Below are 56045 nucleotides of genomic sequence, written 5' to 3'. Positions count from 1 at the left end.
CGCCCCGTCAGGACGAATCCAGGAGCCTTCCATGATCTGTGTCGGGTCTTGCACATCGAAGACCACGGAGGGCCCGTAGACGGAAGGCTCACGCGAGCGCATATCCACGAACACCATCGTTCGCCTCTGCTCAATAGATATCTCAGCCTGTTCCTGATATTGCAATCCCCGAGGGGGTTGAAGATTGGAGAATTGCGTTCCCTCCGAGATACTGAAATGCCCTCGCCCCTTCGCAGCTAGATGATCCTCGATGTCTGCCGTGAACAAGGCGTAACTGATTTCCATCTGGTCAAGGTTGTCGAGTGAACTCCCACACCATAGGAACAACAGCACATCTCCCTCTACGGACATGTATAGCGGGAAATCGTTGAAGCTCGTCGGCACACAACCACCGAGAAGGTTTCCCAGCAGAAACAGCGGCAGGGATGCGGCAACTCTGGCTCGCGACCGTCCAGCGTTTTTCATCCGTAACTTCACTCCCTCACCCCCCACACCAGCGCGAATCAAGAGCCAGAGTTCAGCGGGTTCTTCTGAAGACGAGGGGCATCACACCCTCGTCCGAATCTGTCGGTCCATTGAGGTAGTAAATGAGACGCAACTCCCCCGAGGCGGTCTGCTCCTCAAGAAAAAGTGTGAGGCCCGAGGAGCAGCCACGCGTGTTCGGAGTGAGTCTGACGCCAACTTGCGGCCCCCGAGTCGATGGCTCGGCTCGCCCAGTTGCTCCCACCGTTCTAGACCAATCAATCTCGCTCCAACCCCGAATTTGCTTTCGCACTTCGGGACAAAGAACATCCGCCGGCCAGTCGGTCAACACCACCTCCCCCTGCTCAGTGAATGCGATGGAGATATTGTGCGACTCTGAATCGAGTTGCCACTCTCCGGTCAGACTCACATTGGAGGATCCAGAAAGCGGGACCCACGCCGGCCCGCCAGAAAAGAATGCGAAAGCTGCGTTCAGCACAATAACGGCCACGACAAGGCCTATCAGAAATTGGAGTGATCCGACGAGAATGGCGACGAGAGCGACCCCGAGGAGGCGCATCCACTCACCGAGTCGCGGGAATCTTCGAACGATAACGCGCATTCTCCTCCCACAAATCGTTCTGCGCTACGAGCGAAAGCGGCCCCCAGCCGCCGGGCAAATGCTTTCAGCCCTGTGATTCCTCGCCCTGCATCCGTGCGCGCCTCGTACAGCTTTCTAGAGTGACCTGATGCCGTCTAACTCGTTTGCTGAACGGAGATAGCCCATGTAAATAGATAGAGCTTCAGGCTCCATATCGACGACCGCCTCATAGTGTCCCGCTGTCATCACCATCTCCGGGTAACCCCACTCGGCGACCGGCATCCAGTACAAATTCTCCTTGGGATACCCCAGAAATCGATACACCCACCAATCGGGCAGTTGAGCCCGCTCTACGGAAAATTGAACCGCCGGCACAAAGGTTGGATAAAACGTATCCGCGTGTATGAGGTACTCAATCGAGTCGGTGGTCGCCTGCATTCCAATCACCGAGTAGAGTCGCCCCTCGGTTATGGGAAAAGCCTCACGCTCGTACTCCGCCAATGTACGCCAGGTCGGCAACAGCACGCGCTTGGAAGTCTCGCATCGAACTAACATTTCAAACTCTTTCTTTCACCAGATCCTCAATCGCGCAGTTCACTTGAATTTGAAGTCGTCAACATGTCCGGTGACCGCGTTCCACATCCAATGTATTTCCACTCCGTTCACGTTGCGTGCCATCTTTTGCCAACCTTCTTCGAGCGGCCAACGCTCGTCTTTCCAATCCTTGATTCTGATCGGTGTCCCCTCGAAGGGGTTCGACCGCACCTCGGTCATCGCGAACCGCTCATATGAATTGAGCGGCTCGGTGCGTCCAGTCGATCCTCTACCCAACGGCACGGGGGCCGACGGGGGTAGCCATGGAAGATCGTCCGGAATCTTCGTCAACGCTCTCCGCGCCGCCGCCTGCTCAGCGGCGCGTAGCGCAGAGGCGGCCGCCCGACCGACGACACCACCGACGGCGCCGGAGATCCCCATCACGACGAGGTCGATGATCTTCGACCGTATAGTTTCCGCGCTGAGATCGAGGCTGCACGTGGTCGGCGAGAATGTCGCAAGGGTGTTGTCATTGCAGACAACGAGCTCGCGACCGCCTGATCGCTGGCACATGAGTTCCCACAGGGCGCATTTCTCTGCGCCCGTGTCCGCACCTCGGCACCCCCAATCCGTCGGCGAGCACCCGCGCACCGTCCGAAGGTGACGAACGGCCTGCAGCCCGGCGGAGAACCCGCGCGGGGCCCGCACCGAAGACTTCGGCCCGGGGCCACGCGAGCGGCCGTTCAACCCACCCATTCGGGGCGAGCCGGCCGAGACGTATTGCTGCGGGTTCACGCCGTTCAGGTGGCGGAGGTTCCGGCTGTAACTGTGACCGGTGATGGGCGCCCGTCGTGCTGATCGACCTCCGTCAATGAGGCGCGTGTGGACGAATCCGAACGCGTCGGCGTACGACACCGGCGAGTTCTTCACGTACGCGTACCTGTTCAGCGACTGCGGGTCGCTGCGCTGTCCGCGCCACGAGTCGGCCTCTAGCCACGACCCGACCCCGGCGTCGTAGGACCGCGCGTAGTACTCGTCGAGACCGAGGGTCGCGTCTCCGGGTTGCCCGTCGTACCCGACGGTGGCATCCCAACCGGTCGTGGCGTAGTCCGCACCGCCGAAGTCGCCCCAACCCACGAGGTCGTCGAGCACTCCCCCGCTGGTCGCGGTCGCGGTGACGTCCCGGGCGTCCCCGAGCAGCCACGAGACCCCCGACGGGCCCGACTGCACGAGTGCCTCGCCGCCGGCATCCCTCAGAAGGCTGGATGCTCCGTGTCGAGAGCTCGTCCCCGCCGTGGGCAGCAGCCCGTCCCATGCCCCTGTCGACGCATCGCTGCCGTAGGCCGCGGAGTCGTCGACACGCACGCGGCGGTCCAGGCCGTCGTAGGCGTAGGCGGTCGAGCGATCCGGCGTCGACGTGCCTAGCAGCCGCCCCGCGGGATCGTGCTCAAAGGTGGTGCGTCTCCCCTCGGTCGTGGCGGATGATCGAGAACCTGCGGCGTCGTACGTGTAGGTCGATCCGTCGGACGTCGACGTCACGCGGCCCGCGGGGTCGAGTGTCGCGCTGACGGCGTGATCGCCCGTGGTCCAACTCGTGCGATTCCCGGCTGGGTCGTAGCCGTACCGCGAGGTCTCGCCCCCGCCCGTCGCCGACTCGATGAGCCGCGTCAGGTCGTCGTAGTCGTAGGACTGCGACACGGTGTCGGCTGCGCCGTCCGGTGCGGTGATGGTGCGCGCCTTCGACGCCACCGAGCCGTCAGCGTTCCAGGTGTAGTCGTACGCCAGCGATGCGCCCGCGGGCGCCGCCGGCTCCGGGGCCGGAGGAGAGCGTCGCTCGAGGTACGGCGCGGTCTTCACACACGTCTTGCCCGAGCCCGCCCCCGGGATGGTCCGTTCGCCGAGGTAGCCCCCGACGTCACGGCACTGGTCCGTCTGGGTCCGCAGCGCAGCAACCCTGTTGGGCGGCGGAGCAGCCGCGTCTTCGGCCGCCGCGGGGGTCGCGTGCGCGACGCGCGTGACCTGCCCGATCGCGTCGTAGACGATCGACGTCGACAGCCCGTTGGGGCGCGCGATTCCCGTACGTCGGCCCGCCGCGTCGTACGCGTAGTCGACGTCGCCGAACGGAGTCGTCTGGCTCGTGGCCCGACCAGCCGCGTCGTAGGTGAAGCGCGTGACCGTCCCATCCGGCAGGGTGGTCGCCGCGGTGAGACCCGTGGGCGTGTACTCGTGGGAGAGCTTCTGACCGTTCGAGTCGATCTGCTCGCGCATCCGGCCGACCGGGTCGTACACCCATCCGGTGACGCCGGTGGGATCCGTCATCGCGATGGGCCGCTGCTCGGCGTCGTACTCGAACGCGACCTCGCCGTCCGAGCGGGTCAGCCCTGCGATGTCGCCGCGCGTGTCGTAGCGGTACGCCGCCACCAGGCCGAGCCCGTTGGACTGCCGGAGGACGCGACCAGCCCCGTCGTACACCGTCTCGGTCCGTTCGCCCGCCGGGCCGGTCTCGACGAGGGGACGGCCTGCCGCGTCGTACTCCCACGTCGTCCTCGCACCGGTCGGACCGGTGATCGCGGTGAGCAGACCCGTTGCGCCGTACGCGTACATCGTCGTGACGTTGGTGTCACTGTCGGAGGGGGCCGCGGCATCCACCCCCTCGACGACGGTCGTCAGGTTGCCGAGCGCGTCGTAGGTGTACGTCGTCGTGACGCCGTTCGCCCCCGTGACACTCGTGCGGCGGCCGGTGCGGTCGTACCCGAAGCGCAGCTCGGCACCGAGGGCGTCGACGGTGCGCACGACACGACCGGCACCGTCGTACTCCACTCGGGTCTCGGCTCCGGTGGGATCGGTTTCGCTGATGAGGCGTCCGACCGCGTCGTACGTGAACACCGTGACGGCGCCGAGCGGATCGGTGATCCCGGTCGTGCGGCCGGCAGCGTCATGGGCGAACGAGGTCCGGCCTCCCTCGGCATCGACGACGGCCGTGATCTGCCCGCCGGCGTCGTACTCGTACCGCTCGACGGCGCCCGCGGCATCCGTGGTCGAGACGACCTGACCCGCGGCGTCGACCTCGAAAAGCGTCGGATTGCCGAGCCGATCGACCACGCCGACGAGGTTGCCATCGACGTCGTACGCATACTCGGTAGCGAACCCGGCCGGATCGGTGACCTTCGTGACGCGATCCAGCGCATCGTAGGTGTACGTCGTCACGCCGCCGGCCGCATCCGTCTCGGATGCCACCCGACCGACCTCGTCGTACGAGAGCGACGTGGTCACCCCGGTGGGGTCGTCCGTGCGCACCGTCCGACCGAGTTCGTCGAGCGTCAGCATCGTGCGCGCACCGGCGGGATCGGTGAAGGCCGTGGCCACCCCGGTGGCATCCACCTCTTCGCTCCACTGACCGCCGTTCGGGTCGACCGCGCCGGTCGCCCGATACGCCTCGTCGAGCAGCAGCTGCGTCGTCGCTCCTTCGGGGTCGGTCGTCGAGGTGAGGTGGTCCTCGCGGTCGTAGGCGTAGCGTGTCTCGGCTCCGTCGGGGCCGACGGTCTTGACCATGCGCAACAGGGCGTCCCACTCGTATCGCGTGACCGCGCCGGTGGCATCCGTCGCCGAAATGAGGTTGTCGGTGGCGTCGTACGTGAAGACGGTGCGCGCGCCCACCGGATCGACGGTGGCGATGATGCGGTCGGCGGCGTCCCACTCCCACGTCGAGACGGCACCGAGAGGGTCGGTCACGGTCGTCAGTCGGTTGCTCAGGTCGTAGCCGTAGGTCGTTCGCCGTTCGAGGGGATCGACGAGCGCGACGAGGTTGCCGCGATCGTCGTACTCGTAACGAGTGGTGGCGCCGGACGGTGCGATGACCGCGGCGAGATCACCGGCCGCGGTGTACTCGTACCGCTCCGTCGTCCCGTCGGGCCGGTCCTCGGCGGTGACGAGCCCCCGCTCGTCGTACGAGTACACCCAGGTGCGCCCGAGTGCGTCGATCCGAGAGGCCACCTGCCCCGAGGGCGTCGAGGTGTAACGGGTCTCGTGCCCCGCGGCGTCGGTCTCGGTCTCCAGATTGCCCGCGCTGTCATAGGTGTAGCGCGTAATGCGTCCCGCCTCGTCGGTGTGCGAGATGACGTCACCGCGCGCATCGAACTCCCACCGCGCGATGTGGCCGTCGGGATTCTCGACGCTGGTGATGCGGTAGCCGGCGTCGTAGCCGAAGATGCTCTGCCGCCCCTCGTTGTCGGTGTAGAGCGTGCGTCCCGATTCGTAGACGAAGCGACGCTCGGTGCCCTCGGCGTCACGCTGCGACACGACGCGACCCTGCTCGTCGAACACGTTGACGAGATAGGTCGAGCCGGCCGGGTCGGTGGCGGTGAGCATGCGGTGCTGCGCGTCATAGGTGAACGACCGCACACCCCCGGCGGCGTCGGTGATCGTGACGAGATCGCCCGCGGCGTCGTACGCGAGCCGCCAGGTGCGTCCGTCGGGGAGCCGGAACGCCGAAACCCGACCGAGGTCGTCGCTCTCGACCGCGAGCGTCTGTCCCGCGGCGTCGGTCACCGACGTCAGGGGCACGAACTGGTGCGTGTTCGGGTCCGCGGCGCCGTAGGTGAGCGTCGTGACGGCGCCGGATGCGTCGGTGTGGCTCACGAGTTCGCCGATCCCCTCGACATCCGCGGCGTCGAAGATCCACGAGGCGCCGTCGCGGTCGGCGAGTCGGAGGCGACCGGATCCCGCTTCGGTGAGCGTGAGGTCGGGGTCGTCGGCCGATGTGTAGCCGCCCGCCCCGTCGGCGGTGAAGACGTACGACGCGCCGTCGCCACGCACGGTCAGCACGGAGCCGTCGTCGAAGCGTTGCGCACGTGCGCCGAGGCTGAACGACCACCCTGCCCCGACGCGGGAAAGGCGTCCGTCCTGAGCGTTGTAGACGAGCGTCGCCTCGATCGCCTGCGCGCCCGGGCCGCTCAACGAGAACAGCGGGAACGACTCCACGAGGTTTCCGGTCGAGAACGACACCGGGTCGGCGCCGTAGATCTGGTGGTTCTGATATCCGAGGTGGCGCCAGCGCGCGAGCTCCGCTTGCGAGGGCGGTGACGGCCATCCCCCCGTGATCGGGTCGGAACAGGTGAAACCCTGCGACTCGAGATACCCGCCGAGCGAACGGAACGCGCCGTCCACGACACTGCCGAACCCATGGTCGATGACCGGACGGTCGAAGTTGTGGTCGAGATACAGCGTCTCGACGTGCGCGTAGGCGCCGGGAAGACCGGCGTACTCGGCGAACGGGAAGTTCGAGGTGGATGCCGCCCGCTCGGCCGGACGCCCGGTGTAGGCGGGCATGTGATCGACGAACGACTGCGCGAGGGCGTCGTCGCCCCCGCGTCCGCGGGAGAAGCCGAGCGTCCCGCCTTCGCGTTCCGTTCCCCACGCGAAGCCGCGGTAGGTGTTGAATCCGAAGCCGACCGTGGCGACCGGATCGGCGGCTGCGGCGACACGGGCGCGGGTCTCGCGCGAGACGAAGCGCACCCCCGCAGGGCGCGTCACGGTGACCTGCGCCAGGCATCGCTCCTCCAGCATCCCGCGGAGGCGATCGACGAGGTCCCAGTTGTAGGGGAACTCCGTCGCGGGCGCGGGTGTCCGCGCCTGCCCTTCGTCGTTGTCGGGATCGAGGACGACACGCGGCCCCGGATCGGGGACGAACGGGATGCCGATGACGACGAACTGCGAGAGGTGGTCCGACTCTCCGCGTACGACGCCGGCATCGGCATCGAAGTACGACGGCAGCAGCGACCACGGCTGCCCGGGGTCGGCGCGCGTATAGATCTGCAGAGAGGCGGGATCCACCCCGGCACCCGTGATCCGCTGGGCGTCGACGTCCAGTGACAGCGCGATACCGGGGATCACGTCGTAGACGGGCGGGCCGTCATCGTTCTCGTCCGGCACGTCGATGAGCTCCGCCGGGAAGGACGTGAGCCGTTCGCCACCGGAGTCCGTCGCGGTGATCTCGACGACGTCGGACAGCACGACGCCCGCGGTCTCCGACGCCGCGGTCCGCTCGGCGAGAGCCTCCCCGACAGGCTCGTCCGCCGCCAGGGTGACGCTGCCGGGGATGTCGTGCCCGGAGAACACCGCCTGCAGGCCGAGCTCGTCCGCACGCAGGACGGACTCGGCATCCGGATCCAGACGCACCTCCGCCGCGGGTGCCGGCGCGTCGAGCGGCAGCGGCTCGACGGAGGGGGCCGTCGGCATCGCGGCCCGCCGAACGCGCTCCAGGACATCGGCGCGTGCGGCCGCGGCGACCTCCGCCGCGGTGGCCGGAGGCTCGGCGACCGCACCTCCTCCGAAGACGACCACGGCGGTGACGACCGCCGCGAGGGCGCGGCGGGTCATGCTTCTGCCCCCGCACGCGCGCGACGGCGGGCTCGCACAGCGATTCCGACCGCGAGGGCGATCACGCCGACGAGGGCCAGCCAGAGCGCGACCGTGCCGCCGGTCACGGCGAGGTCGTCGGCGCTCTTGACGCATGCCGCCAGCTCCGCGGCGTCGGAGACACCGTTGCCGTCGTAGTCCTCGGTCCCGTCCGCGCAGGTGCGGGTGCCGCAGATGACGAACTCGACCCAGTCCCCGATGCCGTCGGCGTCGGCGTCCTCGTTGGCGTTCGAGCACGTGTCGGTGCCGCAGACGAGCCGCTCCGCATAGTCGGGGATGCCGTCGTCGTCTCGGTCGGCGGTGGGTGACGCGCACGTCGTGTCGCCGCATGCCTGCACCTCCGTGGCATCCGGGATGCCGTCGCCGTCACGGTCCTCGACTCCGGTCGCGCACGTGGCCGAGCCGCACACGGCTCGTTCGACGTCGTCGGGGAGGGAGTCGCGGTCGGCGTCGGCCACGGCCGAGGCGTACGCGGGCAGGGGCGACGCCATCGCGCCGCCGACGCCGATCAGCGCCGCCACCGCCACGGCGACGGCCGGGATCAGGGTTCGAATCACAGGACGAAAGCGCATCGGTTCCTCTCCGCGGGCGATCGCGGACATCGCCCTACCGATGCAGATGGCCGAGGGGCCCGATCGTGACGCGGGAGTCGAGAATCCGACGGGTTACCTCGCCTCCGTCGCCCCCGCAACCCCCGGCGCGCTCCTGCCCTGCCCGCCTAGCGTCGCTATCGACCGCGAGTGAAAGGAACGCGCATGTCCACCACCACGAAGGACGCCCCCACCAAGAACCGTCGTCGCCCGGCACGCGGCGGCAGCGGTCCCGAGACCACCGACGAGCAGAACGCCGAGAAGGGCTTCCAGGCGTCCGAGAAGCTGACCGACAGCCTTCAGGCCGTGCTGGTCGACCTGATCGAGCTGTCGATCCAGGGCAAGCAGGCCCACTGGAACGTCGTCGGCAAGAACTTCCGCGACACGCACCTGCAGCTCGATGAGATCATCGACGCCGCGCGCGAGTTCAGCGACGAGATCGCGGAGCGCATGCGGGCGCTGCACGCGCTGCCCGACGGCCGCAGCGACACGATCGCCGAGACGACCACCCTCCCGGAGTTCCCCCAGGGCGAGGTCGACACCGCCGAGGTCATCGACCTCATCACCGAGCGTCTCGACGCGACCGTCGGCACCGTCCGCGACGTGCACGACGACGTCGATGAGGAAGACCCCACCAGCGCCGACATCCTGCACGGGGTGCTCGAGCGCCTCGAGCAACTGTCGTGGATGGTCAGCGCCGAGAACCGCGTCGCGCGCAAATCGTAATCGCGTCAGAACACACCGGATGCCGGGGCCTCAGGGTCTCGGCATCCGTCGTCTGCGCAGCACTCTCGTGCGGCGTGCTCACCGGGAGGGTAGGAGCAGAGGCGGACGGGGACCCTCCATGCGGGCGATCGAGGCCTTGATCTCGGCGATGTTGCCGTCCATGGTGAGCAGGCGCTCGTCGATCCGACGCTCCCGTGCATCGATCAGCGCCATGCGTTCATCGAATCGTGCTTCGGCGCGGTCCACGCGGGCGTCGGCGCGATCCATCCGTGCCTCGATACGCTCGAAACGCTTGTCGACCTGCTCGAATCGCTTGTCGACCTGTTCGAAACGCTTGTCGACCTGCGCGAATCCCTGTCGGGTCCGCCGTTCGACGCGGTCGAGCATCCACTTCATCCCGCTCAGGATCGCCGCGGTGAAGGTCACGAAGAAGGCGGCGAGCGCGATGAGCGCTTGTATGACGTCGACGTTCACGTGCGGATCCTTCCGAGGTGCGGGGTGTCGTCGACTCTACGCTCGTGGAGGGCATGCTCGCATGTGTTTCGACGTACCCGTGCAGAACTTCACCCGTCTCCCCGATGGGGAGGAGCCGTCAGAGCCGGAGCACCTCGGTCACGCGGACCACGGCTGTCCCCTCCTCCTCGGAAGCGGCCAGGTCGACCTCGGCGCGGATGCGCCAGTCGTGGTCGCCGGCGGGATCGTCGATCGTCTGCTCGACTCGCCACATCCCCTCGGCGGCGGCGGACTCGTCGATGTCGACCAGCGCCGAGGAGCGTGCCGCTCCCCCGGTACCGATCTCGTCGTGCTCGTCGAAATAGCTGTCGAGCACGCCGGGCCAGTCGACATCGGGGTCGAGCTCGACGAGCTCGTCGTCCTTCTGCAGCGCGGCGAGCTGAACCCGGCGGAACATCTCGTTGCGCACGAGAACGACGAACGCGCGCCGGTTGGTGAGGATCGACGGCGGCGCCGGCGGCACCACCGGGGCGTCGGGGTCGTCTGCCGGGTTGATGAGCTGCTCCCACTCGTCGACGAGGCTCGAGTCGACCTGCCGCACCAGCTCGCCGAGCCAGGCGATGAGGTCGAGCAGGTCGGGCGTCTGCGCGTCCACCGGCACGGTCTGACGGATGGCGCGGTACGCGTCGCTGAGGTATCGCAGCACCAGGCCTTCGCTGCGGGCGAGCTGGTACAGCGACACGTACTCGCCGAACGAGCACGCCCGTTCGAACATGTCGCGCACGACCGACTTCGGCGACAGCTCGAAGTCGCGAATCCACGGCTGACTCGACGCGAACACCTCATAGGCCTGGGCGAGCAACTCGTCGAGCGGCTTTGGCCAGGTGATCTCCTCGAGCAGCTCCATGCGCTCGTCGTACTCGATGCCCTCGCGCTTCATCGCCGCGACCGCCTCGCCGCGCGCGCGGAACTGCTGCTGCGACAGGATCGGCCGCGGGTCGTCGAGCGTCGCCTCGATGACGCTGACGACGTCGAGCGCGTAGTGTCCCGTGCCGACCGACGACGCCGGGGGCGCGGCATCCGGGCCCCTGCCGAGTTCGACCTCGGGGTCGAGCATCTCGATCGCGGCGAGCGCGAACGGCGACAGCGGCTGGTTGAGCGCGAAGTTCGGCTGCAGGTCGACGGTGAGCCGAATGCGCGAGGAGTCAGAATCTGTCGCTTGGCCACCCTCCGAAGCGACACTTTGTGACCCCTCACGCGGCGGGGGGACGACCTCGACTACGCCGGCCTGCACCAGCGTGCGGAAGATCGCGATCGCGCGGCGGGCGAGGTCGTACTGGCGGGCACGCGGTTCGTGGTTGTCGAAGACCAGGGAACGGACGTTGGCGAAGACGTCGCCGCCGCGGGCGATGACGTTGATGAGCATCGCGGCCGACAGCTTCATCTGCGGCACGAGCGGCTCGGGCTCCGCCGCCACGAGGCGGTCGTAGCTCTGCTCGGTCCAGTTGACGAACCCCTGCGGCGCCTTCTTCCTGACGATCTTCTTCTGCTTCTTGAGGTCGTCGCCGGCCTTCAGGATTTGGGCGGCGTTCTCGATCTCGTGGTCGGGCGCCATGACGACGACGGTGCCGGCGGTGTCGTATCCCGCACGACCGGCGCGCCCCGCGATCTGGTGGAACTCACGCGCCGAGAGCTGCCGCATACGCGTGCCGTCGTACTTGGTCAGGGCCGTCATCAGCACCGTGCGGATCGGCACATTGATCCCGACGCCGAGCGTGTCGGTGCCGCAAATGACGCGCAGGAGCCCTCGCTGCGCGAGCGTCTCGACGAGCCGTCGGTAGCGGGGCAGCATCCCGGCGTGGTGCACGCCGATCCCCGCGCGCACGTAGCGCGACAGGGTCTTGCCGAACCCGGTGGTGAAGCGGAAGCCGCCGATCGCCTCGGCGATCTCGTCGCGCTGCTCGCGCCCGATGATGCGGATCGACGACAGCGCCTGCGCGCGCTCCATCGCGGCGGCCTGCGAGAAGTGCACGACGTAGATCGGCGCCTGCTTGGTGTCGAGCAGCTCCTGCACGGTTTCGTGCACGGGCGTGCGGGCGTACTCGAAATGCAGCGGAACCGGGCGCTCGACGCCGGTGACCCGGGCGGTCGGCCGGCCCGTCCGGCGGGAGAGGTCGTCGGCGATGTCGGTGACGTCGCCCAGCGTTGCGGACATGAGGATGAACTGCGCCCGCGTCAGCAGCAGCAGCGGCACCTGCCACGCCCAGCCCCGGTCGGCCTCGCCGTAATAATGGAACTCATCCATCACGACCTGGTCCACCTGAGCGTCGGCCCCCTGCCGCAGGGCGAGGTTCGCGAGGATCTCGGCCGTGCAGCAGACGATCGGGGCGTCGGCGTTCACCGACGAGTCGCCCGTGACCATGCCGACGTTCTCGGCGCCGAAGATGTCGACGAGAGCGAAGAACTTCTCACTCACGAGCGCCTTGATCGGCGCCGTGTAGTACGTGCGCCCGCCCCGCGAGAGGGATGCCGCGTGCGCGGCCACCGCGACGAGCGACTTGCCCGTGCCGGTCGGGGTCGACAGGATCACGTTCGCGCCCGAGACGATCTCGATCACCGCTTCGTCTTGAGCGGGGTACAGCGTGAGCCCGCGGGAGGCCGCCCAGTCGACGAAGCCCAGGTAGACGGCATCCGGATCGGCGCCGACGGGCACGTGCTCGAGGAGGGGGGTCACTGCTCCACCTTCTCATCTACGCCGGGCGGTGCCGCGCCCGGGGTTCACCCCCGGTCGCTGAAGACCCCGACGTTCTCGCCGTCGAAGACGAACTGCACGCTCGTGCCGATCGGGAAGCGTTCGACGAACTGCGGCGGCATCCCGTCCGCCACGACGAACTCGACCGTGGCGGGGAAGACGCCCGCGCCGCACCCTCCGTAAACGAAGTTCCCCCGGAGACCGCGTACCTCGTCGTCGGAGACTTCGTCGGTGTCGAGCAGGTAGATGCAGGGGCTGCGGTTCTCGGTCGCATCGACCTGCGCGTAGCCGACGAAGGCGGTCACGCCGTAGTAGTCGCGGAACGCCCGTTCCGCCCCGGTGCGCTCGCCGAACACGGGGGGCGTGTCGGCTCCGGGATCGGGCTCGAGGGTGTCAACCTGCGACGCGTCGGCCGAGCCGGTCACGGGCACGAAGGTCAGGCCGAGTGCGGTAGCTGCGCTGGCGAGCGCCGTCACCACCGCGAGCGAGACGGCCCACGCCCACACCCCCCGCTTCGAGCGGACGAGCGGCCGGCGCTCCGGAGGGTCATCCTCGTCCTCGTCGTCGTCATCGGGATCCACGGATGCCGCGACCTCATCACGCGGTCCGATGGGCGCCGCGTCGACCGGAGCGGGGGCGAGGCGTTCGCGCTCCTCGAGTTCGCGCAGGCGTGCCCACGCCTCGGGATCGGCGTCGATGTCGGCGTCCGGACCGTAGGCCCGCGCGCGCAACCGCGCGAGCTCTTCGCGCGCGCCCTCGTCCATCTTCTGAATGGTTCCACACCTGCGCACGGGTGGGGCCGTTCACGGTGCATGCGCGGGAATAGATCAGCGCGGGAGGCGTTCTCCCTGGCATGCGCTCCTTCGGCACCCTCTCCTTCGGCCACTACGGCCCCCTCGGCGGCGGTCGTCAGCTGACCGCCGGTGACTCGATGCTCCAGGCGATCGACCTCGCCCAGGGCATGGACGATCTCGGGGTCAACGGCGTCTCGTTCCGCGTGCACCACTTCGCCCGTCAGCAGGCGGCTCCGATGCCCCTGCTCGCCGCCATCGCCGCGCGCACCTCGCGCATCGAGGTGGGCACCGGTGTCATCGACATGCGCTACGAGAACCCCCTCATGCTCGCCGAGGAAGCGGCATCCGTCGACCTCATCAGCGGCAACCGGCTCGCGCTCGGCGTGAGCCGCGGCTCACCTGAGACGGTCGTTCGCGGCTACGAGGCCTTCGGATACACCGGCTCGCAGGACCCCCGCGGCGGCGACATCGCGCGCGAGCACTTCGACCTGTTCCTGCGCGCGATCGACGGCGAGGGTCTCGCCGAACGCGACCCGATGAGCCCCTTCGGCGGCGGCACGGGCCTGCAGCGCATCGAGCCGCACTCCCCGGGCCTGCGCTCGCGCATCTGGTGGGGAGCCGGCACCACCGCGACGGCCGAGTGGGCGGGCCGTGTGGGCGTCAACCTCATGTCGTCGACACTCCTCACCGAGGCCGACGGCACGCCCTTCGACCTCTTGCAGGCGCAGCAGCTCGACGCCTTCCGCGCCGCGTGGCGCGAGGCCGGTCACGCCGGCGAGCCGCGCACGTCGGTCAGCCGCAGCATCTTCCCCATCGTCACGGCCGAAGACGAGATGTACTTCGGCGGCTCCGCCGGGTCCGATCAGATCGGTGTGATCGACGGCATGCGCTCGACCTTCGGCAAGACGTATGCCGCGACGCCCGACCGCCTGGTCGAGCAGCTGCAGAACGACGCCGCGGTGATGAGCGCCGACACGCTCATGCTCACGATCCCCTCGCAGATGGGCGTGGAGTTCAACCTCCGCCTCGTCGAGAACTTCGCGAAGCACGTCGCGCCCGCTCTCGGCTGGCAGTCGACGCTCGCCCCGGTCTGATTGAGACGATGAACGGATCCGGATGCCGCGGACCTCGGCATCCGGGTCCGTTCGGCACGTCTACGGTGAGACGGTGAGCCTCATCGTCCGTCCCGCTCTCTTCCCCCGCGACGCCGAGACCGTCGGCGCTCTCGTCGGCGGCTATCTGCGTCAGACCGAGGCGGAGAAGGGGGAACGCGGGCTCGCGGAGGAGACGTTCCCCGAGCGCTACGGGCGGGAGATCCACGACCCGGAGACGGCGTTCGACGGGCGAGTCGTTCTGGTCGCGGCTCTCGATGGCGAGGACGTCGGGCTCATCGTGTCGACGGCGACTGCCTCGGGAACGGAGCTCTCGCGCTTCTGGACCGACCCCCGCGGCCGGGGACGAGGCGTCGGCTCCGCCTTGCTGACCGCCGCCCTCCGGACGGTCGCGCGCCCGGTGCGGCTGTCGGTGTGGGAGTGGCGCGAGCCCGCGCTGCGGATGTACCGCGCCGCCGGGTTCGACATCGTGCCCTCGTGGGACGGGCGGCCGGGGCTCGTGTGTCTCGAGCTGACGTCAGCAACGCCCTCGGGTCACCGGTAGCCCGTCAGCCCCCGCGAGCGGGCGATGGTCTGCGACACCAGGTACTCGCCCCACGCCACCGCGTACGCGCCGAGAGCCGCCCAGACCCACGCGGAGGGCAGGATGCCGGCGAGCCCGAGCAGCGACGCCACGGTCAGCGCCACCACGACCACCAGCGCCGGGACGGTCGCCCGCGCTGCGGCGGTCGCACCGTCGCTGCGCCAGACGACCAGGAGCGCGCCCGCCGTCGCGATGAGCAGGATCACCGGGGTGAACCACGGACCGAGAGCGCCCATCGTGATGGCGGCGCCGATGCCGGCGATCGACAGCGACGCGGTGCGCAGCGCGCGGATGACGTGGGGAGAGATGAGGTGCTCCTTCGGTGGCAGCGGGCTCGGGAGACTCAGCGTAACCGGGCCGCCTTCGACTCCCCCGGACTGCGCGTCTACGGTGGGCGGGTGGGCATCTCACTGACGCGCGTCGACCTGGCGGGAGCAGACAACGCCGAGCTGACGGCGTTCCTCACCTCGAACGAATTCCCGTTCCATGTGCGTGCTCGACCCACAGCCCCGCAGATCGAGAACGACATACGCGCGGGCTCCTGGCACGGCGAGGACGTCGAGACGTTCTGGATCGACGACGGGGCAGACGGCCGCGTCGGAGTCATCCGGCTGCACGACCTTCAAGACACCACCTCGATGGTCGATCTGCGCCTGGCCAATGCAGCCCGCGGGCGCGGCTTCGGAACGGCGGCGCTGCGGGCGGCCACGGACCTCGTCTTCTCGTGCCACTCCTCCGTCATCCGATTCGAGGGTCAGACGCGCGAAGACAACATCGCCATGCGGCGCGTCTTCGAGCGGTGCGGATGGGTGCTCGAGGCCTACTATCGCGACGGATGGCCGGTCGAAGGCGCCGAGCCTGTGGCATCCGTCGCCTACAGCGTGCTGCGACGCGATTGGGCGGGTGGGACAACGACGCCCACGCCATACGGCCCGGAAGTCACGCTCACCGGGGAGTTGCGCTGCGCCGACGCGAGCCAGGCGGAACGCGTGCGCGCGCACCTCGACGAGCACATCGCGCTGACCCGCGCCGAACCGGGATGCCTCGCCTTCGACGTCACCCCTACCGCTACCGAAGGGGTATGGAGCGTGAGCGAACGGTTCGTCGACGAGGCGGCGTTCGACGCCCACCAGCGCCGCGTCGCGCAGAGCACCTGGGGGCGCGAGACCGCCGGGATCGAGCGCGCGTACGTCATCACCGGACGGGCTCAGGATGCCGCTGCCCTCGTCGCCACGGCCTGGGCGGCGGAGGAGCGGCTCCTGGATCCGGCCGTCCGCGCCGACCCGCGAGAAGTGGAACGTCTGCTCGACCCCTCTTTCGTCGAGGTCGGCCAGTCCGGCCGCCGGTGGACCCGAGAAGCGATCGTCGCCGCGCTCCGAAAGGAGCCCGGGAGCGACCCCTCGCCGCCCCTCATCGACGAGCGGGAGAGCCGGCTCGTCGGACCCGACACCGTGCTGCTGACCTACCTGCTGCGCTTCGAGGATCGCCTCAGCCGTCGATCGTCCCTCTGGCGGTACGACCCCGCACCCCGATGCCTCTTCCATCAGGGGACGCCCGTCGTTTGATCAGGTCTCGTCGCCCTGCCCCCTCGGGCATGGGGAACGTTGCATCGAGCGGGCGGATTCAGGGACGCTCGACCGGCTTCTGCCGCCCGGCGTCCCTGCCGTTCTCCGCCTCGAACGCGTGGATGGCGCGCACCGCCTTGACCACCGCGACGACCCCGAGAGCCGTGAGCACGGCGAAGGCGACGACGCCGATCCACAGCCACGGAGATTTTCCGTCCGTCTCGACGAGCCGGACGATCTGCGTCGACAGTTGAAAGGCCATGAGGGCTGTGAGGAACACGGCGAGATTCCTGGCCCGCGACAGCGTCATCCGCTGCTGGATGAGAGACGGGCGCGGTGCGGGGTCGGTCACACCCTCTTCTTATCGGATGAAGACGCGCGAGAGACCCCTCCGCCCACCGCGAACCCGCTCGCCCCCACCCACGGAGGATGGTTGGCTGGCCCCCATGCGACAGGTTCTCATCCTCGGCGGGACGGCGTGGCTCGGCCGCGCCATCGCGCTGCACGCCCTCGCGCAGGGAGCCGAGGTCACGTGCCTCGCCCGTGGCGCATCCGGCGACACGGCTCCTGGAGCCCGTTTGATCCGCGCAGACCGCAACGACCCCGGTGCGTACGACGACGTGCGGCGAGACTGGGACGAGGTGGTCGAGCTCTCGTGGGACGCCGGGTTCGTGGCATCCGCCCTCGACGCGCTCGCCGATCACGCGGCTCACTGGACCCTCGTCTCGAGTGTCTCGGTCTACGCCCGATCCGACGTCCCATTCGCCGACGAGACGGCGGAGCTCGTCGAGCCGAGCGACCTCGAGCAGTATCCGGATGCCAAGGTGCACGCCGAACGGCTCACCTCGAAGGCGCGGGGCGGCCGCGCCCTGCTCGTCCGGGCGGGTCTCATCGTGGGGCCGGGCGATCCCACCGACCGCTTCGGCTACTGGCCGGCGCGCTACGCCCGCGGAGGTCGGCTCGTGGCCCCGCAGACCGCCGACCGCCACGTGCAGGCGATCGACGTGGACGACCTCGCGGCGTGGATCGAGCTCGCGGGGCGCTCCGGTGTCACGGGCCCGGTCAACGCGGTCGGTGAGGAGTACCCGCTCGCCGCCGTGCTCGCGGCGGCGCGCGATGCCGCCGGGACGTCGAGCGAGACCGTCACCCTCGACGACGACGCCCTGATTGCGCGCAGTGTCGCGCACTGGGCGGGACCCCGGTCCCTCCCCCTCTGGCTGCCGGCGAGTGCGAGAGGTTTCGCTCGTCGCAGCGATGCCGCCTTCGTGGCATCCGGTGGCCGTCGCCGCCCGCTGTCCGAGACGGTGCGGCGCGTGCTCGAGGACGAGGAGAGGCGAGGGCTCGATCGGCCGCGGCGCGCGGGGCTGACGCCGGCCGAAGAAGAAGAGATTTTGGAGGTCGAGGGGCGGGTCGGGTGAGCGTCAGGAGGCGGGGATACCCGGGAACTCGTTCGATACGACCGGCTCGGGGTGCCCCTGACGGAAAGCCGCGAGATCACGCACGTTCTTCTGCACCGCCACGACGGCGAAGAGGCTCATCGCGAAGCCGATGCCGTAGAAGCCCTTCTCCGAGGGCAGCAGGTCGGCGTTCCACAGGCCCACGGCCATCAGCGTGAGCGCGACCAGGAGCATGCCCCACGCGACACCGAGGTAGGCGCCCGTGACGGGGACGTCCTCGGCGCGGTCCCGTACCGCCTTCTGCACCGAGATGGCCGCGAACAGGCCGAGCAGGAACACCGCGAGGTAGAACCCTTTCTCTGCGAGCGTCATATGCGCGTTGTACAGGCCGATGAAGTACACCGACGCGCCCAGGCCGAGAGCGACCCAGGAGGCGCCCACGAACGCACCGGTCGGTCGGCCCAGCATCTGCACCTTTTGCGTGTCCGTCATTGTCGTGCCCTTTCGTCAGCCCCTGTGCGGGGGTATATGCCGTGGCGGAGAAGCTAGCGAAGGTCGGATGCCGACACGGTGATATATGCTCGGCGTCACGTTCCGGCGACGTAGTGACTGCGTACCTGATCGGCGGAGAGCACGACTCCGTACACAGCGGCGGCCCGCATCGAGCCCGTGAAGAAGAAGTTCGAGGACGCGTCGGGCCAAGCTGTCAGCTTGTCGTAGCCGATGCGCCAGTAGCCGCTGTACGGCTCGGGATTCGTCGCCGCGGGGTTGGACGCGACGAGACCTCCGTCGACGTAGAGGCGGATCCCGGTCGAGGGTGAGAGCGTGGCGGTCGCGAGATGCCACGCTCCGTCGGCATACGACTTCGGAGACGTGATCGTGGGATCAGAGGTGCCCGGGCTGTAGATGCCGAAGATGAGCTGGCCGCTCGGCGTCATGTACAGCTTGCGGTCGTGCTGTCCGGACAGACCGGTGCGCTTGTCGCCGAATCCCATGAGCATGCCGCCGGCGGTGGTGGTCTTGAACCACACCTCGAGAGTGAAGGTCCGCGGGTTGTTGTACACGTTCGGCGTCGCGACATAGCTCGACGAGCCGTCCAGCACGTAGGCTCCACCCGCGTCGCGCGGACAGGCGATCGGAGGGATCCCCTGCGACGTCATCTTGCCCTGGTAGGCGCCGTTGGCCCCGTTCCCCGAGATGTCACCGGCTGTCGAGGCGCCCGAGGCTTCATTGAGCGGGTACGCGAACAGGGCGGTCCTGTCGGTGGTCGCGGCGGCTGCGCACGTGAAGTACGTCGCCGTGCCGGCGGAGTTGCCGCTGTTGACCACCGTCGCGGCGAAGACGGAGAACGTCGGGTTCACCCCGACGAGGGCGGCGAGCACCGCGAGCGCGAGCACGAGCGCGGAGGCGACCGTTCTGCCGGTGCGCCGGACGCCACCGGTCACGATCGCTCCTCCGTCCGATGACCGATTCTCAGACACCAGACGAGGGGAACGAGACAGATCACGCCGACCAGCACCCACCCCCACGGGGACAGGTCTGTCGTGGCCGTCAGGCGGTAGATGCCGTCGCCGGCCACCTGCGGAATGTGGAGCTCGCCGACCTGGCCGTCGAGCAGTCGCACGCCGTCGCCGCCCTGCGCCTGAACGCGGGTCGGCAGGATGCCGGTCGACACGACCGTGGCGTGCACCGAGCCCCGGGCGACCACGTTGCCGATCATCACGACGTTGACCAGCGCTTTGAGCACGAACGCGGCGTACGAGACGACGAGGCACGAGCCGGCGACGCGGAGGCTGCGCCGCGTGACGGGATCGCGGAACCTGTCGGTGAGCACCCACACCAGCAGGCCGCCCACCAGGAGGATCAGTGCGGCTTTGCAGATCCACCCGAGGATGGGGATCAGGGCGACCGGGGCGCCGATGACGTCGTCCTGCCGGAGGGGCCAGGGGTCGATCGCGCCGTTGATGTCGCCACGGGTGCGCAGAGACCCGTCGGGCTCGACACGCACGAGGCGGTGCGTGTACGTGACCGCGGGGTTCGACGGCTCACGGAACGTGACGATGTCGCCCGCGTGAAGGGTGCCGATGTCGACGGGCCGAACCACCACGAGCGTGCCGACGGGGGCTGCTTCGCCCATCGAGGGGGTTTCGACGACGAAGAAGCGGCCCCCGGTGAGAAGGATGCCGAGGGCGAGGACGAGAGCGAGCGCGCTGCCGACGGCGACGCACCACGCGGCGACGGCCTCGAGGGCCGAGCGACCGCGGCCGTCGGCAGGCGTCGCGAAATCGGTGGGGTGGAAGGGTGGGGCCGTGAGGTGGGCCATGTGTTCCCGTTCGATGACAGGGCGGCCGGAGGGGCCGGAAGCAGGGAGGAGGTGCCCCGCCGTCGGACGCGGCGGGACACCCTGGGTGATCAGGACGTGAACGTCCAGGTCATCGGCACGGAGGCGGCCAGACCCTGGTACGCGTTGCCCGCGGAAGAGTCGAGCGTCACCGCGAAGGTGAACGGGACGGTCGCGCCGGCGGCCGGGGCGGCGGGCATGGTGAAGGCGGAGGCCGCGGCGCCGGCGAAGCTCGCGAGGGTGCCGCTGAACACCGTGGTCGAACCCGACGTGATGACGAGCTTCATCTTGGCGCACAGATCGGTGGCGGTGCCGTTCTGCGAACCGTTCTTCGACTGGGTGCAGGTCGAGCCCGGGCTGAGGGTGAAGGTGCTCGCGTTCGCCGTGCCGGTGTTCTTGATCGAGATGGACGTGTTGACCGTGCTGCCCGGCGTCATGGTGGTGCTGCCGCCGAACTTGTTGATCGACGAGCAGGTCGCCGAGTTGGTCGAGACGGAGCCGCCGTCGGTGCTCGAGCAGGTGACGGTGCCGCCGGCGTTCTGCTCCTGCATCGTCAGCGTGCCGGAGGCCGCCGTGTTGATGTCGTTCGTGATGCTCGCCGCGAAGCCCGACAGGGTGCCGGTCAGGGAAAGCGCCAGGAAGACGGATGCCGAGACGCCGGCGATGACGGCGACGGGGGCGAAGCGGAGCCGCTTCAGCGGGGAGCGGTGGGAAGGGGTGGACATGATGACCTCATTCGGGTGTTCGTGGACACGCAGCGGGCCGGACTGCGGGTGGAACACCCGTGGTCGTGCATGCGCTCACCACAGAGATGAGGTCAGCCGTCATTCATGACGCGGGGTCCGGAAGATTCCGGAGATTTTTTCTCGAACGGGTCAGCGCCCGTTGCGATCGGCCGCCGAACGGGGCGGAGCCGAGGTGACCTCGAGCTTGTCGAGGCCGCGGAGCGAGGTCCAGATGAGCTCCTCGCCTTTCGCCGCGTGCTGCGATGCGCGCACGGCGCGCTCGTCGGCCCACGAGTTCAGCACGTGACCGGAGTGCCCGCGCACGTGTTCCAACTCGACGTCGGGGAGCCCCGCCGCGCGACGCGCATCGCGCGCGGCGATGAGCGCCTCGAGGATGCCCTGGTTGGCGACCGGCTTCTTCGCGCTGGTGACCCACCCGCGGCGGCGGTGGCCGTCCATCCATTTCGAGTACGTGTCGATCGCGTACTTCGAGTCCGCCTGCACCACGAGCTCGCGCACGTCGGCGTGGTCGGTGATGGCGTAGAGCAGCCCGAGCAGTTCGCCGATGTTGTTCGTCCCGGAGGGGATCGATCCCGCGGCCCAGTGCCCGTCCTCGCCGACCCACGCCCACCCGGCGGGCCCGGGGTTGCCCTTGCAGGCGCCGTCGGTGGCGACGACGTAGCGGTCGGAGGACGAAGGCGTACCGGTACTGCTCATCCCCCTAGTCTCTCGCGCTCGACATCGCGAAACGACGACGCCCCCCGCCGGCGAGGACGAGTCGACGGCGGGGGCGACGCGACGCGGGTTACTCGCGACCGCTCTCGGCCTTCTTCTGACCGGCCTCGAGGACGTCGCCGGCGGGCAGCTCCTGGTGCCCGCCGAACTGCAGGCGCATCGCCGAGAGCACCTGGTTGGCGAAGTGGTCCTCGCCGCGCGAGGCGAAGCGCTCGAACAGCGACGCGGCCAGCACGGGCACCGGGACGCCGGTGTCGACGGCCGCCTTGACGGTCCAGCGACCTTCGCCCGAGTCGGACACCCGACCGGCGAGACCGTCGAGGGTGGGGTTCTGCGCGAGAGCGGCGGCGGTCAGGTCGAGCAGCCACGACGAGATGACCGATCCGCGACGCCAGAGTTCGGTGACGCGGGCGGTGTCGATGTCGAACTGGTAGAACGCGGGCTCCTCCAGCGGTGCCACCTCGGCGGAGTGCTCGCCCTGGTGCAGCCCCGCGTCGGCGTTGTTCAGCACGTTCAGTCCCTCGGCGAGCGCCGCCATGATGCCGTACTCGATGCCGTTGTGGACCATCTTCACGAAGTGGCCTGAGCCCGACGGACCGCAGTGCAGGTAGCCGCGCTCCTCGGTCGTGTAGTCGCCGGTGCGGCCGGGCGTGCGCTCGACCTCTCCGGGTCCGGGGGCGATGGTGCGCAGGACGGGTTCGAGGTGGGAGACGGCTTCGTCGTGCCCGCCGACCATGAGGCAGTAGCCGCGCTCGAGACCGAACACGCCACCGCTGGTTCCCACGTCGACATAGTGGATGCCGGTCTCGTCCAGCTTCTTCGCGCGGCGCACGTCGTCGCGGTAGTTCGAGTTGCCGCCGTCGATGATGATGTCGCCGGGCTCGAGGACCTCCGCCACCTCGTCGACGACCTTCCCGGTGAGACCGGCCGGGATCATCAGCCAGACGGCGCGGGGCTTCTGGAGCTTGGAGGCCAGGTCGGCGATGCTGGTCGCGCCGGTGGCGCCTTCCGCGACGAGGGTGGCGACGGCATCCTGATTCACGTCGAAGACGACGCAGTCGTGCCCGTCCTTCATGAGCCTGCGGACGATGTTGGCGCCCATCCGTCCGAGTCCGACCATGGCGAGTTGCATCCGTACCCCGTTCGTCGTGGATCACGGGCCGCGCCGCGCGGCCCCTCCGCGAGTCTAGGAGCGCCGCGCTCGCCGGGGGCCGCTCAGCCCTGGAAGTCCTCGGGATCGACGTCGTCGAGGAAACGGCGGAACTCCTCCACCCGCTCCTCCTCGGCGGAGGGTTCGAGCTCGACGGCCTCGTCGGGTACGCCCGCTTCGTCGAAGACCGCCTCGGCCACCCAGATGGGCGCGTCCGCACGGGCGGCCAGCGCGATGGCGTCGGATGGCCGTGCATCGAATGTCCGCGGCCCGCCGGGGGTGACGAGCACCACGCGGGCGAAGAAGGTGCCCTCCTCGAGATGCGTCACTTCCACGCGGTCGACGGATGCCGAGAGCTCGCCGAGGATCGCGGTCATGAGGTCGTGGGCGAGGGGGCGGGGGCTCCCGGTCCCCTCGATCGCGACGAGGATCGACATCGCCTCCTGCGGTCCGATCCAGACGGGGAGCACGCGCTCCCCGTCGGCCTCGATGTCGAGCGGCTTGAGCAGGATGACGTGCTGCTGGGCCGGGTCGAGGGCGACGCCGACCACCTGCACCCGGATCATGGACCCATCGTACGCGCGGGGTCAGCGCAGGATGCCGAGTCCCCTCGCCTTCGAGACCGCGGCGGTGCGCGACGTGACGCCGAGTTTGCTGAACACGTGCGCGAGGTGGGACTTCACCGTCGCGTCGGTGATGTGCAGGCGCTGCGCGACGTCGGCGTTGGACGCGCCGCGCGCGACGAGCCGCAGCACCTCGATCTCGCGGACCGAGAGCGTCACCCGCGGTTCGCGCAGCCGTGCGAGCAGCCGTCCCGCGATCGCGGGGGCCAGAGCGCTCTGTCCGGCTGCGGCCGCGCGCACCCCGGCGAGCAGCTCGTGCGGAGGGGCGTCCTTGAGCAGATACCCGCTCGCTCCGGCTTCGACGGCGCCCAGGATGTCGCCGTCGGTGTCGTAGTTGGTCAGCACGAGCACGTAGGGCGGAGCGGCGAGAGCCCGCACCCGACGGGTGGCGTCGGCACCGGCGGCACGGTCGCCGAACTGCAAGTCCATCAGCACGAGCTCGGGCGCCCGCTCCGCCGCGAGCGCGACGGCGGCGTCGGGGGTCGCGGCCTCGCCGACCACCTCGATGTCGGGCTCGGCATCCAACAGCGCTCGAACGCCCGCGCGTACGACGGGGTGGTCGTCGGCGATGACGACGCGGATCATGCCGCACCCGCCGGAAGGGTCACGATGATCGATGCGCCCCGCCCCGGAGCGCTGTCGACGCATAACCGGCCGTCGAGCTGTTCCACGCGCTCGCGCATGGCCCGCAGCCCGAACGAGTCGGTTCCGGATACCGCGTCGCCGGCGCTGTCCGGATCGAACCCGACGCCGTCGTCGGTCACCGTGAGCCGTGCTCCCCCCTCGACCGCGACCAGGGCGACACGCGCTCGAGATGCGCGCGCGTGCTGCGCGGTGTTGGCGAGAGCTCCCTGCGCGATACGCAGGAGCGCCGTCTGCGCGTCCATGGGCAGCCCTCGCGCGTCGGAGACGTCGAGGTCGACCGCCACGCCCTCCCGTTCGCTCCAGGCGATGGTCAGACGCTCCAGCGCCGGCCCGAGACCCTGATCGAGGCTCGGCGGGGCGAGCTCTCGGATGAAGCGGCGCGCCTCGGCGAGACCGTCGGCCGCCGTCTGCCGCGCGAGCCGCACGTGCGCGACGCCGGGGCTCTCGGCATCCGCCCGCTCCGCCGCGTACAGCAGCATCTGGATGCTCGAGAGGCCCTGGGCGACGGTGTCGTGGATCTCACGGGCGAGTCGGGCCCGCTCGGCGAGCACGCCCTGCTCCCGTTCGGCGGCGGCCAACCGGTCGCGAGTGGCGAGCAGTTCGCGCACGAGCGCCTCGCGTTCGGCCGCGCGACGCTCGAGGGCGGCGTACCCGAGACCGATGAGCAGCGCGACCCCCGCACCGACGACCGGTCCCACGACGCCACCGACGGTGAGCCCGCCGTGGACGGCGAAAGCGGCGATCGTCACCCCGGTGGTCCCGACGACGGCGAGGGGTCCCGCCACGCGGGGCAACACGTGCAGGTACAGGAAGAACAGCGGGAACACGAGGTAGGCGGCCTCGGGCACCAGCCAGACCAGCGCCGCCCACACCGCGGTGAGGGCGGCCACCCACATACAGCCGAGGAGTGGCCTGCGCGCGCGGGCGACACCCGCCCCGGCGAGGTAGACCGCCCCGAGGGCGCCGACGAGCGCCAGGGCGACGGCCGAGCCGTTCGTGAGCAGAATCCGCACGACGACGAGCACCAGCAGACCCGCGAAGAGGGCGTGCGGTCCGAGGCGGAGTCCGGCGAAGACCGGAGCGAGGGGGCGATGCGGCATGTCGGGTCCAGGCTACGGACCCCGCGGGCCGGGCGGATCATCCAAAAGGTGGAGAGAAGGTTCGCCCGTTGCCCCGATGTCCGCACGGGCGCCCGTCGCGAGGCTGGGTGCGGACCGGTGAGATCCACCGGCGGAAGGAGGCGACGTGTACGTCGCATGGCGCGATCTGCGGTTCGCCCGCGGGCGGTTCGCCCTCATCGGGGCGGTCGTCGCCCTCATCACCCTGCTCGTCGGATTCCTCACGGGCCTCACCGGCGGTCTCGCCGCCCAGAACGTCTCGAGCGTCCTCGCGCTCCCCGGGGACCGTCTGGTGCTGCAACCGGTCGCCGACGCTGGCGCGACGTTCGCGGACTCGTCGATCGCGTCCGACACCACGGCCGCCTGGCGCGCGGCGCCGGGGGTCGACACGGTCACCCCCGTGGGGATCACCCAGACGCGGGCCGAGGGTCCCGGCGGATCGACCGCCGTGGCCCTGTTCGGTCTCGACGCGGGCACGAGCTTCGCGGCCCCTCGCCACGACGACGAGGTCGACCTGTCGGCGGGGGCCGCGAAGAGCCTCGGAGCCGCGGTCGGAGACGAGATCAGCATCGCGGGCTCGTCCTACCGCGTGGCAGAGATCGGCGGAGACGACTGGTACAGCCACACCCCGGTGCTGACGCTCAGCGCGACCGCCTGGACGAGCCTCGACCAGCGCCTCGGCGGCACGGGGCAGCCGACGGTGCTCGCCGTCACCGGCTCCCCGGCCTGGGACTCCGTGGCCGCCGACACCGGGACCACGGCATCCACGCCCCTGGCGAGTCTCACGGCCCTGTCGACGTTCCGCTCCGAGATCGGCTCCCTCGCGCTGATGATCGCGATGCTCTTCGGCGTCTCGGCCCTCGTGGTCGGCGCGTTCTTCACGGTGTGGACCATGCAGCGCTCGGCCGACATCGCCGTGCTCAAGGCCCTCGGGGCGAGCACGCCCGCCCTGGTGCGCGACGCCCTCGGTCAGGCGCTGGTGGTCCTCGGGGCGGGGGTGGGGGTCGGCATCGGCCTGACCGCCCTGCTCGGTGCCGTCGCCGGCGGCGCTCTGCCCTTCGTCCTGAGCCCGCTCACGACGCTCGCCCCCGCCGCGGCGATGATCGCGCTCGGTCTGCTCGGCGCGGCCGTCTCGCTGCGCACCGTCACCTCGTCCGACCCTCTCACCGCCCTCGGGAGCACCCGATGATCCTTCTCGACGACGTCACCCTCACCTACCCCGACGGCGACGCGCGCGTCACCGCCGTCGACCACGTCACCCTGGAGGGGCGCCCGGGCCTCGTCACCGGGATCACCGGCCCCTCCGGCTCGGGCAAATCCAGCCTGTTGGCCGTGGCTGCCACCCTGATCCGTCCCGACTCCGGGCGGGTCCTGGTCGCCGGTACGGATGCCACCCGACTCAGCGCCTCGGAGGCGACCGCGCTGCGACGAGACCGCATCGGGATCGTGTTCCAGCAGCCCCAGCTGCTTCCCGCCCTCACCGCCCGCGAGCAGCTGCGGGTGATGGCGGAGCTCGGGGGCTCCGGCCGGCGCGAGCGACGCGCCGTTTTGCGCGCGCGGGTCGACGAGCTGCTGGAGGCCGTCGGGCTCGGATCCGTCGCCGACCGTCGTCCCGCCCAGCTCTCGGGTGGTCAGCGGCAGCGCGTGGCGATCGCCCGCGCCCTCGTGCACGAGCCGCGGGTGCTGCTGGTCGACGAGCCGACGAGCGCCCTCGACACCGCCCGGGGCGCCGAGATCATGGCATTGCTGTCGCGGTTGACGCGCGAGCGGGAGACGTCGACGCTGCTCGTCACGCACGATCTCGTGCACCGGGCGACCCTCGACCAGACGATCGAGGTCGTGGACGGGCGGGCGGCTCTGCTCACCAGCCGTGAGCGTTGAACCACTCACGACGGCGGTCGGCCTCGGAACGCGATTCGTCACCGCGCCAGGAGTCATGAGGCTCCAGGAGGCCGGCGCCGTCGCGGGTCACGAACGCCCAGCAGAGCGGGCACAACGCCCGACCGCCGGGGAATCCGTCGTCGAGCGTCGGAGCGGGTTCGGCGGGCGACCCCGCCGCGGCGCACTCCGGCGGGTCGGCCTGCAGGTCGCTCCACAGCAGACGACCACCGGTGCGGTGGTGCAGGCCGCGGTGACCGTCCTCACGGGTGCAGATCTCGCCGTTTCTTCGACTGAGACAGAGCCTCCGAGCGGCGCCCGGAAGCGCTGCCAGTGTTCGCGTCATCCTTCGATTCTCGCCGCTGCGAGCGCAACGGGGGCAGGTGCGGGATGCGCACGGGGCGATGGGGGCCGGTGGGGAAAGGGTCGGCGGTCATCGCTGACCACCACCGGTCTGACGAGAGAGCATGTCGACCTCCTGTCCCTCGACCATCCGCCCCGTGGTCACGGAAACCGAGGGGGTTGACAGGGGGGAACAGCGTGCTAGACATACCCCGTGGGGGTATCCTCGAGGGATGCACGGATACGAGGGGCACAAGGACGACCTCCTCAAGCGACTGCGTCGCGCCGAGGGGCAGGTGCGCGGCATCGCGCGAATGGTCGATGACGATCAGTACTGCATCGACATCCTCACCCAGGTCTCCGCGGTGACGAAGGCGCTCGAGAACGTCGCCCTCTCGCTGCTCGACGACCACCTCTCCCACTGCGTGGCCGAAGCGGCCGCGCAGGGCGGCCCTGTCGCCGAAGAGAAGCTCAAAGAAGCCAACCAGGCGATCGCCCGCCTGGTCCGCTCGTGAAGGGAACACTCATGACCGAACACCGCATCGACCTCGGCCTCACCTCGAGCCCCGCCGCCGGTGGCGGCTGCGGCGACGGATGCCGTTGCGGCCACGCGGCGGCGGCATCCACTCCCGTCGTTCCGTCGGACGCAGAGTCGACCACGGTCCTCCGCGTCGAGGGGATGACGTGCGCGCACTGCGTGCGCGCCGTCACCGAGGAGCTCGACGCTCTCGAGGGCGTCACGGTCGTCGGTGTCGACCTGCGGGTCGGTGAGGCATCCCTGGTGCGCATCACCGGCGTGGCCGACGATGACGCCCTGTCAGCGGCCGTAGACGAGGCCGGCTACACGCGCGTCGGCTGACGGCGAGGAGGCGCGGACGTCGCGCCCGCCCCTCGGTCAGTAGGCGCGGCGGATGAGCGCGTCGACGGCTGCGTGGAACGTGTGATGCTGCGAGATCTCGACCGCGCGGTCGTAGCGCGGGCCGCCGAGGGCCACGAAGACCGCCCCGACGACCTCGACGTAGCCGACGATGTATCCCTCGCGAGCGACCTCGTACAGGTCGAGGTCGATGCGCGTCCACGGGATCTCGGTGAGGGCGGGCGGGGCCACGACGGGCGCTGCGGTCGCTTTCATGGCGGCACGAGCGGCGGCCTTCGACGATCCCGGGCGACTGAGGGGTGCTTCCATGACCATGAGAACTCCTTGGGTCTACCGGGTGTTCTCAGGGTGCGCGGTGCGCCTCTCGATCGCGTGGCCCTTGACGAGATCGTGAAACGGCGGTACGCGCGCTTCAGACGACGGTGCGAGCGGGGCGACCGCGGCGTGGACGCTGCTCCGACAGATCGAACGGCTCAACTCCCGCGGTCAGCGCCTCGACCTCGTCGAGCCAGCGCAGCCCGGCCTCGAGCCGCTCACGGCGAGCCGCTCGCACGATCGCGGCGGTCACGGAATCCGCTGACTCGTCCGACACCTCCGCGAGCGCCGCACGGATCGCCTCGCGCTGAATCGACAGGATGCCGGGCACATCGGCCCCCGGCAACGTCACCGCGAGCGCGATCTTGAGGGCGACCTCGTCACGACCCTCGACCACGGAGGCCCCCGCGAGCCAGGCGCGGGCCTCGGCGCGGCCGTCGGCGGTCGGCTCCCACAGCACGCGCGCCTCGTCGTCGAGGCCGGCGCCCCGCACGAGCCCGTCGCGCTCGAGGCGCTCGAGCGTCGTGTAGACCTGGCCGACGTTGACGCGGGCGCCGGTGCGCCGCTCGTACTCGGCCCGCAGCTGGGAGCCGTAGCAGCTGCCGCGATCGAGGATCGCGAGCAGGCTCAGGCGGACGGACACGGCGCCTCCAGGCGGGTCAGAAATGACTTGCCGAGTATATCGTTCGACGCCGAGCGATCCCCCGACGCGCCGGAGAGGCCCGGCGTAGCATGTGGTCTGACCACACATTCCGGTTCGATCGGAGGCTCCCGATGGAGTGGCTCGACCCCCTCGCCCTCGCCCGCTGGCAGTTCGGGTTGACGACGCTCTACCACTTCCTGTTCGTCCCCCTCACGCTCGGGATGTCGTTGATCGTGGCGGTGTTCCAGACCGCCTGGTACCGCACCGGCGACGTGCGCTGGCTGCACATCACGCGCTTCTTCGGGAAGATCTTCCTCATCAACTTCGCGATGGGCGTGGTGACCGGGATCGTGCAGGAGTTCCAGTTCGGCATGAACTGGTCGGCCTATTCGCGCTTCGTCGGCGACGTCTTCGGCGCGCCGCTCGCCTTCGAGGGGCTGCTGGCCTTCTTCCTCGAAGCGACCTTCATCGGCCTGTGGATCTTCGGCTGGGACAAGCTCCCCCGCCTCGCCCACCTCGCGAGCATCTGGATGGCATCCATCGGTGCGACCCTGTCGGCGTACTTCATCATCGCCGCGAACGCCTTCATGCAGAACCCGGTTGGTTACCAGATGTCCGCCGACGGCCACCGCGCCGAGCTCGTCGACTTCTGGGCGATGCTCACCAACCCCGTCGCCCTCGCCGCCTTCCCGCACACGATCTTCGCCGGCTGGATGTTCGCCGCCATGGTCGTCGTCGCCGTCTCGGCCTGGCACATGGCGCGCGGGCGCAACACCGAGATGATGCGCAAGACGCTGCGCTTCGGCCTGTGGGGAACGCTCGTGTCCTTCGTCCTCGTCGCGATCGTCGGTGACCAGCTGAGCCTCGTCATGGTCGCGACCCAGCCGATGAAGATGGCGGCGGCGGAAGCGACCTTCAACACCGTCTGCGGACAGGACGCCTCGTTCTCGATCTTCACGCTCGGCACCCCCGACGGCACGAGCGAGCTGTTCAGCATCCGGGTGCCGTTCCTGCTCAGCATCCTGTCGACGCACTCGCTCGACGGCTGCGTCGAGGGCATCAACGACCTCAACACCCTCTACTCGCAGCAGATGTTCCCGCAGTTCGCCGATCAGGTCGACGGCAACTTCGCCCCGGTGCTCTGGGTCACCTACTGGGCGTTCCGCTGGATGATCGCCCTCGGCGGCATCGCGGCGCTCGTGAGCGTCGTCGGCCTCTGGGTCACGCGCAAGAAGGCGACCCGCCCGGTCGCCCCCTGGATGTGGCGCGTGGCGATCTGGGCCGCCCCCCTGCCCATGCTCGCGAGCCTCGTCGGCTGGGTCTTCACCGAGATGGGCCGCCAGCCCTGGATCGTCTTCGGGCTCATGCTCACCCAGGACGGGGTCTCGCCCAGCGTCCCCGGCTGGAGCGTGCTCATCTCGCTGATCGCCTTCACCCTCGTCTACGCCAGCCTCGCGGTCGTGGAGTTCGGTCTCATCGTGAAGTTCGCACAGAAGGGGCCCGAGCCTCTGCCCGAGCCCGACGCCGAGCGCGACGACTCCGTCGAGAACACCCCCACCACGGTCTACTAGGAGCCCCTCATGGACCTCGCACACCTCTGGTTCTGGATCGTCGCCTTCCTCTTCGTGGGCTACTTCGTGCTCGACGGCTTCGACTTCGGTGTCGGCATGTCGCTGCCCTTCCTCGGCAAGGACGACATTGCCCGCCGCCAGATCATCAACACGATCGGACCCGTCTGGGACCTCAACGAGACGTGGGTGATCGTCGCCGGTGCCGCCCTCTTCGCCTCCTTCCCGGAGTGGTACGCCACCCTGTTCAGCGGCTTCTACCTGCCGCTGCTGGCGATCCTCCTCGCCCTCATCGCCCGGGGCGTCTCGTTCGAGTACCGCCACCAGCGCGACTCGCCGCAGTGGAAGCGCGCGTTCGACCGCATGATCGTCGCGGGATCCGCGGTGCCGGCGTTCCTGTGGGGCGTCGCGTTCGCGAACATCGTGCAGGGCGTTCCCCTGGATGCCGACCACGAGTACGTCGGCACCGTGCTGACGCTGCTGAACCCCTACGGCATCCTCGGCGGGCTGACGACGCTGAGCCTGTTCTTCCTGCACGGGGTGTACTTCGTCGCACTGAAGACCGACGGGCAGGTGCGTGCCGACGCCCGACGACTCGCGGGCCGCGCGGGTCTCGTCACGATCGTGCTGGCGGCGCTCTTCCTCGTCTGGACGATCGCGAACGCCGCCGACGCCCCCCTGTTCCTCGGCGTGGTCGCCTTCTCCGGGATCGCCGCCCTGACGCTCATCGGTTCGTGGCTCGCGAATGCCCGGGACCGCGAGGGAACCGCCTTCACCCTCGGCGCGGTGACCATCGTCACCTCCGTCGCGGCGCTGTTCTTCGCGCTGTTCCCGAACGTCATGCCCTCGACGCTCGCGGCGGGGTCGAGCCTGACGATCGACAACGCCTCGAGCACCGAGTACACGCTCACGATCATGAGCTGGGCGGCGCTGATCTTCCTGCCGCTCATCCTCGCCTACCAGGGGTGGACCTATTGGGTGTTCCGCAAGCGCGTCACCCGCGCCCGCATCGAGAAGGCCGCGCTCGTCGCCCACTGATCCATGAAACCCGTCGATCCGCGCCTGCTCCGCTACGCCTCCGCCTCCCGCGGCTTCTTCGCGGTGACCGCGGCGATCGTGCTCGCGCAGACGGGCGTGATCGTCGGGTTCGCGGGGGCGCTCACCGCAGCGCTCGTCGGCGCGATCCAGGGCCGACCGGTCGACGAGCTCTGGGGATACGTCGGGGTGGCGGCATCCCTCGTGCTCCTCCGGGGTCTGCTGATCGCGGCCTCGGAACGCGCGTCGGCGCGAGGTGCGGCGGCGGCGTCGCTGCAGCTGCGGGCGGCGCTCATCGGCGCAGTCGGGCGCCTGGGTCCGGGCTGGCTGTCCCGGCGCAACGCCGCGTCGCTGTCGCTCACCGCGGGCCACGGCCTCGAGGCGCTCGACGCGTACTTCGGCCGCTACCTCCCGCAGCTGGTGGCCACCGCGATCACGATGCCGATCCTCATCGGCGCGATCACCCTCGCGGATCCCCTGTCGGGACTCATCGTGGTGCTGACGATCCCCCTCATCCCGCTGTTCATGGTGCTGATCGGCCTGGCCACCCGCGGGGTGCAGCAGAAGCAGTACCGCACGCTCGGCCGCCTCGCCGCGCGCTTCGCCGACACCGTCGAGGGTCTGGGAACGCTCAAGGCCTTCGGCCGTCAGCACCGCGCGGCCCGCTCGATCGAGACGACCACGCGCGACTACAAGCGCGAGACCATGACGGTGCTGCGCGTGTCGTTCCTCTCGGGCTTCGCGCTGGAGTTCCTGGCATCCATCTCGGTCGCGATCGTCGCCGTCACCATCGGATTCCGCCTGCTCTCGGGCGACCTGACCCTGCTCACCGGGCTCTTCGTGCTCCTGCTCGCCCCCGAGGCATATCTGCCGCTGCGTCAGGTCGGCGTGCAGTTCCACGCGGCCTCCGAGGGGGTGGCGGCCACCGACGAGATCTTCGACACCCTCGACGCGGCCCGCTCCGCCCCGGTCCCGGATGCCGGGGCCCCCGACGCCGGCGCGACGATCTCGCTGCACGAGGTGCGCGTACACCGCGTGGAGCACCGGATGCCGAGGGTGTCGCTCTCGGTCGGTCCGGGCGAGGTCGTGCTCGTGACGGGCCCCAGCGGCGTCGGCAAGTCGTCGCTGATCGCCGCGCTGCTCGGGTACGCCGAGTACGACGGCGAGGTGCGGATCGACGGCGTCGCCGTGCCGCACGCGCGCGAGTCGGTGGCCTGGGCGGGGCAGCGTCCCGGGCTCCTCGCGGGCACCGTGGCGGAGAACGTCGCTCTCGGCTCCCCCGCCGACCCCGACGGCATCCGCGCCGCCCTGACCGACGCCGGGGGCGCCGACATCGACCCCGCCGTCCCGCTCGGCGTTGGTGGGGCGGGCCTGTCCGGCGGGCAGGCGCAACGCGTCGCCGTCGCGCGAGCGCTGTACCGCGCGCGGGTCGCCGAGGTTCCGGTGCTGGTGCTGGACGAGCCCTCGAGCGCCCTGGATGCCGACACCGAGGCGCACCTGTGGACGACCCTGCGCCGACAGGCCGACGCCGGCCGCGGGGTGCTCCTCGTCTCGCACCGTCGCTCCGCCCTCGCGATCGCCGACCGCGTGATCGAGCTGCCCGCGTCTCCCCCGCGTGAGCTGCGCCCCGCGTCTCCCCCGCGTGAGTCGCCAGCATTTGTCGCTTCGAGAGCACCTGAAGCGACAGATTCTGGCGACTCACGCGAGGGGCTCGAGGTGCACCGGTGAACGCGCGGGTGCGCGGCATCCTGAGCTCGGCGATGCCGTCGCGGCGGCGGTTCGCGCCCGCGGTGCTGTCGGGCTTCGGCACCGCGGCGAGCTCGATCGCCCTGCTCGCGGCGAGCGCCTGGCTCATCGCCCGGGCCGCCGAGCAACCGCTCGTGATGTACCTGTCGATGGCCGTCGTCGGGGTGCGGGCGTTCGCGCTGTCGCGCGGGGTGTTCCGCTACCTCGAGCGCCTCACGGGTCACGATGCCGCCCTGCACCAGCTCGCCGGTGTCCGCGCCGATCTGGTGCGCGACCTCGTGCCGCTCGCTCCCGACGGGCTCGCGCGCTCGCGTCGCGGTGGACTTCTCTCGAGCGTGGTCGACGACGTCGAGGAGCTGCAGAATCTTCCCCTGCGGGTCGTGCTGCCGCTGACCGTCGCCGCGGTGACCTCGGTCGCCGCCGTGATCTTCACCGCGTTCGTCTCATGGCGCGCGGCCCTCGTCCTCCTGGCGTGTCTCGCCGCCGCCTTCGGCCTCGCCGTCGTGGTGGGCTGGGCCGCGGGAGCCCGTGCCGAGCGCTCGATCGCACCGCTGCGCGCCGCCGTCGCCGACGCGGTGCACGATCTGCTCACGAACCTCGACGTGCTGACGGCGTACGGAGCCCTGGATGCCGCGACCGAGCGCGTCCGCCGGGCCGACGCCGCGCTCCGCCGAGCTGTCGTCCGTCGCGGCGGGGCCCAGGGACTCACCTCGGGCGCGGTGTCGGTGCTGGCCGGTTCCGCCTCCCTCCTCGCCCTGCTCGCGGCGGCCCCCGCGGTCGCCGGCGGGTCGCTGTCGGGCCCGGGCCTGGCGGTCGTGGTGCTGCTGCCGATGGCGGTGTTCGAGGTGTTCGGGCCGGTGCCCCTCGCTCTCGCCTCGTGGCGGCAGGTGCGAGCGGCGGCGGAGCGCATCGCCGAGGCCGTGCCCGAGACCGTCCCCGACGGTCTCCCCCGCGACGAACCGCCTGCGACCGACGAGGCGCCCGCCCTCGGCGCGGGGATCGAACTCCGCGGCATCCGGGCGCACTGGCCCGCCCGCGGCGACACCGACGCCGACTCCGGCCGGCTCGACGCCGTGGACCTGCGCGTGGATCCCGGCGAGCGCGTCCTCGTGACGGGCCCGAGCGGGGCGGGAAAGACGACGCTCGCTCACGTGCTGACCCGCTTCCTCGACTACGAGGGGTCGTATCGGATCGGCGGGCGCGAGGCGCGGGAGATCGCGGGAGACGACCTGCGCCGCACGATCGGCCTGGTCGAGCAGTCGCCGTACCTGTTCGATGAGTCGATCCGCCAGAACCTGCTGTTCGCGCACGAGACCGCGACCGAGGAGGAGCTGTGGGCCGCGCTCGACCGCGTCGGACTCGCCGACTGGACACGCGAACGCGGGGGTCTCGACGCCGCCGTGGGCGATCGCGGCGGACTCGTCTCGGGCGGTCAGGCGCAGCGCCTGGCCCTCGCCCGGGCCATCTTGCGCGCGTTCCCGGTGCTCGTGCTCGACGAGCCCACCGCGGGCGTCGACCCCGCGGCATCCGATGCACTCCTCCGCGACCTGCTCGGCGCGGTCGACCGCGAGCGCTCCGTGGTCGTGATCTCGCACGTGGAGGTGCCCGCGGGACTCGCCGACCGCGAGGTGCGCCTCGAGAACGGACGCCTGGCGGCGGTCTGACTCAGGATGCCGCGACGAAGCGGACGCGATCGGGGTCGACGCTCATCGACACCACGTCGCCGGGACGGATCGCCGCCGCCTCGGCCGGGGCCACCTCGGCGGCGCCGTGATCGGTGACCACCCGAACCCCGGTCGGCGTCGGTTCGAGGTGCGACACCACGGCGGAGAACCCCGCGCCCAGTCGCGCGTCCGCCGCCCGGTACACCGCCGCGAGAGGGGCGCCGTCGACCGCGGCGAGCGCTCGAGACCCGGCGTCCGAGGACTCGAGGCGCCATGCGTCGCGCACGACCGCGCCGCCCCGCGCCGTCCCGACCAGCCGCTCGAGCCCCGCGATCCGCGCCGCGACGTCGGTGGCGGGGGCCGAGAGCACCTCGCGCACGGGACCTTCCTGCGTCACCCGCCCGCGCTCGACGATGACGAGCCGGTCCGCGAGGGCCGCGGCGTCGATCGCGTCGTGCGTGACCGCAACGGTCGTCACCCCGGCGAGACGCTCGCGCAACATCGCCCGGATCTCCGAGGCCGTGACCGCGTCGAGCGCGACGAGCGGTTCGTCGAGCAGCACGACCCGGGGCCCGGCCGCCAGCGCTCTCGCAACGGCTACGCGCTGCTGCTCGCCGCCCGACAGCTGCGCGGGGCGACGATCACCGGTTCCGGGCAGCCCCACGCGGGCCAGCCACTCGTCGGCCTCGGTGCGGGCGGCGGATGCCGGCATCCCGGCCGCGCGCGGACCGAAGGCGACGTTCTCGCGCACCGTCAGGTGCGGGAAGAGCCGGGCCTCCTGGCCGAGCAGCACGATGCCGCGCTCCATCGGGGCCGTGCGCAGCCGCGGCGCGCGGTCGAGCACCCGGCCGTCGACGCAGATCTCCCCCTCGTCGAGCGGGGTGAGCCCGGCCAGAGCACCGAGCAGGGTGGATTTCCCCGCACCGCTTCGCCCCATCACGGCGACGGTCTCCCCCGGGGCGACGTCGAGCGCGATGTCGACGGTGACATCCTGGCGACGCACGACGACCCGGGCGTGCACGGACGCGCTCATCGACCCACCCCCGGCCGCCATCCGCGCACGAGCAGCAGCACCGCGACGGCGGTGAGGAGCAGCAGCAGAGACAGGGCCACCGCGGTGCCCTGCGAGACGCCTGCGCCGTTGAAGGCGGTGTAGATCGCCAGCGGCATCGTCTGCGTCACGCCCGGGCGATTGCCGGCGAACAGCGCGGTCGCGCCGAACTCGCCGATCGCTCGGGCGAAGCACAGCACGACCCCGGCGACGATGCCGGGGGCCGCGAGCGGAAGGGTCACGCGGCGCAGGATCGCCGCCCGGCTCGCCCCGAGCGAGGCGGCGGCCCGCTCGAATTCGACGCCGGTGCTGCGCAGCGCCCCCTCGACCGCGAGCACGAGGAAGGGCAGAGCGACGAACACCTGGGCCAGCACGACCGCGGGGGTCGTGAACGGCAGGCCGAGGAAGCCGAACCAGCCGTTGCGTCCGAAGAGGTAGAGCAGGGCGACACCGCCGACCATCGGTGGCAGCACGAGCGGCACGGTGACCAGTGCCCGCAGAGCCGCGGCCGTGCGGGCGGGACTGCGCGCGATCAGGAGGGCGAGAGGGATGCCGACGACCGCGCACACCACGGTGGCGAGGGCCCCGGTGCCGAGCGACAGCGCGAGGGCCGAGAGCGCGGCCTCGGACGTCACGTCGGCCCACAGGCTCGTCCACTCCACCCGGGCGATCAGGGCGGTCAGCGGCACCAGCAGGAAGAGCAGACCGGCCACCGCCGGCACGATCAACCAGCGGGGGACGTATCCCGTTTCCCTCACGGGGAGCGGAACCCGGCGTCGGCGAGCACGCGCTGCCCGTCCTCGCCGAGCACGAACGCCACGAACGCGGCGGCGGTCTCGGGGTTCGGGGCGTCGGTCAGCGCGGCGATGGGGTAACGGTTGACGACCGCGTCGGCACCGGCGGGGACGATGCTCTCGACGTCGTCACGACCGGCGACGTCGGTGGCGTAGACGAGCCCGGCGTCGGCTTCTCCCGCGGCGATCTTGGTCAGCACCGCGGTGACGTTCTGCTCCGCGCTCGCGGGGGTGACGGCGACCCCGGCGTTCGACAGGAGGGTCTGCGACGCGGCGCCGCACGGCACCTCGGGGGCGCACAGCACGGTCGTCACCCGCGCGAGGTCGGCGAGCGTCGCGACCGCACCGGGGTTCCCCTTCGGCACGGCGATCACGAGGGTGTTCCCGGCGAACAGCTGCGGGTCGGGGGCCTGCGCCGCCACCTTCGCCATGTTCTTCTCGTCGGCCGAGGCGAACACATCGGCCGGGGCTCCCTCGCCGATCTGCGTCGCGAGCGTGCTCGACCCGTCGTACACCGCGCTCACCGTGACCTCGGGGTGCGCGGCCTCGAACGCCGCGGCGATCTCGTCGAACGAGCGCTGGAGCGAGGCCGCGGCATACACCTCGACGGTGCCCGAGAGGGCGTCCTCGGATGCCGCGGGGGCGGGCGTCGCGCTCGCGCACCCGGCTAGCGCGACGACGGCGCCGACGACGGCGAGCAGGCGGAGGGGGCGGCGCATGGTGATCCTTTCGGCGCGGCCGGCGGCTCGCTGCCGTCCCAGTATTCCGCATTTGCGGAACTGATGGGGTATTTGGTCCGCGCGGGCGTGGAATCGAAGGTCAGGAGCGCGGCGCTTCCACGGTCACGACCGTCGCCTTCACCGACGCGACCGCCAGGGCGCCGGGTTCGAGCGCGAGCTCCTCGGCTGCTTCCGCCGACATGAGCGAGACCACCCGATGCGGTCCGCACTGCAGGTCGACCTGGGCCATGACCCCGTCGATCCGCACGCGCGTGACGATCCCGACGAACCGGTTCCTCGCGCTCGAGGCGATGCCGGTCGGATCGGCGGGTTCCTCGGCGAGCGCCACGGCGCGCTCGGCGAGGGCCGCCCCGGGGATCTCGGTCGGCGAGGTGCCGGTCGTCGGCAGCAGACCCTGATCGATCCACCGACGCACGGTGTCGTCGCTGATTCCGAGAAGACGCGCCGCCTGCGCGATGCGGAAGGTGTTCGGCATCCCCCGACCGTACCCGCGCCGGCGCCCGGGACGACGGAGCCCCCGCCCGGGAGGCGAGCCCCGGGCTCGGGAGGCGAGCCTCGCGCTCGGGAGGCGAGCCTCGCGCGGGAGGGCGGGTCCCGGCTCGGGGGTCCCGGCCCGGGGGCGAGGCGCCGCTCGGGAGGAGATTCGCCCGAGGGAGGGTCCCCGAGCGCGGAACGGTCCTCCCGTCCCCGAATCCCCTCCCCGCACACACCCCGCGCCGCCCTCCCCCGCCCCGCGACACCCGCGCCGCACCCGAGCCTCCGTCCGGGGCGGGCCCGCGACCCGGGAGAAGAACCGCCCACGGGAGGGTCCGCGACCCGGGAGGAGAACCGCCCGCGGGAGGACCCCCGAGGCCCAAACCCTCCTCCCGCCCCCGACTCCCCTCCCCGCGCAAACTCCACACCGCCCTGACCCGCCCCGTGCTGACCTAGGCTCGACCCATGGATGCCGAGCACGCGAGCGCGACACGAGGGCCCGTCGCCGTGGCACTCGGCGCCACCGTGACCCGCGCGTCCGGCGCCACCGTCCTCCCCGCGACGGGCGCGCCGACACCCCCGGAGGAACGCGTCGCCGCGACCGGATCCCCGCAGTCCGGCGGTCTGCTCGACCGCTTCGGCCGCGTCGCGACCGACCTGCGCGTCTCGGTGATCGACAAGTGCAACCTGCGCTGCACATACTGCATGCCGGCCGACGGGATGCCGTGGCTCCCGCAATCGCAGCTGATGTCGACCGACGAGATCCGCCGCATCGTCCGCGTGGCGGTGCAGTCCCTCGGCGCCGAAGAACTGCGCATCACCGGCGGCGAACCTCTCGTCCGCAAGGACCTCGAGGTCATCATCGCCGGGATCCGCGAAGACAACCCCGAGCTGCCCATCGCCCTGACCACGAACGCCGTGGGTCTGGACCGCCGCGCCCAAGCGCTCAAGGACGCGGGACTCACGCGCCTGAACGTCTCGCTCGACACCCTGCACCCCGAGACCTTCGCCGAGCTCACCCGCCGCCCGCACCTCGACAAGGTGCTCGCCGGCCTCCAGGCCGCCCGTGCCGCGGGCCTCGGCCCCATCAAGATCAACGCGGTACTGCTGCGCGGAGTCAACGACACCGAGGTGGTCCCGCTCGTCGACTGGGCCGTGACGAACGGCTTCGAGATGCGTTTCATCGAGGACATGCCCCTCGACGGCGACCGCTCATGGTCGGCGACGAACGTCATCCCCGCGCGCGACATCCGCGCCGCGATCGAGGAAGGCTTCACCCTCACCGCCGACCCCCGCGGCCGTGGCGCCGCCCCCGCCGAGCGCTGGGAGGTCCGCCGCCCCGGCGAGACCGCCCTCGCCGGACACGTGGGCATCATCTCCTCGGTCACCGAACCCTTCTGCGCCGCGTGCACCCGCACCCGCGTGACCGCCGACGGCAAGGTGCGCTCGTGCCTGTTCTCGCACGAGGAGACCGACCTGCTCTCGACCCTGCGTGCGGGCGCCGACGACGAGGGCATCGCCCAAGTCTGGCGGGATGCCATGTGGGCCAAGCCCCGCGCCCACGGTTCCGACCACGTCGGGCTGGCGCGTCCCGACTTCGTGCAGCCCGAGCGCACGATGAGCGCGATCGGCGGATGAGGCCGCTCGTCGAGCCGGTGGCATCCCTCGCCCCGGAGGAACTCATCCGCACGGCACGGCACGCGGTGCTGGCCGGGATCGGCGAAGAGGGCCAGCGGCGGCTCGCGGCCGCGCGCATCGCCGTGGTGGGCGCCGGGGGCCTCGGGTCGCCCGTCCTGCTCTCCCTGGCGGCCGCCGGGGTGGGCGAGCTGATCGTGATCGACGACGACGTGGTCGAGCGCACCAACCTGCAACGCCAGCTGCTGCACCGCGTCGACGACATCGGCACCGCCAAGACGGCCTCCGCCGCCCGGGCCGTGCGCGACCTCTCTCCCCTCACCGTCGTCCATGAACGCACGCTACGCCTGACCTCCGACAACGCCCGCGAGCTGTTCGCCGAGGCGGATCTCGTCATCGACGGCAGCGATACCTTCGACACCCGCGAGGCCGTGGCCGCGGCGACCGAGGTTCTCGGCATCCCCCTCGTCTGGGGAGCCGTGCAGGAGTGGGCGGCGCAGGTCACCGTGTTCTGGTCGGACCCGCCCGAGGGGCATGCACCGGTCGTCCTCGGCGATCTCTTCCCGCCGGGTTCGGCGGGAGAGCCGCCCACGTGCGCCCAGGTCGGCGTGCTCGGCTCGCTGTGCGTGCAGGTCGGCGGGCTCCTCTCCACCGAGGCGATCAAGCTCGTCACGGGTGCCGGCGATCCCCTGCTCGGGCGCCTCGTCGTGGTCGACGCATTACGCGCCCGACAGGACGTCATCCCCCTCTCCCCCGCGGCGCGCGCCGCCGCCCCCTCGCGTGCCGACGCCGCGCCACTTTCCGACCCCGCCGTCGCGCCCTGACCCCGGAGGCCCCGATGACCCCGCTGCTCACCGTGGAGGAGCACCGCGCCCGCGTGCTCGCCGCCGTCTCGGTCCTGCCCGCCGAGACCGTCCGCCTCGACGACGCCGCCGGCCGTACGCTCGCCGAGCCCGTGCTCGCCGCGCACGACCTGCCGGGCGTCGACAACTCCTCGATGGACGGTTTCGCGGTGCGCTTCGCCGACGTCGAGGGGGCGGATGCCGACAACCCGGCGATGCTGCGCGTGGTCGCCGACCTGCCGGCCGGTTCGTCGACCGACCCCACCTTCGGCGCGGGCGAGGCGGTGCGCATCATGACGGGCGCCCCCGTCCCGACCGACGCCGACGCGATCGTCCCCTTCGAGGACACCGCGGGCGGACTGGCCGACTCCCTCGCCAGCATCGAGGTGCGTCGGGCCCCCGCCGCCGCGGGAGCGTTCATCCGCCGCCGCGGCGGCGACACCCGGACGGGCGATGTCGTCCTCTCCCCCGGCGAGCGGCTCGGCCCCTTCGCTCTCGCGGCGGCTGCCGCGGCCGGTGTCGCCGAGATCGCCGTCCGTCGCCGTCCGCGCGTAGCCGTGGTGTCCACCGGCAGCGAGCTCGTCGCACCCGGCACCGCGCCCGCGCGCGGTCAGACCCCCGACTCCAACGCCGCCCTCCTGACCTCTCTCGTCAGCGACGCGGACGCCGAGGTCCTCCTCGTCGACCGCGTCGGCGACGACCCCGCCGGGATCGACGCGGTCCTCGCCCGCGCGAGCCGTGCCGATGTGGTCGTCTTCACCGGCGGGGTGAGCGCCGGTGCCTACGAGCCCGTCCGCCTGGCGCTCAGCGATCGCATCGCGTTCGAGAAGGTGGCGATGCAGCCGGGCAAGCCGCAGGCCTTCGGCGTCCTCGACGACGGCCGCCTCGTCTTCGGTCTCCCCGGCAACCCGGTGAGCGTCGCGGTGTCGTTCGAGGTGTTCGTGCGCCCCGCGCTGCTCGCCCTTCAAGGCCGCGCGGTGCTCGATCGTCGCCTCGCCCGGCTCGCGGCATCCGAGACCTGGACGACCCCGCCCGGACGCCGCCAATACCTCCCGGCGGCGATCGACCTCGTCGAAGGCACCGTGCGCCCGGCCACTGCCGGCGGATCGGGATCTCACCTGGCCGTCTCCCTCGCCCGGGCCGAGGCGTTCGCGATCGTCCCCGCGGAGGTGTCCACCGTGTCGGTGGGCGACCCGCTCGATGTCATGCTGATCCCATGACCTTCACCCACCTGGATGCCGCGGGCCACGCCCGCATGGTCGACGTCACGCTCAAGCAGCCCACCGTCCGCACCGCGACCGCCCGCGGTTTCGTGCGCTGCGCGCCGGAGGTGGTAGCAGCCCTCCGCGACGGCACCGCCCCCAAGGGCGATGTGCTCGCGGTGGCGCGGATCGCCGGCATCCAAGCCGCGAAGTCGACCCCCGCCCTGCTCCCCCTCGCGCACGTCATCGGCGTGCACCGCGCCTCGGTGGACCTCGAGATCACCGACACGGGCGTCGAGATCGAGGCGACCGTCGGCACGGCCGACCGCACGGGCGTGGAGATGGAGGCGCTCACGAGCGTCTCGGTCGCGGCGCTGGCGGTCGTCGACATGGTGAAGGGCATGGACAAGGGCACCTCCATCGAGAACGTGCGCATCGTGTCGAAGACCGGCGGCAAGTCGGGCGACTGGGTGCGTCCCGGGGAGGAGTCATGAGCGTGCGCGTGCGCTACTTCGCCGCGGCGGCCGAGGCGGCGGGAACGGATGCCGAAGAGCGCACCGAACCCACCCTCACGGCCCTGCGCGCGGCCGTCGTCGCGGATCACCCCGAGCTGGGCGGCATCCTGGACCGCTGCGCCGTGCTCGTCGACGGCACGCGCCGCGACGACGACGCCCCGCTCGACGGGGTCATCCACGTCGACGTGCTCCCGCCCTTCGCCGGCGGCTGAGCCCAACCCGCTGCCACGGCGGTGCTACCGCACCGGAATCGGAAATCCGCACCGGAATCGGACGTGTGGCTGAATGGCATCCGATTGCGCTGCGCTTCTCCGGTCTGCCGAGCCGCCGCCCGGAGCCTTCGGCGCCGCGTCTAGCCCCCCAGGCCCTTCCACTCCGTGGTGCCGTCGGCCTCGACCTGTCGCTTCCAGACGGGCAGGTCGGTCTTGATCGTCTCGATCACGGTGCGGCAGACCTCGAACGCCTCGGCCCGGTGACCGGATGCCACGGCGATCACGACCGCGGCCTCCCCCACGCCCAGACGGCCGACGCGGTGGCTGACGGCGACGATGGCGTCGGTGCCGGCGGCTGCGGTCTCGGCGATGCGGTGCAGGGTCTGCTCGGCGTCGGGATGCGCGCTGTACTCGAGCGCCACGACGGCGCCCGAGGCGTCGGGGTCGATGTCGCGGACACGGCCGACGAACGTCGTCACGGCCCCCGACGACGACTCCTCGACGGCGTCGAGGTGCGCGTCGAGGTCGAGCGCGGTCTCGGACAGGCGGGCGATGCGGACGGCGCTCATGCGTGGTCTCCTCCGGAGAGCTGGTCGAGCACGTGCGGGGCGAGCTCGGAGATGACGGCGATACCGGATGCCACGGCCCTGGTGGATCCGGGGAGGTTCACGACGAGGGTCCCGGGCTCGACGATGCCCGCCAGGCCCCGCGAGAGGACCGCCATCGGAGTGTCGGCGAGGCCCCGGCGGCGCAGCTCCTCCGCGATCCCGGGGAGCTCGCGGTCGAGGACCCGGGCGGTGCCCTCGGGCGTGCGATCGGTGGGGGCGATGCCCGTGCCGCCCGTGGTGACGACGAGACCGGCGCCCTGGGCCACGAGCTCGCGCAGCGCGCGCTCGACGTTGTCGGCGCCGTCGGGCACGACCACCGCGTCGGCGCAGTCGAAGCCGGCCTCGCGCAGCAGCGAGACGGCGAGCGGACCGCCGCGATCCTCGCGCAGCCCCGCGGCAGAGCGGTCGGAGACGGTCAGAACGCGGGCGACGTGAGGCACGTCGCTCAGCCTAGGTGCTCGAGTCATTCCGGCCGTATCTAGGACGAGGGAGAGGCTGTCGTCTCGACCTCGGCGATCTCGGGGGCGATGCGGCCCGCTTCCGCCTTCGGCTCGAGGCCCTCGCGCTGCACGTGCTCGGCCGCGGCGGTGATGCGCCGGGCCATGCCGCTGAAGATCAGCCCGTGGAAGGGCAGGACGGCGAGCCAGTAGAGCCGGCCCGCGAGCCCGGTGGGGAAGAACAGCGCGCGCTGGTCGAAGCGCGCTCCCTCTCCCTCGGGCGTCGCGCGCAGCTCGAGCCAGGCGCCGCCCGGCACCTTCATCTCGGCGCGCAGCCGCAGCAGGTGCCCCGGCTCGATCGCCTCCACGCGCCAGAAGTCGAGTGCGTCGCCCACCGTCACCACCGATCGACTGCGGCGGCCGCGGGCCAGCCCGACACCCCCGACGAGTCGGTCCATCCACCCGCGGATCGCCCACAGCAGCGGCGAGGAGTACCAGCCGTTCTCACCCCCGATGCCCTCGATCACCGACCACAGCTGCGCGGCGCTCGCCGTGGTGGTCATCATGCGCACGTCGGTGTAGACCAGGCGGCCCGCCCACTCGGGGTCGCTCGGCAGAGGGTCGCTGGGGGCGCCCGAGACCTCGGCGTCTTGCCAGCTTGTCTCGATCGCGTCGTCGTTCACGCGTCCGAGCGCGCGTCGCACGGCCTCGCGGTAGGGCAGCAGCCCGCCCTCGGGCCGCGGCACGAGGTCGTCGATCGCACGGTCCTTGACCACGCAGTCGTTCTGCAGCGACTCCACGAGGGGCCGGGCGATGGACTTGGGGATGGGGGTGACGAGGTTGACCCAGTGCGAGGCGAGCCGCGGGGTGAGCACCGGCAGCGAGGCGATCGCGCGCTGCGGGAGCCCGGCCTCGATGGCGTAGCCGTTCATCATCTGCCCGTAGCGCAGCACGTCGGGACCGCCGATGTCGACGGCCCGGTTGACGTTGGGTGCCACCCGCGCCGCGCCCAACAGGTAGTGCAGGACGTCGCGCACGGCGATCGGCTGGATGTGGTTGCGCACCCACTTGGGCGCGGGCATGTAGGGAAGCACGTCGGTGAGGTGGCGCACCATCTCGAACGACGCCGAGCCTGAGCCGATGACGACGCCCGCCTGCAGGACGAGGGTGGGCACGCCGCTGCGCAGCAGAATGTCGCCCACCTCGACCCGCGAGCGCAGGTGGGCCGAGAGCGTCGCGTCGTCGGGATGCAGTCCGCCGAGGTACACGATGCGTTTGACGGATGCCGCGGAGGCGGCGTCGGCGACCGTCCGGGCGGCGACGCGGTCGGTGGCCTCGAAATCGCGGCCGCTGCCCATCGAGTGGATGAGGTAGTAGAGCACGTCGACCTGGGCCACCGCGGCCCGCACGGCGTCGGGGTCGGTGGCGTCGCCACCGACGACCTCGACGTCGTCTCCCCACGGGAAGGCGCCGATGCGTCGCGGGTCGCGCGCCAGCACGCGCACGCGGTATCCGGCGGCGAGCAGTCGCGGCACGAGCCGGCCGCCGAGGTAGCCGGTGGCGCCCAGGACGAGGGCGCGCGGTGCCGACCCGTCGGGTCGGGGCTGCGCGACGAGAGCGGGTTCGCGGCCGGTGGGGGCGGAGAGCTCGGTCATGCCCGACACGGTACGCCCGCCCTCCGACATCCCGGAGGGCTTGACGTCGTAGCACGGCCCGTCGCGTCGCGTCCCGACTGGAAATGCCGCGCCGATGGGAGTAACGCTAGAACGATGAGCGAGACATCCCCCTCGGCATCCGGCACACCCCGGCTCGCCGTCGACGACGTCGTCGTCGTCGACACGAAGCGCGTGCGCACCGCCATCGGCGGCACCGTCGTCGGCAACTTCATGGAGTGGTTCGACTTCGGTATCTACGGCTACCTCGCCGTGACCCTGACCGCCGTGTTCGCCTCCGACCTGCCCGACCCGTGGGGCCTGCTCGTCACGCTCCTCGGCTTCGCGATCTCGTTCCTCGTCCGCCCCTTCGGCGGTTTCGTGCTCGGCCCCCTCGGCGACCGGATCGGCCGGCAGAAGGTGCTGTTCCTCACGATGGCGATGATGGCCACGGCGACCGCGCTCATCGGCATCCTCCCCACCTCCGCGCAGATCGGCCTCTGGGCGATCGTGCCGCTGTACCTGCTGAAGATGGTCCAGGGCTTCTCCACCGGCGGGGAGTACGCCGGGGCGACGACGTACGTCTCGGAGTTCTCCCCCGACAAGCGGCGCGGATTCTGGTCGTCGTGGCTCGACGTGGGCTCCTACGTCGGCTTCGCCGCGGGCGCCTCCGCGGTGGCGATCACCACCGCCGTCACGACCTCGATCTCGGGCGAGAACGCGATGGTCGACTACGGCTGGCGCATCCCGTTCCTGCTCGCGGTGCCTCTCGGCATCGTCGCGATCTACTTCCGCCTGCGCATCCCGGAGACCCCGGCGTTCGAGCAGTCCGGGTCCACCGACATCGACGCCGACGACCCCATGGCCCGTCAGAACCTCCTCGGCATCGTCCGCCACCATTGGAAGCCCCTGCTGATCGGGATCGCCCTGGTCGCCGCCACCAACACCGCGGGCTATGCGCTGACGAGCTACATGCCGACGTACCTCGAGAAGGAGGTCGGGGTCTCGAACATCACCGCGGCGGTGGCCACGGTCCCCGTGCTGCTGGTGATGTCGGCGGCACTGCCGTTCATCGGGCGGTTGAGCGACCGGATCGGCCGGAGGCCCGTCTACGCGATCGCCGCGGGCTCGGCGTTGGTGCTGCTGGTACCGGCGTTCCTGATCATGCAGATCGGCGAGCTGTGGGCCGTGATGGTCGCCCTGTGCATGGCGGCGGTGCCGGTGGCGTTCTACGTCGCGATCTCGGCATCCGCTCTTCCCGCCCTCTTCCCGACCGCGTCGCGCTTCGGGGCGATGGCCGTGGCGTACAACGTCGCGGTGTCGTTGTTCGGCGGCACGACGCCGCTGTTCAGCCAGGCGCTCATCGACGCGACGGGCAACACGCTGATGCCGGCGTTCTACATCATGTTCTTCGCCGCGCTCGGGCTCGTCGCCCTGCTGGCGATGCGCGAGACCGCCCGACGGCCCCTGCTCGGCTCGATGCCCACCGTCGAGACGCCCGCCGAGGCCGAGGCTCTCGTCGAGCGCCAGGACCGCGATCCGCTCATCGACACCTCGACGATGCCGCTGGCGATCCGCCGCCCCTGAGCGCGACGGAAAGGGGGCGGATGCCGGTAGCTGCGGCATCCGCCCCCTTCGCGTCGTCGCGAGTCGCGGCGCCCGCCGCGCACAACCTCAGCGATCCGCACAACCTCAGCCCGACACCCCCACAACCGACTGAAGTCACGCGGATCGCGGAGCCGGCGCCCGCGCGGAACGCACCCCCGACCGGCTCAACGCCGCCGTCCGTTGCCGAACAGGCCGCGGATCACCCCGTTCACGATGCTCTTGGTGGCGCCGCGTCCGAGGAGGCCGTCGAGGCCCGCGGGGGGCGTACTCGTGCGGGCGCGCGGAGCGGCGGTGCTCTTGAGGATGCGCTCGTACTCCCGCTGCGCCTTCTTCTGCGCCTCGGCGTTCGCCTTGTCGATCGCGGCCTTCTGCTTGGCGTACTCGGCGGCGTCCGCGGCATCCTTTTTCGCCCGCTCCGCCGCGTTCTTCGCCTCGGTCGCGGCCTGCATGCGCGCGCCGAGCACCTCCCGCGCCGACTCGCGGTCGATGGGCGTGCCGTAGGTCGCGAAGAGAGGGGATGCCGACACCGCGGCCGCCATGGCATCGGCGGGGATGGGGGACATCGAGGCGCGGGGTGCGAAGATGCGCGTCCAGGCGACCGGGGTGGGGGCCCCGCGCTCGCTCATCACCGTGATGACGGCTTCGCCCGTGCCGAGCTCCTGGAGGACGCGTTCGAGGTCGTATCCGGAGTTCGGGTAGGTGCGCACCGAGGCTCTCAGAGCCGTGGCGTCGTCGGGCGTGAACGCGCGCAGGGCGTGCTGCACCCGTGAGCCGAGCTGGGCGAGCACATCGCCGGGTACGTCCTTCGGCGTCTGCGTGACGAAGAAGACGCCGACGCCCTTCGACCGGATCAATCGCACGGTCTGCGTGATCGCCTCGAGGAACGCCTTCGACGCGTCGCGGAACAGCAGATGGGCCTCGTCGAAGAAGAACACGAGCTTGGGCTTGTCGAGGTCGCCCACCTCCGGCAGCGCCTCGTAGAGCTCGGCGAGCAGGTACATGAGGAACGTCGAGTACAGCTCCGGCCGCGCCGCCACGTTCGGGATCTCGAGCAGGCTCACGATGCCCGCTCCGGCGGCATCCGTCCGCAGGAACACGGACACGTCGAGCTCGGGTTCGCCGAAGAACGTGTCGGCGCCGACGGCGGCGAACGCCACCAGCTCGCGCAGGATCACGCCCGCCGTGGCCGCGGAGAGCCCGCCGATGCCCTTGAGCTCCGCCTTGCCCTCGTCGCTCGTGAGGTGTGTCAGCACGGCGCGCAGGTCCGACAGGTCGACCAGCGCCAGACCCTTCTCGTCGGCGTAGTGGAAGACCAGGCCCAGGCTGGACTCCTGCGTCGGGTTGAGTCCGAGCACGCGGCTCAGCAGGAGCGGCCCGAAGCCCGAGACCGTGGCGCGCACCGGGATGCCCGAACCCACATCGTCGCCGAGGGCGAAGAACTCCGTCGGGAACGACCGGGCCGACCAGTCCTGGCCGAGGGCGGCGGTCCGGGCGAGGAGCTTCTCGCTCGAGGAGCCCGCCGCCGCCAGACCCGAGAGGTCGCCCTTGATGTCAGCTGCGAACACGGGCACGCCGTTCTCCGACAACTGCTCGGCCAGCAGCTGCAGCGTGCGCGTCTTGCCGGTACCCGTCGCTCCCGCCACGAGGCCGTGACGGTTGGTCATCGCCAGCGGGATGCGGACGGGAACGGATGCCACGGGCCCGCCGTTCACGAGCACGCCCAGGTCGAGGGCGGGTCCTGTGGCGGCGTATCCCGCGGCGATCGTCGCGACCTGTTCGTCGGTGAGCGGCGCATCGGGACCGGATGCCGCGGGCGCGGGCGCGGGCGACGAGACGGGCGCCGCGGGAGCGGGCTCACCGGACTCGCGCGTGTCTCCCGCTCCGGAGGTCGGGGCCACCGGTGCGCCGGCACCACCCTCGCCCGGCGCAGCCGCTCGCGCGCGTGCGGTGGCCGCGGCCGCCTCGGCGGCGGCGAGATCGGCGCGGGCACGAGCGAGACGCAGCTCCGCCTCGGCGGCCTCCGCCTCGGCCCGCAACCGGGCCACCTCGGCATCGGCCGCGGAAGCAGCGGTGGGCAGGTCGTCGCCGGGGGCCGTCATGCGCGTCAGCCTACGACGACGGGGGCTGCTCGGCATCCGTCGATCGCGATTCGACCGCGACCGCTCTGCGCGCACGCCGCAGGGCGAGCCGGTCCTCGTCGCGCTCGCGCAGACGCGAGAACACCGCGGCCAGGACGAGGGCGGCGCCGGCTCCCACGAGAGCGCCGCCGACGGTGTCCGACAGCCAGTGCGCGTGGAGGTACGTGCGGCTGAAGGCCATCAGGAGGACCCACGCCATCCCCACCACGCGCACCCAGGCGCGGGGGAAGAGCATCGCGGCGACGACCGCGATCGTCGCCGCGTTCGCGGTGTGCCCCGAGGGGAAGGAGCCGTAGTCGCTGACGATGAGGACGTCCTCCGGGCGCGCGCGACCGAAGGTGTGCTTGAGCAGCTGGACGAGCAGGGCGCTCCCCGCCGAGGCGGCGAGGAAGTACAGCGCAGACCATCGTCGCCGGAGGAGGAAGAGGGCGGCCGCCCCCGCCAGGGGCACGATCAGCACCGCCGTGAGATGACCGCCGACCTCGTCCATGACGCGAGCGAAGATGTACACCGGCTCCGACGGCGCCGCCGCGAAGAGCTGGTTCCACCACACGTCGATCGCGAAGGGGCTCGGCCCGCGGAAGAACACCCAGGCGCCGAGTCCGCACGCGAGGGCGATGAGCACGACCCCCACGACGGCTCGGAACCGCTGCGGGCGCGGGTCGAGCACGAGAAGTGCCGGGGAGTCGTCCATCGCCTCATCATTCCGCCTCCGGCCCGCCAGCGGAACGACCGCCGCCGCACGAACGGTCGCGGCGGCGGCTCTGCTAGTGTTCGCCGGCGCCTCAGGGCGCGAGACGCTCCACCGTGCGCGGGCGCACCAGGGTCCACAGCGCGACGACGCCGATCACGGCACAGCCGACCATGACGCTCGCCATGGTCGTCGCCGTGATGCCCGAGCCGGTCGCGAGCAGGCCCACGAGCGGCGAGATGATGCCGGCGACGCCGAAGTTCGCCGCGCCGATGATCGACTGCGCCGTGCCCGCGGCCTTGCCGTGCCGGTCGAGAGCCAGCACCTGGGCGCAGGGGAAGGTGAAGCCGCACGCCGTCATGAAGAAGAACAGCGGCACGACGGTGCCCCACAGCCCCAGGCCCAGCTGATCGGTCAGCACGATGGTGCCGCCGGCGAGCACGAGCACCGCGGTCGACACCGCGAGCACCCACTGCGGACCGAAGCGCGCCGCCAGGCGCGACGCGACCTGCACGCCGACGACCACGCCGATCGAGTTGACCGCGAACAGCACGCCGTACTGCTGCGGGTTGAAGCCGTACGTCACCTGGAACAGGAACGAGGATGCCGAGAGGTAGGAGAACAGGCCGCTGAAGGCCATCGCGCCGATCACGAGCACGCCGATGAAGACGCGATCGCGGAACACGCTGCCGTAGCGCTGCCACACCGTGGTCGCGCCGGGGCCGCCGCGCCGGGCCGGGGGGAGCGTCTCGGGGACGAAGACGATCGCCGAGACGAGCATGACCGCGCCGTAGACGGCGAGCACGACGAAGATGCCGCGCCAGTTCATCACCAGCAGCAGCGCCGAACCCGCCAGCGGCGCGAGCACGGGCGCGACACCCGAGACCATCGCCATGCGCGAGAGCATGACCACGAGTCGTCGGCCGCCGAACAGGTCGCGGATGATCGCCGCGGCGACCACACCACCGGCCGCCGCCCCGGCACCCATGAGCACGCGGGCGATCGACAGGGTCTCGAGCGTGGGCGCGAGAGCCGCGAACACGCTCGCGGCCACGTGCAGCGCCGTCACCGACAGCAGCGGGATGCGCCGACCGACCTTGTCGCTGAGCGGACCGACGATCAGCTGACCCAGCGCGAAACCGATCATCGTCCCGGTGAGGGTGAGCTGGATGGCGGCCGCGCTCGTCTGGAAGTCGGCCTCGAGCGTCGGGAACGCCGGGAGGTACAGGTCGATCGTGAACGGGCCGAGGGCCGTCAGCGCGCCGAGCAGCACGATGTACAGAAGACGACGCGACGCGGGGATGGCGTCACCCGGGTGCAGGACGATCGGGGCCGTCGCGGGGTTTGTGCCGAGCGCGCGGATGGCGCCGGTGTTCGGCTGCGCGGTGCGGCCGGAGGAGGGGATCACGGGGTGGGAGGCAGTATCGAGCACGCGTCTGATTTCGTTTCGCAACACGGACAGCCCGACGATGTCGGGCTGGAAAAGTGGGGGGATCATCGAACCTCGAATCGATTCGACCTCGTCATACTATCGCGACTCCCCCGCGCCTCACCATCCCGGCTCGGGGTTTCCTCCCAGGTCACCCACTCATTCACCCGAATAGGCTGGACGCGTCGGCCATCGCCGATGTGTCCCCCGCGAAGAGAGACAGAACACAGCGCATGACCTCCCCCTCCGACAAGCGAGCCAGCGGCAACCCCGCCAAGCAGGCCGAGATCGAGCTCACCCTCAAGCAGCAGCGTGAGCAGAAGCGCCAGGAGAAGCTGGCCGCCTACCAGAAGCAGATCGCCCGCCGGCGGCGGAGCAAAGCCGTGTGGTGGGTCGTCGGCTCCGTGGCATCCCTCGCCGTCATCGGCCTGGTCGTCGCCTCGTTCGTCTTCGCGCCGGCCCCCGCTCCCAGCTACCAGGCGGGCAGCTCCACCGGCGACGTCCCCGAGGGCGTGCAGACGTTCGAGAACCGCTCCGACCACGTGCAGGGCGCCGTCACCTACGAGCAGAACCCCCCGGCCGGCGGACCGCACAACCCCTACTGGCTCAACTGCGGCGTCTACACCGAGCCCCAGCAGAACGAGAACGCGGTGCACTCGCTCGAGCACGGCGCGATCTGGATCACGTACGACCCGGCACGCGTCGACGAGGCCGGCGTCGACGCCCTGAAGGCGGTCATGCCCTCCAGCTACGCGATCCTGTCGCCCTACCCCGACATGGACACCCCGGTCGCCGTCAGCGGGTGGAACCACCAGCTCAAGGTCGACGACCCGACCGACCCCCGCATCGCGGACTTCTTCACCGAGTTCTGGCGCAGCCAGAACGTCCCCGAGCCGAACGCGTCGTGCTCCGGCGCCGTCGACGGCCCGGGCAAGGCCTGACGTGAGCGACGACGCTCCCACCGCGCGACCCGCGGTCCGATGGGTCGTCGTCGCGTTCGTCACCGTCGCCGTCGTGGCCGTCGCCTTCGCGATCGGGCGCTTCACCGCGTTCGGCGCGACGGCCGCGCCGGCGCACCCCTCCGACACGTCGGCGGATGCCGGCTTCGCCCGCGACATGCAGGTGCATCACACCCAGGCGGTGCTGATGGCGATGGAGATCTACCGCAAGACCGCCGACGACGAACTGCGCACGCTGTCGTACGACATCGCGACGACGCAGGCGGGCCAACGCGGCGAGATGTACGGCTGGCTGGTCGAGTGGGGCCTGCCCCAGGCCTCGTCGCAACCGTTGATGACGTGGATGGAGAAGTCCGGCGCGCACAGCCACGGCGACACCGCCACGCTGTCGCAGGAGCAGCTGCTGTCGGAGATGGGCATGGCCACCGACGCCCAGGTCGACCAGCTGCGCGCGCTCGAAGGGCAGCCGGCCGACTGCCTCTTCCTCGATCTCATGATCCGTCACCACGAGGGCGCGATCCCCATGGCCCAGGCCGTCATCGAGCTCGGCGACGAGCCCAGAGTCGCGGAGGTCGCCGGGACGATCGTCAGCGGTCAGACCGCCGAGCTCGACGCGATGCGCGACATCCAGTCGCGGCTGTCCTGCAGCGCCTGACGCCCGCGCGCGCCCCTCGTTCCGGATGCCGCGCCCCGGCGGCGCCATTCCCTTTCGGCTATCCCCCTCCTCGACGGGAGCGGCTGCCCCTCGCGTTCCGTGCCGACCACGGGGCCCCACGCCCTCCGGCGCCGGCCCCTCTCCGCCGCCGCCGCCATCCCGGCATCCGACCCCCCATCGCGCCACCATCCCGGCATCCGGCCCCTCACCGGCGCCATCGTCCCGGCATCCGCCCCCCTCCGGCGCCCGCTTCTCCGGCGCCGCCCCTCCTGAATCCGCTGCCCCGGCACACGCGAAGGGGCGCGACACCCTCACGGATGCCGCACCCCTTCGTCGTCTCGGGCTCAGCCCTTCGTGGCACCCGCCAGCAGGCCGCGCACGAAGAAGCGCTGCAGCAGGAAGAACACGATCAGCGGGACGAGGATCGAGATGAACGTTCCCGCCGACTGCAGGAACCACTGGTCGCCCCACGTCCCCGACAGCGAGTTCAACGATTGCGTCAACGGCAACGACGACGACGGGGCGAAGATCGTCGCGACCAGCAGGTCGTTCCAGACCCAGATGAACTCCAGCACCGCGAACGACGCCAGCGCGGGAGCCGCGAGCGGCAGGATCAGGCGGAAGAAGATCTGCCCGTGACCGGCACCGTCGACGCGTGCGGCCTCGATGACCTCGCCCGGGATCTCGGCGATGAAGTTGTGCAGCAGGAAGATCGCCAGCGGCATCGCGAAGATCACGTGCGCGATCCAGACGGTGGCGAAGCTGTGCTCCACGCCGCGCAGATCGAACCCGGGGAAGATCGTCACCTCGTTGATCGTCAGACCGCGCGAGAACAGGCTGAGCAGCGGCACGAGAGCCATCTGCAGCGGCACGATCTGCAACGCGAAGATGAAGATGAAGAAGAAGTTGCGTCCCTTGAAGTCGATCCATGCGAAGGCGTACGCGATGAGCGAGGCGATCGCGAGGGCGAACAGCACGACCGGGATCGTGATCGCGAGCGAGTTGAGGAACGACTGCGCGAGCGTGAGCGCCGTGCCGCCCGAGGTCAGGGCCAGTCGGTAGTTCTCCAGCGTGAACGACGGGTCGGTGAACACCGTCCACCATCCGGTGGACTGCGTGTCGGCGCCGGGTCGGAACGAGGTGATGAACAAGCCGAAGGTCGGGATCGTCCAGAAGAAGGCGATCACGATCGCCGCGATCGTCGCCCCCTTGGAGGTGAGGCGCTTGCGCGCCATCGCCTCGTGGCGGCGCGTGTCACGGGCGACCTGACGGGCCGAGCGCGTGTCGGTGGTGGGCTCGATCACCACGGTGGAGATCGTCATCGCACTTCCCTCTGCTTCCGGATCTGGCGGACGTTGAAGATGATCAGCGGCAGCACGAAGAGGAACAGCACGACCGCGAGCGCCGCGGAGTGTCCGTAGCTCTGGAATCGCTGCTGCTGGTTGACCATCTCGAAGGCGAGGACGGTCGAGTCGTTTCGTCCGCCGGTCATGACGGCGACGATGTCGTAGATCTTCAGGGCGCCGATCGCGATCGTGGTCAGCACCACGATGAGCGACGAGCGGATGCCGGGAACGGTGACGTTGATGAAACGCTCCCAGGCGCTGGCGCCGTCGAGCTCGGCGGCCTCGTTCTGCTCCGGCGGCACCGCCTTGATGGCGGCCGACAGGATGACCATGGCCAAACCCGTCTGGCTCCAGATGAAGACCACGACCAGGAGCAGGGTGTTGATCAGCGGGGACGCGGACAGCCACGAGATCGGCTGTCCTCCGAAGGCCGTGACGATCGCGTTCAGCACACCCAGCTGGTCGCCCTGACGGAAGTCGTAGACGAACTTCCAGATGATGCCGGCGCCGACGAAGGAGATCGCGAACGGCATGAAGATGAGCACCTTGAGGTACTTCTCGCCCGCGGCACGGTCGATGAAGACGGCGTAGGCGAGTCCGATCGCGGTGGCGATCGTCGGGGCGAGGAGCACCCAGATCAGGGTGTTGATCACCGACCAGAAGCCCTCGGGGTTGGTGAAGGTCCAGATGTAGTTCTCGAAGCCGACGAAATTCTCGCCCGTCTTGTCGAAGAACGACTGGAAGAACGTCGTGATCGCGGGGTAGACCAGGCCCAGCAGCAGCAGGATCGCCGCGGGAGCGGCGAAGAGCACGAGCTGGAAGAGGTACCCGGCGCCCTGGCGCGAGCGGTAGTCGGCGTAGAAGAGCACCGCGCCCAGGAGCACGGCGATGCCGAGCACGTAGATCACGGCGTTCTGGTACGGACGCAGGAGCATGAAGGCGATCACGGGGATGGCGAAGCACGCCACCAGCCGCAGCCAGAAGTAGCCCTTGCCCGAGCGCGGCGCGTACTCGATCAGGAGGAGGAGCAGGCCGACCACGGCGCCGAAGGCCACGATAACGAGCGGGATCTGGACGATCGGGCTCAGCCCGCCCAGCCAGATGAAGAAGCTGTTCAGCGAGAAGCCGAGGGTGGTCGGGCGCGTCTCCGCCGGCGCGCGCGTGACCATGAAGAGGAAGAGCGCCACCACGAGGATGAGGCCCACCAGGACCACGAGCAGAGTGGTCCGCTGTCTGTTCGCGGACCGGCGCGAGGGGGCGGGCTCGGCCCGTCCGCTCGGCGGCGACGCCGCTGGCGTCGTCTCCGCGTTCTTGATATCGGTCATGACGTCCCTCCCGAACACGCCTTCGTGCTCATCGTCGAATGCCCGGATGGTGCGTCGGGCGGATCAAAAGTATGGACCCGATGGGCCGCCCGCGTCACGCGGACGACCCATCGGGATAGCCGGGTCAGTTGTCGTAACCGGCCTGGATGTCGCTGAGCACCTGGTCGGTCGGGGTGCCGTCGATCCAGCTGACCATGCCCTTCCAGAACGATCCCGAACCCACCGTGGCCGGCATGAGGTCGGAGGCGTCGAAGCGGACCGTCGTGTTGGGGTCCTGCAGCGTCTTCATCGCCTCGGTCAGGAACTCGCTGGATGCGAGCGTCGGGTCGGCGCCCTTGTTG

General features: G+C 70.7%; 55 protein-coding genes (2 of these 55 cut by a window edge). 21 read left to right on the top strand and 34 right to left on the bottom strand.

From position 1 onward, the window contains the following. The 4 genes from Q9R20_RS10405 to Q9R20_RS10390 form a co-directional block, all read right to left on the bottom strand. On the bottom strand, window positions 1-465 hold the 5' portion of the coding sequence (locus Q9R20_RS10405; protein ID WP_311249276.1) for a hypothetical protein. The gene continues 66 nt to the left of window position 1, outside the view; only the first 465 of its 531 coding nucleotides appear in the window; it begins with the start codon at window positions 463-465; its stop codon lies beyond the left edge, outside the window. Window positions 466-1198: 733 nt separating this feature from the next. Beyond that, window positions 1199-1588: a hypothetical protein gene (locus Q9R20_RS10400; protein ID WP_311249275.1), complete on the bottom strand. Its 390-nt coding sequence runs from the start codon at window positions 1586-1588 to the stop codon at window positions 1199-1201. 69 nt (window positions 1589-1657) lie between these two features. Next, window positions 1658-7975, bottom strand: a complete 6318-nt coding sequence (locus Q9R20_RS10395) for an RHS repeat-associated core domain-containing protein (protein ID WP_311249274.1) — start codon at window positions 7973-7975, stop codon at window positions 1658-1660. Beyond that, complete coding sequence (locus Q9R20_RS10390; protein ID WP_311249273.1) at window positions 7972-8586, bottom strand: hypothetical protein; 615 nt, start codon at window positions 8584-8586, stop codon at window positions 7972-7974. Before Q9R20_RS10390 ends, Q9R20_RS10395 begins: the two co-directional genes overlap by 4 nt. Before the next feature lie 183 nt (window positions 8587-8769). Here Q9R20_RS10390 and Q9R20_RS10385 point away from each other — a divergent pair, with 183 nt between their 5' ends. Continuing rightward, window positions 8770-9330, top strand: a complete 561-nt coding sequence (locus Q9R20_RS10385; RefSeq protein ID WP_295836780.1) for a Dps family protein — start codon at window positions 8770-8772, stop codon at window positions 9328-9330. 78 nt (window positions 9331-9408) lie between these two features. Here the strand turns inward: Q9R20_RS10385 and Q9R20_RS10380 are convergent, their stop codons facing one another. The 3 genes from Q9R20_RS10380 to Q9R20_RS10370 all read right to left on the bottom strand — a co-directional run bounded on the left by Q9R20_RS10380 (window position 9409) and on the right by Q9R20_RS10370 (window position 13299). Beyond that, window positions 9409-9804, bottom strand: a complete 396-nt coding sequence (locus Q9R20_RS10380; RefSeq protein WP_311249272.1) for a response regulator — start codon at window positions 9802-9804, stop codon at window positions 9409-9411. A 118-nt stretch (window positions 9805-9922) separates the two neighbouring features. Then, window positions 9923-12517, bottom strand: a complete 2595-nt coding sequence (locus Q9R20_RS10375) for a DUF3516 domain-containing protein (RefSeq protein WP_311249271.1) — start codon at window positions 12515-12517, stop codon at window positions 9923-9925. Window positions 12518-12561: 44 nt separating this feature from the next. Beyond that, complete coding sequence (locus Q9R20_RS10370; protein WP_311249270.1) at window positions 12562-13299, bottom strand: hypothetical protein; 738 nt, start codon at window positions 13297-13299, stop codon at window positions 12562-12564. Between the two features lie 89 nt (window positions 13300-13388). Here Q9R20_RS10370 and Q9R20_RS10365 point away from each other — a divergent pair, with 89 nt between their 5' ends. Beyond that, window positions 13389-14423, top strand: a complete 1035-nt coding sequence (locus Q9R20_RS10365) for an LLM class flavin-dependent oxidoreductase (RefSeq protein WP_311249269.1) — start codon at window positions 13389-13391, stop codon at window positions 14421-14423. Window positions 14424-14496: 73 nt separating this feature from the next. Next, complete coding sequence (locus Q9R20_RS10360; RefSeq protein WP_311249268.1) at window positions 14497-14985, top strand: GNAT family N-acetyltransferase; 489 nt, start codon at window positions 14497-14499, stop codon at window positions 14983-14985. Here Q9R20_RS10360 and Q9R20_RS10355 read toward each other — a convergent pair. After that, window positions 14976-15260, bottom strand: coding sequence for a hypothetical protein (locus Q9R20_RS10355; RefSeq protein ID WP_311249267.1), 285 nt, complete (start codon window positions 15258-15260; stop codon window positions 14976-14978). The two genes, Q9R20_RS10360 and Q9R20_RS10355, sit on opposite strands and share 10 nt — an antisense overlap. A gap of 162 nt (window positions 15261-15422) precedes the next feature. On the opposite strand from Q9R20_RS10355, the gene Q9R20_RS10350 reads away from it, so the two are divergent. Continuing rightward, window positions 15423-16589: a GNAT family N-acetyltransferase gene (locus tag Q9R20_RS10350; protein WP_311249266.1), complete on the top strand. Its 1167-nt coding sequence runs from the start codon at window positions 15423-15425 to the stop codon at window positions 16587-16589. Window positions 16590-16647: 58 nt separating this feature from the next. Here Q9R20_RS10350 and Q9R20_RS10345 read toward each other — a convergent pair whose 3' ends face one another. Continuing rightward, a complete protein-coding gene (locus Q9R20_RS10345) occupies window positions 16648-16941 on the bottom strand; it encodes a hypothetical protein (RefSeq protein WP_311249265.1) in 294 nt (97 codons plus the stop codon). Window positions 16942-17035: 94 nt separating this feature from the next. On the opposite strand from Q9R20_RS10345, the gene Q9R20_RS10340 reads away from it, so the two are divergent. Further along, on the top strand, window positions 17036-18007 hold the full coding sequence (locus Q9R20_RS10340; protein ID WP_311249264.1) for an NAD-dependent epimerase/dehydratase family protein: 972 nt from the start codon (window positions 17036-17038) through the stop codon (window positions 18005-18007). A gap of 3 nt (window positions 18008-18010) precedes the next feature. Here the strand turns inward: Q9R20_RS10340 and yiaA are convergent, their stop codons facing one another. The 9 genes from yiaA to Q9R20_RS10295 form a co-directional block, all read right to left on the bottom strand. Further along, complete coding sequence (gene yiaA / locus Q9R20_RS10335) at window positions 18011-18478, bottom strand: inner membrane protein YiaA (protein ID WP_311249263.1); 468 nt, start codon at window positions 18476-18478, stop codon at window positions 18011-18013. Between the two features lie 95 nt (window positions 18479-18573). After that, entirely contained in the window at window positions 18574-19431 is an 858-nt protein-coding gene (locus Q9R20_RS10330; RefSeq protein WP_311249262.1) for a LamG domain-containing protein, read from the bottom strand. After that, window positions 19428-20309 (bottom strand): S26 family signal peptidase, encoded by an 882-nt coding sequence (locus Q9R20_RS10325; protein ID WP_311249261.1) that lies wholly within the window; start codon window positions 20307-20309, stop codon window positions 19428-19430. The genes Q9R20_RS10330 and Q9R20_RS10325 overlap by 4 nt, the downstream gene beginning before the upstream one ends. A gap of 89 nt (window positions 20310-20398) precedes the next feature. Next, window positions 20399-21052 (bottom strand): hypothetical protein, encoded by a 654-nt coding sequence (locus tag Q9R20_RS10320; protein WP_311249260.1) that lies wholly within the window; start codon window positions 21050-21052, stop codon window positions 20399-20401. A gap of 150 nt (window positions 21053-21202) precedes the next feature. After that, window positions 21203-21769 carry a ribonuclease H gene (locus Q9R20_RS10315; protein WP_311249259.1) on the bottom strand — a complete coding sequence of 189 codons (567 nt, stop codon included), beginning with the start codon at window positions 21767-21769 and terminating at the stop codon, window positions 21203-21205. 88 nt (window positions 21770-21857) lie between these two features. Continuing rightward, entirely contained in the window at window positions 21858-22919 is a 1062-nt protein-coding gene (gene gnd, locus Q9R20_RS10310; RefSeq protein WP_311249258.1) for a phosphogluconate dehydrogenase (NAD(+)-dependent, decarboxylating), read from the bottom strand. Window positions 22920-23002: 83 nt separating this feature from the next. Next, window positions 23003-23503, bottom strand: coding sequence for a bifunctional nuclease family protein (locus Q9R20_RS10305; protein ID WP_311249257.1), 501 nt, complete (start codon window positions 23501-23503; stop codon window positions 23003-23005). Between the two features lie 21 nt (window positions 23504-23524). Then, window positions 23525-24145: a response regulator transcription factor gene (locus Q9R20_RS10300; protein ID WP_295836743.1), complete on the bottom strand. Its 621-nt coding sequence runs from the start codon at window positions 24143-24145 to the stop codon at window positions 23525-23527. Beyond that, window positions 24142-25305 (bottom strand): sensor histidine kinase, encoded by a 1164-nt coding sequence (locus tag Q9R20_RS10295; protein WP_311249256.1) that lies wholly within the window; start codon window positions 25303-25305, stop codon window positions 24142-24144. The genes Q9R20_RS10300 and Q9R20_RS10295 overlap by 4 nt, the downstream gene beginning before the upstream one ends. 145 nt (window positions 25306-25450) lie before the next feature. Here Q9R20_RS10295 and Q9R20_RS10290 point away from each other — a divergent pair, with 145 nt between their 5' ends. After that, window positions 25451-26512, top strand: a complete 1062-nt coding sequence (locus tag Q9R20_RS10290) for an ABC transporter permease (protein ID WP_311249255.1) — start codon at window positions 25451-25453, stop codon at window positions 26510-26512. Beyond that, the gene (locus Q9R20_RS10285) at window positions 26509-27204 is read left to right on the top strand and encodes an ABC transporter ATP-binding protein (RefSeq protein WP_311249254.1); all 696 of its coding nucleotides are present in this window, start codon (window positions 26509-26511) and stop codon (window positions 27202-27204) included. Before Q9R20_RS10290 ends, Q9R20_RS10285 begins: the two co-directional genes overlap by 4 nt. Here the strand turns inward: Q9R20_RS10285 and Q9R20_RS10280 are convergent. Then, window positions 27185-27547: a hypothetical protein gene (locus Q9R20_RS10280; protein WP_311249253.1), complete on the bottom strand. Its 363-nt coding sequence runs from the start codon at window positions 27545-27547 to the stop codon at window positions 27185-27187. The genes Q9R20_RS10285 and Q9R20_RS10280 overlap by 20 nt on opposite strands. 229 nt (window positions 27548-27776) lie before the next feature. Here Q9R20_RS10280 and Q9R20_RS10275 point away from each other — a divergent pair, with 229 nt between their 5' ends. Then, window positions 27777-28058 (top strand): metal-sensitive transcriptional regulator, encoded by a 282-nt coding sequence (locus Q9R20_RS10275; protein ID WP_056230224.1) that lies wholly within the window; start codon window positions 27777-27779, stop codon window positions 28056-28058. An 11-nt stretch (window positions 28059-28069) separates the two neighbouring features. Beyond that, window positions 28070-28402, top strand: coding sequence for a heavy-metal-associated domain-containing protein (locus Q9R20_RS10270; protein ID WP_311249252.1), 333 nt, complete (start codon window positions 28070-28072; stop codon window positions 28400-28402). Window positions 28403-28438: 36 nt separating this feature from the next. Here Q9R20_RS10270 and Q9R20_RS10265 read toward each other — a convergent pair whose 3' ends face one another. After that, a complete protein-coding gene (locus Q9R20_RS10265; protein WP_311249251.1) occupies window positions 28439-28735 on the bottom strand; it encodes a hypothetical protein in 297 nt (98 codons plus the stop codon). 97 nt (window positions 28736-28832) lie between these two features. After that, window positions 28833-29378 carry a helix-turn-helix transcriptional regulator gene (locus tag Q9R20_RS10260; RefSeq protein ID WP_311249250.1) on the bottom strand — a complete coding sequence of 182 codons (546 nt, stop codon included), beginning with the start codon at window positions 29376-29378 and terminating at the stop codon, window positions 28833-28835. Window positions 29379-29509: 131 nt separating this feature from the next. Here Q9R20_RS10260 and Q9R20_RS10255 point away from each other — a divergent pair, with 131 nt between their 5' ends. From Q9R20_RS10255 to cydC, 4 genes are read left to right on the top strand one after another with little or no spacing between them, the layout of a single operon-like run. Then, entirely contained in the window at window positions 29510-30949 is a 1440-nt protein-coding gene (locus Q9R20_RS10255; RefSeq protein ID WP_311249249.1) for a cytochrome ubiquinol oxidase subunit I, read from the top strand. Window positions 30950-30958: 9 nt separating this feature from the next. Continuing rightward, a complete protein-coding gene (cydB, locus tag Q9R20_RS10250; RefSeq protein ID WP_311249248.1) occupies window positions 30959-31984 on the top strand; it encodes a cytochrome d ubiquinol oxidase subunit II in 1026 nt (341 codons plus the stop codon). Window positions 31985-31987: 3 nt separating this feature from the next. Beyond that, entirely contained in the window at window positions 31988-33709 is a 1722-nt protein-coding gene (gene cydD, locus Q9R20_RS10245) for a thiol reductant ABC exporter subunit CydD (protein ID WP_311249247.1), read from the top strand. Beyond that, on the top strand, window positions 33706-35391 hold the full coding sequence (cydC, locus tag Q9R20_RS10240) for a thiol reductant ABC exporter subunit CydC (RefSeq protein WP_311249246.1): 1686 nt from the start codon (window positions 33706-33708) through the stop codon (window positions 35389-35391). Before cydD ends, cydC begins: the two co-directional genes overlap by 4 nt. 1 nt (window position 35392) lies before the next feature. On the opposite strand, the gene Q9R20_RS10235 is transcribed toward cydC, so the two are convergent. The 4 genes from Q9R20_RS10235 to Q9R20_RS10220 form a co-directional block, all read right to left on the bottom strand. Further along, entirely contained in the window at window positions 35393-36424 is a 1032-nt protein-coding gene (locus Q9R20_RS10235) for an ATP-binding cassette domain-containing protein (protein ID WP_311249245.1), read from the bottom strand. After that, on the bottom strand, window positions 36421-37200 hold the full coding sequence (modB, locus tag Q9R20_RS10230) for a molybdate ABC transporter permease subunit (RefSeq protein ID WP_311249244.1): 780 nt from the start codon (window positions 37198-37200) through the stop codon (window positions 36421-36423). Before modB ends, Q9R20_RS10235 begins: the two co-directional genes overlap by 4 nt. Beyond that, window positions 37197-37955: a molybdate ABC transporter substrate-binding protein gene (modA, locus tag Q9R20_RS10225; RefSeq protein ID WP_311249243.1), complete on the bottom strand. Its 759-nt coding sequence runs from the start codon at window positions 37953-37955 to the stop codon at window positions 37197-37199. The genes modB and modA overlap by 4 nt, the downstream gene beginning before the upstream one ends. Before the next feature lie 100 nt (window positions 37956-38055). Next, a complete protein-coding gene (locus Q9R20_RS10220; protein ID WP_311249242.1) occupies window positions 38056-38451 on the bottom strand; it encodes a TOBE domain-containing protein in 396 nt (131 codons plus the stop codon). A gap of 464 nt (window positions 38452-38915) precedes the next feature. On the opposite strand from Q9R20_RS10220, the gene moaA reads away from it, so the two are divergent. The 5 genes from moaA to Q9R20_RS10195 are packed head-to-tail and all read left to right on the top strand — an operon-like array spanning window position 38916 to window position 42856. After that, window positions 38916-40088: a GTP 3',8-cyclase MoaA gene (gene moaA, locus Q9R20_RS10215; protein ID WP_311249241.1), complete on the top strand. Its 1173-nt coding sequence runs from the start codon at window positions 38916-38918 to the stop codon at window positions 40086-40088. Next, window positions 40085-40909 (top strand): HesA/MoeB/ThiF family protein, encoded by an 825-nt coding sequence (locus tag Q9R20_RS10210; RefSeq protein WP_311249240.1) that lies wholly within the window; start codon window positions 40085-40087, stop codon window positions 40907-40909. The genes moaA and Q9R20_RS10210 overlap by 4 nt, the downstream gene beginning before the upstream one ends. Window positions 40910-40923: 14 nt before the next feature. Continuing rightward, on the top strand, window positions 40924-42147 hold the full coding sequence (gene glp / locus Q9R20_RS10205; RefSeq protein ID WP_311249239.1) for a gephyrin-like molybdotransferase Glp: 1224 nt from the start codon (window positions 40924-40926) through the stop codon (window positions 42145-42147). Next, complete coding sequence (moaC, locus tag Q9R20_RS10200) at window positions 42144-42623, top strand: cyclic pyranopterin monophosphate synthase MoaC (protein WP_311249238.1); 480 nt, start codon at window positions 42144-42146, stop codon at window positions 42621-42623. Before glp ends, moaC begins: the two co-directional genes overlap by 4 nt. Next, window positions 42620-42856 (top strand): MoaD/ThiS family protein, encoded by a 237-nt coding sequence (locus tag Q9R20_RS10195; RefSeq protein ID WP_311249237.1) that lies wholly within the window; start codon window positions 42620-42622, stop codon window positions 42854-42856. The genes moaC and Q9R20_RS10195 overlap by 4 nt, the downstream gene beginning before the upstream one ends. Window positions 42857-42996: 140 nt before the next feature. Here Q9R20_RS10195 and Q9R20_RS10190 read toward each other — a convergent pair whose 3' ends face one another. From Q9R20_RS10190 to Q9R20_RS10180, 3 genes are read right to left on the bottom strand one after another with little or no spacing between them, the layout of a single operon-like run. Further along, complete coding sequence (locus Q9R20_RS10190; RefSeq protein ID WP_311249236.1) at window positions 42997-43425, bottom strand: molybdenum cofactor biosynthesis protein MoaE; 429 nt, start codon at window positions 43423-43425, stop codon at window positions 42997-42999. Continuing rightward, window positions 43422-43931 carry a molybdenum cofactor biosynthesis protein B gene (locus tag Q9R20_RS10185; RefSeq protein WP_396653679.1) on the bottom strand — a complete coding sequence of 170 codons (510 nt, stop codon included), beginning with the start codon at window positions 43929-43931 and terminating at the stop codon, window positions 43422-43424. The genes Q9R20_RS10190 and Q9R20_RS10185 overlap by 4 nt, the downstream gene beginning before the upstream one ends. A gap of 11 nt (window positions 43932-43942) precedes the next feature. Next, the gene (locus Q9R20_RS10180) at window positions 43943-45556 is read right to left on the bottom strand and encodes an SDR family oxidoreductase (RefSeq protein WP_311249234.1); all 1614 of its coding nucleotides are present in this window, start codon (window positions 45554-45556) and stop codon (window positions 43943-43945) included. Between the two features lie 114 nt (window positions 45557-45670). Here Q9R20_RS10180 and Q9R20_RS10175 point away from each other — a divergent pair, with 114 nt between their 5' ends. Next, window positions 45671-47140 (top strand): MFS transporter, encoded by a 1470-nt coding sequence (locus tag Q9R20_RS10175; protein WP_311249233.1) that lies wholly within the window; start codon window positions 45671-45673, stop codon window positions 47138-47140. A gap of 185 nt (window positions 47141-47325) precedes the next feature. On the opposite strand, the gene Q9R20_RS10170 is transcribed toward Q9R20_RS10175, so the two are convergent. The 3 genes from Q9R20_RS10170 to Q9R20_RS10160 form a co-directional block, all read right to left on the bottom strand. Then, window positions 47326-49260 (bottom strand): helicase HerA-like domain-containing protein, encoded by a 1935-nt coding sequence (locus Q9R20_RS10170; RefSeq protein ID WP_311249232.1) that lies wholly within the window; start codon window positions 49258-49260, stop codon window positions 47326-47328. A 10-nt stretch (window positions 49261-49270) separates the two neighbouring features. Continuing rightward, the gene (locus Q9R20_RS10165; protein WP_311249231.1) at window positions 49271-49993 is read right to left on the bottom strand and encodes a phosphatase PAP2 family protein; all 723 of its coding nucleotides are present in this window, start codon (window positions 49991-49993) and stop codon (window positions 49271-49273) included. A gap of 91 nt (window positions 49994-50084) precedes the next feature. After that, on the bottom strand, window positions 50085-51422 hold the full coding sequence (locus tag Q9R20_RS10160; protein WP_311249230.1) for a multidrug effflux MFS transporter: 1338 nt from the start codon (window positions 51420-51422) through the stop codon (window positions 50085-50087). 230 nt (window positions 51423-51652) lie between these two features. On the opposite strand from Q9R20_RS10160, the gene Q9R20_RS10155 reads away from it, so the two are divergent. Beyond that, complete coding sequence (locus Q9R20_RS10155) at window positions 51653-52360, top strand: DUF3105 domain-containing protein (protein WP_311249229.1); 708 nt, start codon at window positions 51653-51655, stop codon at window positions 52358-52360. A gap of 1 nt (window position 52361) precedes the next feature. Beyond that, on the top strand, window positions 52362-53033 hold the full coding sequence (locus Q9R20_RS10150; protein ID WP_311249228.1) for a DUF305 domain-containing protein: 672 nt from the start codon (window positions 52362-52364) through the stop codon (window positions 53031-53033). A gap of 344 nt (window positions 53034-53377) precedes the next feature. Here Q9R20_RS10150 and Q9R20_RS10145 read toward each other — a convergent pair whose 3' ends face one another. The 3 genes from Q9R20_RS10145 to Q9R20_RS10135 all read right to left on the bottom strand — a co-directional run. Next, window positions 53378-54355: a carbohydrate ABC transporter permease gene (locus tag Q9R20_RS10145; protein ID WP_311249227.1), complete on the bottom strand. Its 978-nt coding sequence runs from the start codon at window positions 54353-54355 to the stop codon at window positions 53378-53380. Further along, complete coding sequence (locus Q9R20_RS10140; RefSeq protein ID WP_311249226.1) at window positions 54352-55704, bottom strand: sugar ABC transporter permease; 1353 nt, start codon at window positions 55702-55704, stop codon at window positions 54352-54354. Before Q9R20_RS10140 ends, Q9R20_RS10145 begins: the two co-directional genes overlap by 4 nt. Window positions 55705-55828: 124 nt before the next feature. Then, window positions 55829-56045 carry the 3' end of an extracellular solute-binding protein gene (locus Q9R20_RS10135; protein WP_311249225.1) on the bottom strand. It continues 1121 nt past the right edge of the window, so only the last 217 of its 1338 coding nucleotides appear in the window; its start codon lies beyond the right edge, outside the window; the stop codon is at window positions 55829-55831.

This window comes from Microbacterium sp. PRF11, assembly GCF_031844085.1.
Taxonomy (GTDB): domain Bacteria; phylum Actinomycetota; class Actinomycetes; order Actinomycetales; family Microbacteriaceae; genus Microbacterium.
The sequence above is the reverse complement of the archived record's forward strand: the minus strand, read 5'-3'. Positions and strand labels throughout refer to the sequence as shown.

Coding starts and splice junctions, on each gene's coding strand:
- Q9R20_RS10395 (WP_311249274.1), bottom strand. CDS start 7,975: ATGACCCGCCGCGCCCTCGCGGCGGTCGTCACCGCCGTGGTCGTCTTC.
- Q9R20_RS10390 (WP_311249273.1), bottom strand. CDS start 8,586: ATGCGCTTTCGTCCTGTGATTCGAACCCTGATCCCGGCCGTCGCCGTG.
- Q9R20_RS10385 (WP_295836780.1), top strand. CDS start 8,770: ATGTCCACCACCACGAAGGACGCCCCCACCAAGAACCGTCGTCGCCCG.
- Q9R20_RS10370 (WP_311249270.1), bottom strand. CDS start 13,299: ATGGACGAGGGCGCGCGCGAAGAGCTCGCGCGGTTGCGCGCGCGGGCC.
- Q9R20_RS10365 (WP_311249269.1), top strand. CDS start 13,389: ATGCGCTCCTTCGGCACCCTCTCCTTCGGCCACTACGGCCCCCTCGGC.
- Q9R20_RS10355 (WP_311249267.1), bottom strand. CDS start 15,260: ATGGGCGCTCTCGGTCCGTGGTTCACCCCGGTGATCCTGCTCATCGCG.
- Q9R20_RS10340 (WP_311249264.1), top strand. CDS start 17,036: ATGCGACAGGTTCTCATCCTCGGCGGGACGGCGTGGCTCGGCCGCGCC.
- yiaA (WP_311249263.1), bottom strand. CDS start 18,478: ATGACGGACACGCAAAAGGTGCAGATGCTGGGCCGACCGACCGGTGCG.
- Q9R20_RS10325 (WP_311249261.1), bottom strand. CDS start 20,309: ATGGCCCACCTCACGGCCCCACCCTTCCACCCCACCGATTTCGCGACG.
- Q9R20_RS10320 (WP_311249260.1), bottom strand. CDS start 21,052: ATGTCCACCCCTTCCCACCGCTCCCCGCTGAAGCGGCTCCGCTTCGCC.
- Q9R20_RS10315 (WP_311249259.1), bottom strand. CDS start 21,769: ATGAGCAGTACCGGTACGCCTTCGTCCTCCGACCGCTACGTCGTCGCC.
- gnd (WP_311249258.1), bottom strand. CDS start 22,919: ATGCAACTCGCCATGGTCGGACTCGGACGGATGGGCGCCAACATCGTC.
- Q9R20_RS10305 (WP_311249257.1), bottom strand. CDS start 23,503: ATGATCCGGGTGCAGGTGGTCGGCGTCGCCCTCGACCCGGCCCAGCAG.
- Q9R20_RS10300 (WP_295836743.1), bottom strand. CDS start 24,145: ATGATCCGCGTCGTCATCGCCGACGACCACCCCGTCGTACGCGCGGGC.
- Q9R20_RS10295 (WP_311249256.1), bottom strand. CDS start 25,305: ATGCCGCATCGCCCCCTCGCTCCGGTCTTCGCCGGACTCCGCCTCGGA.
- Q9R20_RS10285 (WP_311249254.1), top strand. CDS start 26,509: ATGATCCTTCTCGACGACGTCACCCTCACCTACCCCGACGGCGACGCG.
- Q9R20_RS10280 (WP_311249253.1), bottom strand. CDS start 27,547: ATGACGCGAACACTGGCAGCGCTTCCGGGCGCCGCTCGGAGGCTCTGT.
- Q9R20_RS10275 (WP_056230224.1), top strand. CDS start 27,777: ATGCACGGATACGAGGGGCACAAGGACGACCTCCTCAAGCGACTGCGT.
- Q9R20_RS10270 (WP_311249252.1), top strand. CDS start 28,070: ATGACCGAACACCGCATCGACCTCGGCCTCACCTCGAGCCCCGCCGCC.
- Q9R20_RS10265 (WP_311249251.1), bottom strand. CDS start 28,735: ATGGTCATGGAAGCACCCCTCAGTCGCCCGGGATCGTCGAAGGCCGCC.
- Q9R20_RS10255 (WP_311249249.1), top strand. CDS start 29,510: ATGGAGTGGCTCGACCCCCTCGCCCTCGCCCGCTGGCAGTTCGGGTTG.
- cydB (WP_311249248.1), top strand. CDS start 30,959: ATGGACCTCGCACACCTCTGGTTCTGGATCGTCGCCTTCCTCTTCGTG.
- cydD (WP_311249247.1), top strand. CDS start 31,988: ATGAAACCCGTCGATCCGCGCCTGCTCCGCTACGCCTCCGCCTCCCGC.
- Q9R20_RS10235 (WP_311249245.1), bottom strand. CDS start 36,424: ATGAGCGCGTCCGTGCACGCCCGGGTCGTCGTGCGTCGCCAGGATGTC.
- modA (WP_311249243.1), bottom strand. CDS start 37,955: ATGCGCCGCCCCCTCCGCCTGCTCGCCGTCGTCGGCGCCGTCGTCGCG.
- Q9R20_RS10220 (WP_311249242.1), bottom strand. CDS start 38,451: ATGCCGAACACCTTCCGCATCGCGCAGGCGGCGCGTCTTCTCGGAATC.
- moaA (WP_311249241.1), top strand. CDS start 38,916: ATGGATGCCGAGCACGCGAGCGCGACACGAGGGCCCGTCGCCGTGGCA.
- Q9R20_RS10210 (WP_311249240.1), top strand. CDS start 40,085: ATGAGGCCGCTCGTCGAGCCGGTGGCATCCCTCGCCCCGGAGGAACTC.
- glp (WP_311249239.1), top strand. CDS start 40,924: ATGACCCCGCTGCTCACCGTGGAGGAGCACCGCGCCCGCGTGCTCGCC.
- moaC (WP_311249238.1), top strand. CDS start 42,144: ATGACCTTCACCCACCTGGATGCCGCGGGCCACGCCCGCATGGTCGAC.
- Q9R20_RS10195 (WP_311249237.1), top strand. CDS start 42,620: ATGAGCGTGCGCGTGCGCTACTTCGCCGCGGCGGCCGAGGCGGCGGGA.
- Q9R20_RS10190 (WP_311249236.1), bottom strand. CDS start 43,425: ATGAGCGCCGTCCGCATCGCCCGCCTGTCCGAGACCGCGCTCGACCTC.
- Q9R20_RS10185 (WP_396653679.1), bottom strand. CDS start 43,931: ATGACTCGAGCACCTAGGCTGAGCGACGTGCCTCACGTCGCCCGCGTT.
- Q9R20_RS10180 (WP_311249234.1), bottom strand. CDS start 45,556: ATGACCGAGCTCTCCGCCCCCACCGGCCGCGAACCCGCTCTCGTCGCG.
- Q9R20_RS10175 (WP_311249233.1), top strand. CDS start 45,671: ATGAGCGAGACATCCCCCTCGGCATCCGGCACACCCCGGCTCGCCGTC.
- Q9R20_RS10170 (WP_311249232.1), bottom strand. CDS start 49,260: ATGACGGCCCCCGGCGACGACCTGCCCACCGCTGCTTCCGCGGCCGAT.
- Q9R20_RS10165 (WP_311249231.1), bottom strand. CDS start 49,993: ATGGACGACTCCCCGGCACTTCTCGTGCTCGACCCGCGCCCGCAGCGG.
- Q9R20_RS10155 (WP_311249229.1), top strand. CDS start 51,653: ATGACCTCCCCCTCCGACAAGCGAGCCAGCGGCAACCCCGCCAAGCAG.
- Q9R20_RS10145 (WP_311249227.1), bottom strand. CDS start 54,355: ATGACGATCTCCACCGTGGTGATCGAGCCCACCACCGACACGCGCTCG.
- Q9R20_RS10140 (WP_311249226.1), bottom strand. CDS start 55,704: ATGACCGATATCAAGAACGCGGAGACGACGCCAGCGGCGTCGCCGCCG.